Annotated in this window: 39 protein-coding genes, 7 tRNA genes, 1 rRNA gene and 4 pseudogenes; 7 read left to right on the top strand and 44 right to left on the bottom strand. The window is 33.6% G+C overall.

Going from position 1 to position 46598, the window contains the following annotated elements:
• Nucleotides 1-268: 268 nt before the first annotated feature.
• A pseudogene (locus tag ACIQXF_RS23070) lies at nt 269-444 on the top strand (IS66 family transposase); the annotation flags it as partial.
• A gap of 341 nt (nt 445-785) precedes the next feature.
• Here the strand turns inward: ACIQXF_RS23070 and ACIQXF_RS20135 are convergent.
• The 16 genes and pseudogenes from ACIQXF_RS20135 to ACIQXF_RS20060 all read right to left on the bottom strand — a co-directional run bounded on the left by ACIQXF_RS20135 (nt 786) and on the right by ACIQXF_RS20060 (nt 16723).
• Complete coding sequence (locus ACIQXF_RS20135; protein ID WP_402786653.1) at nt 786-2147, bottom strand: glycosyltransferase family 2 protein; 1362 nt, start codon at nt 2145-2147, stop codon at nt 786-788.
• Nucleotides 2144-2932 (bottom strand): alpha/beta hydrolase family protein, encoded by a 789-nt coding sequence (locus ACIQXF_RS20130; RefSeq protein WP_402786650.1) that lies wholly within the window; start codon nt 2930-2932, stop codon nt 2144-2146. The genes ACIQXF_RS20135 and ACIQXF_RS20130 overlap by 4 nt, the downstream gene beginning before the upstream one ends.
• A 100-nt stretch (nt 2933-3032) precedes the next feature.
• A complete protein-coding gene (locus ACIQXF_RS20125) occupies nt 3033-3788 on the bottom strand; it encodes an alpha/beta hydrolase (RefSeq protein WP_402786647.1) in 756 nt (251 codons plus the stop codon).
• Nucleotides 3782-4036, bottom strand: a complete 255-nt coding sequence (locus tag ACIQXF_RS20120; RefSeq protein WP_402786645.1) for an acyl carrier protein — start codon at nt 4034-4036, stop codon at nt 3782-3784. The genes ACIQXF_RS20125 and ACIQXF_RS20120 overlap by 7 nt, the downstream gene beginning before the upstream one ends.
• A gap of 19 nt (nt 4037-4055) precedes the next feature.
• The gene (locus tag ACIQXF_RS20115) at nt 4056-5717 is read right to left on the bottom strand and encodes an ABC transporter ATP-binding protein (protein WP_402786642.1); all 1662 of its coding nucleotides are present in this window, start codon (nt 5715-5717) and stop codon (nt 4056-4058) included.
• Entirely contained in the window at nt 5704-7443 is a 1740-nt protein-coding gene (locus ACIQXF_RS20110) for an ABC transporter ATP-binding protein (protein ID WP_402786639.1), read from the bottom strand. Before ACIQXF_RS20110 ends, ACIQXF_RS20115 begins: the two co-directional genes overlap by 14 nt.
• Before the next feature lie 12 nt (nt 7444-7455).
• The gene (locus ACIQXF_RS20105; protein ID WP_402786636.1) at nt 7456-8406 is read right to left on the bottom strand and encodes a thymidylate synthase; all 951 of its coding nucleotides are present in this window, start codon (nt 8404-8406) and stop codon (nt 7456-7458) included.
• A gap of 382 nt (nt 8407-8788) precedes the next feature.
• Nucleotides 8789-9297: pseudogene (locus ACIQXF_RS20100) on the bottom strand (transposase); the annotation flags it as partial.
• A 130-nt stretch (nt 9298-9427) separates the two neighbouring features.
• Nucleotides 9428-10060 carry a D-sedoheptulose-7-phosphate isomerase gene (locus ACIQXF_RS20095; RefSeq protein WP_402786633.1) on the bottom strand — a complete coding sequence of 211 codons (633 nt, stop codon included), beginning with the start codon at nt 10058-10060 and terminating at the stop codon, nt 9428-9430.
• On the bottom strand, nt 10044-10610 hold the full coding sequence (locus ACIQXF_RS20090) for a D-glycero-alpha-D-manno-heptose-1,7-bisphosphate 7-phosphatase (RefSeq protein WP_402786629.1): 567 nt from the start codon (nt 10608-10610) through the stop codon (nt 10044-10046). Before ACIQXF_RS20090 ends, ACIQXF_RS20095 begins: the two co-directional genes overlap by 17 nt.
• Nucleotides 10607-11590: a GHMP family kinase ATP-binding protein gene (locus tag ACIQXF_RS20085; RefSeq protein WP_402786626.1), complete on the bottom strand. Its 984-nt coding sequence runs from the start codon at nt 11588-11590 to the stop codon at nt 10607-10609. The genes ACIQXF_RS20090 and ACIQXF_RS20085 overlap by 4 nt, the downstream gene beginning before the upstream one ends.
• 190 nt (nt 11591-11780) lie before the next feature.
• Entirely contained in the window at nt 11781-12716 is a 936-nt protein-coding gene (locus tag ACIQXF_RS20080; protein ID WP_402786623.1) for an NAD-dependent epimerase/dehydratase family protein, read from the bottom strand.
• A gap of 12 nt (nt 12717-12728) precedes the next feature.
• On the bottom strand, nt 12729-13718 hold the full coding sequence (locus ACIQXF_RS20075; protein WP_402786620.1) for a phosphotransferase enzyme family protein: 990 nt from the start codon (nt 13716-13718) through the stop codon (nt 12729-12731).
• Between the two features lie 117 nt (nt 13719-13835).
• Nucleotides 13836-14558, bottom strand: a complete 723-nt coding sequence (locus tag ACIQXF_RS20070; protein ID WP_402786617.1) for an SDR family NAD(P)-dependent oxidoreductase — start codon at nt 14556-14558, stop codon at nt 13836-13838.
• Nucleotides 14559-14660: 102 nt separating this feature from the next.
• Nucleotides 14661-15260 (bottom strand): class I SAM-dependent methyltransferase, encoded by a 600-nt coding sequence (locus tag ACIQXF_RS20065; RefSeq protein WP_402786614.1) that lies wholly within the window; start codon nt 15258-15260, stop codon nt 14661-14663.
• 20 nt (nt 15261-15280) lie between these two features.
• Complete coding sequence (locus tag ACIQXF_RS20060) at nt 15281-16723, bottom strand: class I adenylate-forming enzyme family protein (RefSeq protein WP_402786611.1); 1443 nt, start codon at nt 16721-16723, stop codon at nt 15281-15283.
• A 396-nt stretch (nt 16724-17119) separates the two neighbouring features.
• Between ACIQXF_RS20060 and ACIQXF_RS20055 the strand changes: the two genes are divergently transcribed.
• Genes ACIQXF_RS20055 through ACIQXF_RS20045 form a run of 3 tightly spaced genes read left to right on the top strand, consistent with a single transcriptional unit; the run spans nt 17120 to nt 19619 of the window.
• Complete coding sequence (locus tag ACIQXF_RS20055; protein WP_402786608.1) at nt 17120-17677, top strand: hypothetical protein; 558 nt, start codon at nt 17120-17122, stop codon at nt 17675-17677.
• A gap of 3 nt (nt 17678-17680) precedes the next feature.
• On the top strand, nt 17681-18682 hold the full coding sequence (locus ACIQXF_RS20050; RefSeq protein WP_402786605.1) for a cysteine peptidase family C39 domain-containing protein: 1002 nt from the start codon (nt 17681-17683) through the stop codon (nt 18680-18682).
• Between the two features lie 22 nt (nt 18683-18704).
• Entirely contained in the window at nt 18705-19619 is a 915-nt protein-coding gene (locus ACIQXF_RS20045; RefSeq protein WP_402786602.1) for a glycosyltransferase family 2 protein, read from the top strand.
• Nucleotides 19620-19856: 237 nt separating this feature from the next.
• On the opposite strand, the pseudogene ACIQXF_RS20040 reads toward ACIQXF_RS20045, so the two are convergent.
• From ACIQXF_RS20040 to glmS, 6 genes and pseudogenes are all read right to left on the bottom strand, one after another.
• Nucleotides 19857-20018, bottom strand: a pseudogene (locus tag ACIQXF_RS20040) (IS21 family transposase); the annotation flags it as partial.
• Between the two features lie 514 nt (nt 20019-20532).
• On the bottom strand, nt 20533-21477 hold the full coding sequence (locus tag ACIQXF_RS20035) for a hypothetical protein (RefSeq protein WP_402786599.1): 945 nt from the start codon (nt 21475-21477) through the stop codon (nt 20533-20535).
• Nucleotides 21478-21627: 150 nt separating this feature from the next.
• Entirely contained in the window at nt 21628-22410 is a 783-nt protein-coding gene (locus ACIQXF_RS20030; protein WP_402786596.1) for a sugar phosphate nucleotidyltransferase, read from the bottom strand.
• 786 nt (nt 22411-23196) lie between these two features.
• A pseudogene (locus ACIQXF_RS20025) lies at nt 23197-23465 on the bottom strand (winged helix-turn-helix transcriptional regulator); the annotation flags it as partial.
• Between the two features lie 496 nt (nt 23466-23961).
• On the bottom strand, nt 23962-24396 hold the full coding sequence (locus ACIQXF_RS20020) for a TnsA endonuclease N-terminal domain-containing protein (protein WP_402786593.1): 435 nt from the start codon (nt 24394-24396) through the stop codon (nt 23962-23964).
• 411 nt (nt 24397-24807) lie between these two features.
• Nucleotides 24808-26610 carry a glutamine--fructose-6-phosphate transaminase (isomerizing) gene (gene glmS, locus ACIQXF_RS20015; protein ID WP_402786590.1) on the bottom strand — a complete coding sequence of 601 codons (1803 nt, stop codon included), beginning with the start codon at nt 26608-26610 and terminating at the stop codon, nt 24808-24810.
• Nucleotides 26611-27313: 703 nt separating this feature from the next.
• On the opposite strand from glmS, the gene ACIQXF_RS20010 reads away from it, so the two are divergent.
• A complete protein-coding gene (locus tag ACIQXF_RS20010; RefSeq protein ID WP_402786587.1) occupies nt 27314-27655 on the top strand; it encodes a PadR family transcriptional regulator in 342 nt (113 codons plus the stop codon).
• On the top strand, nt 27645-28223 hold the full coding sequence (locus ACIQXF_RS20005; protein ID WP_402786584.1) for a hypothetical protein: 579 nt from the start codon (nt 27645-27647) through the stop codon (nt 28221-28223). Before ACIQXF_RS20010 ends, ACIQXF_RS20005 begins: the two co-directional genes overlap by 11 nt.
• 349 nt (nt 28224-28572) lie before the next feature.
• Here ACIQXF_RS20005 and ACIQXF_RS20000 read toward each other — a convergent pair whose 3' ends face one another.
• From ACIQXF_RS20000 to ACIQXF_RS19900, 21 genes are all read right to left on the bottom strand, one after another.
• Nucleotides 28573-29274: a DUF3600 domain-containing protein gene (locus ACIQXF_RS20000; RefSeq protein ID WP_402786581.1), complete on the bottom strand. Its 702-nt coding sequence runs from the start codon at nt 29272-29274 to the stop codon at nt 28573-28575.
• Nucleotides 29267-29791 carry a sigma-70 family RNA polymerase sigma factor gene (locus tag ACIQXF_RS19995; RefSeq protein ID WP_402786578.1) on the bottom strand — a complete coding sequence of 175 codons (525 nt, stop codon included), beginning with the start codon at nt 29789-29791 and terminating at the stop codon, nt 29267-29269. Before ACIQXF_RS19995 ends, ACIQXF_RS20000 begins: the two co-directional genes overlap by 8 nt.
• A gap of 374 nt (nt 29792-30165) precedes the next feature.
• Entirely contained in the window at nt 30166-31518 is a 1353-nt protein-coding gene (gene glmM / locus ACIQXF_RS19990; protein WP_402786575.1) for a phosphoglucosamine mutase, read from the bottom strand.
• A gap of 316 nt (nt 31519-31834) precedes the next feature.
• Nucleotides 31835-32887, bottom strand: a complete 1053-nt coding sequence (locus ACIQXF_RS19985; RefSeq protein WP_402786573.1) for a CdaR family protein — start codon at nt 32885-32887, stop codon at nt 31835-31837.
• Complete coding sequence (cdaA, locus tag ACIQXF_RS19980; protein ID WP_402786570.1) at nt 32880-33716, bottom strand: diadenylate cyclase CdaA; 837 nt, start codon at nt 33714-33716, stop codon at nt 32880-32882. Before cdaA ends, ACIQXF_RS19985 begins: the two co-directional genes overlap by 8 nt.
• Nucleotides 33717-33865: 149 nt before the next feature.
• Nucleotides 33866-34492, bottom strand: a complete 627-nt coding sequence (locus ACIQXF_RS19975) for a zf-HC2 domain-containing protein (RefSeq protein ID WP_402786562.1) — start codon at nt 34490-34492, stop codon at nt 33866-33868.
• A 13-nt stretch (nt 34493-34505) separates the two neighbouring features.
• Nucleotides 34506-35069, bottom strand: a complete 564-nt coding sequence (sigW, locus tag ACIQXF_RS19970; protein ID WP_370048520.1) for an RNA polymerase sigma factor SigW — start codon at nt 35067-35069, stop codon at nt 34506-34508.
• 132 nt (nt 35070-35201) lie between these two features.
• Nucleotides 35202-36107, bottom strand: coding sequence for an arginase (rocF, locus tag ACIQXF_RS19965; RefSeq protein ID WP_402786558.1), 906 nt, complete (start codon nt 36105-36107; stop codon nt 35202-35204).
• A 174-nt stretch (nt 36108-36281) separates the two neighbouring features.
• A tRNA-Lys gene (locus ACIQXF_RS19960) sits at nt 36282-36354 on the bottom strand.
• A 13-nt stretch (nt 36355-36367) separates the two neighbouring features.
• Nucleotides 36368-36442, bottom strand: a tRNA-Gln gene (locus ACIQXF_RS19955).
• A 16-nt stretch (nt 36443-36458) separates the two neighbouring features.
• A tRNA-Tyr gene (locus tag ACIQXF_RS19950) sits at nt 36459-36542 on the bottom strand.
• Between the two features lie 14 nt (nt 36543-36556).
• Nucleotides 36557-36632: transfer RNA gene (locus ACIQXF_RS19945), tRNA-Val, on the bottom strand.
• Nucleotides 36633-36706: 74 nt separating this feature from the next.
• A tRNA-Glu gene (locus ACIQXF_RS19940) sits at nt 36707-36781 on the bottom strand.
• Nucleotides 36782-37165: 384 nt separating this feature from the next.
• Nucleotides 37166-37957: an ABC transporter ATP-binding protein gene (locus tag ACIQXF_RS19935; RefSeq protein ID WP_402786555.1), complete on the bottom strand. Its 792-nt coding sequence runs from the start codon at nt 37955-37957 to the stop codon at nt 37166-37168.
• Between the two features lie 28 nt (nt 37958-37985).
• Nucleotides 37986-39215: an ABC transporter substrate-binding protein gene (locus ACIQXF_RS19930; protein WP_402786659.1), complete on the bottom strand. Its 1230-nt coding sequence runs from the start codon at nt 39213-39215 to the stop codon at nt 37986-37988.
• A gap of 89 nt (nt 39216-39304) precedes the next feature.
• On the bottom strand, nt 39305-40366 hold the full coding sequence (locus ACIQXF_RS19925) for a branched-chain amino acid ABC transporter permease (protein WP_402786552.1): 1062 nt from the start codon (nt 40364-40366) through the stop codon (nt 39305-39307).
• 4 nt (nt 40367-40370) lie between these two features.
• Nucleotides 40371-41255, bottom strand: a complete 885-nt coding sequence (locus ACIQXF_RS19920; protein ID WP_402786656.1) for a branched-chain amino acid ABC transporter permease — start codon at nt 41253-41255, stop codon at nt 40371-40373.
• Nucleotides 41230-43152, bottom strand: a complete 1923-nt coding sequence (locus tag ACIQXF_RS19915) for an AMP-dependent synthetase/ligase (RefSeq protein WP_402786549.1) — start codon at nt 43150-43152, stop codon at nt 41230-41232. Before ACIQXF_RS19915 ends, ACIQXF_RS19920 begins: the two co-directional genes overlap by 26 nt.
• Nucleotides 43153-43166: 14 nt before the next feature.
• Nucleotides 43167-43940, bottom strand: a complete 774-nt coding sequence (locus ACIQXF_RS19910; RefSeq protein ID WP_402786546.1) for an ABC transporter ATP-binding protein — start codon at nt 43938-43940, stop codon at nt 43167-43169.
• Between the two features lie 372 nt (nt 43941-44312).
• A tRNA-Asn gene (locus tag ACIQXF_RS19905) sits at nt 44313-44386 on the bottom strand.
• 91 nt (nt 44387-44477) lie between these two features.
• A tRNA-Asn gene (locus ACIQXF_RS19900) sits at nt 44478-44554 on the bottom strand.
• 269 nt (nt 44555-44823) lie between these two features.
• On the opposite strand from ACIQXF_RS19900, the gene mbcS reads away from it, so the two are divergent.
• Nucleotides 44824-46401, top strand: coding sequence for an acyl-CoA synthetase MbcS (gene mbcS, locus ACIQXF_RS19895; RefSeq protein WP_402786543.1), 1578 nt, complete (start codon nt 44824-44826; stop codon nt 46399-46401).
• Between the two features lie 102 nt (nt 46402-46503).
• Here mbcS and rrf read toward each other — a convergent pair.
• A 5S ribosomal RNA gene (rrf, locus tag ACIQXF_RS19890) occupies nt 46504-46598 on the bottom strand; the annotation flags it as partial.

Below are 46598 nucleotides of genomic sequence, written 5' to 3'. Positions count from 1 at the left end.
ACCACGGACACCCTTGCTCTTGGCTAACCTCTACTTCTGTCTTCGGGGTTCGGGACTTGCACCCTATAGTTCATACGCATGCCGGGCGCACATAATAAAAATGTTCCTTTATAGGAACATCTTTTATAAATTTCTTTTTACTATTTATGTAATAATGAAGGGTGCGACCCCGCATTTTAGAGATATTAAATATAAATGGTGAGTAAAACGGTGAAACTGTATGATTATTCAGGAAATATTCTTGAAAGGTGGCAATCCCTCCAATTGAGCTGGCGCTAAAGCCAATGCCATCTGCTTAAGTTTAGCGGAAACGGCATCGATTTCTATCAGTACCTTGTGAAGCTATTAACTGAGTTACAGAATTTACCGATTCAGCAACAGCCAGAGATCTTACAAGATTACATGCCTTGGTCGAAAAATATCCAAGCTACATGTGCAAAATAGCCAGCTATCTGAAAAAAACTCAGATAGCTGGCCATTCGTCGTGCGTACCGAGAAGGTGCGCATTTTTTGTATTTCGGCTTACCTCCTACCTAGCTTTTTTATGAGGTATTTGTTGTAGCAATCTTCTGTAAACAAATTTATATTGTAAGGAATTTCACCTTAATCTCTCAATCCACTGTCAATAGCAATATCCTTATATTTTTTAGAAAAATAGTGGAATAAGTATTTATACAACTATTACCGTGTAATAACAGTTGATCCCTTCTGGTTAAATTTGAGAGTATAAGGAACTGACATACAGGATCAAGAATGTATGAAAGAATTCTCAACTTGATAAAAATCTAATTTTTTGAACGTGCAGTCTTTGGTAAATCATATTTACCAATTAATAAATATTTAAGTTGCTGAATTAGCCATAATATTGGGCCAAAACCTCTTATTATTCCTCTAAAAGGAGCGTATATACATATCAATAATTTAGAAATTTTATTTAAATATAATTCTTCATTTATTTTAATCTCAAACTTTTTCAGATATTGTAACATAATTAAAATGCCCAATATAGAATCTAAGGTTACAAAAGTAAAAGTTGCAATTACAAAAATAATTTTATTTGGTAATAAATACGAAATAAGAATTAATGAAATGTAATGTAAAAGGTAATGCATCCAACTAAAAGAATCAATTAATCCCTTAAATAGTAAAGTGATACTTCTAATACTGTTCATTTTAATACCTAATTTACGTGTTCTCAAAAATTCGCTCCAAATAAGACCATTACCAAACCATCTACCCGATTGTTTTGTTATTTCAGACATACTAGGAGCAATATCACAAATGTCAAATAAGGGTAACGGATGTATAGATTCTCCTAAAAAATCTAATCTTTGACCCATATGAATATCATCATAAGGGACCGAAAATCCGTTAGTTTTTTCTAAGAAGTCAGCTTTTATAAACATTCCATGCCCTACGACGTACGCATAAGGAACATTCCAACTATATTTGTATATAACTGATTTTAATTGAGTTCTAATCTCATGTCCTAAAACCCATCTTGTTGCAAATAAAGCCTCTAGTTTTGGGTATAGCGAAACCTTATTGAAATTCCTCATGAAAAGAGAAGGTTGTTGAATTGCAGTAGGTAAAGTACTCCTGCTTTTAAAGTACATATTAACAAACTGAGAAAATCTAACAAATGTATTTATCTCAGGCCTAGAATCAGCATCATACAAGGCAATATAAGAATTTTGTCTATCAATACTCTTTTTATGCCATAAATAATCTAGTCCAAAGTTCAATTGATCAGATTTTCCTCCTTTGATATTCGGGTAATGTAGTAATTTTACATCCAAGTACAAATTATTATTTACACACTGTTTGACAATGGCAGGAGTAGAACCTTCCCAATCCTTACTTTCATGTATTTCTCTTTCGGTAGTAATTATTAGTATTTCTTTTTTTCCCGCATAGGGCATTTTTAAAATATGATCTATTGTATCACAGATTACGTCTTGCTCCTGTAGAACAGGAATTAAAATATATATATTTGGGAGCATCTTTAATTCCTTTATCTTACTTAAAGTTGTGTTGCTTGCCTTACTCCATTTCCAGGATTTGATAATATTAATATTTAAAACTACTGAATCCCAAATAATTAAAATAAGAGTTATAATGTAAAGACTAAAAATAAAATAATTCATATGCTTTTCCCCGTATTCTTATCAATAACCCATTCAAAAATATTTTCGATAATCTTCTCTACTTCCAATGGATGAAAGGAGTTATAATTGCTTTTTCTTAATTCCACCAATTCACATCCATTAATCTCAGTTAAATTCCCTTCAGATTCTTTTGTTGAAAATTCTAATAAATCCTCAATATTCATATTCATTTGTTTTTTAATATTAAAATCAATTAGCTCTTCTATGAATGTCCTTTGCAAGTAGATTCCCTTATTTCTATTTAATCCCGATCCCATTCTTTGAAAAAAGTCATGAATTAAGTAATTTTCTTTACTCCAATCTGATAATGAGGCTGTATTAATCAAACTATCTCTGATAATTTTAAAGTCTTTTATATTATATTTTTTATAATTTGGTGCAAGTAAAATAAGCTCACTATTAGGAAAGTAATTGATTAGAATCGAAGCTAAATAATTTCCAATTCCAGAACAAACAAAAGTAACTTTTTCTATTTTTGTTTGTTCTATAAAATAATTAGTTGCAAAAATGCTATCTTTTATAAAAGAACCAAATGAACAGTTTTCTAAATCTCCTTCGCTGTCGCCCGTACCCATATAATCAAACTGAAAAGTTGGTAAATGATTTTCAAATTTCCTAGCAATCTGAGTAAATAAAAAATAAGGTCCTGCTTTTGTTTGTCCTAGACCTGGAAGAAAAACAATTCCTTTCTTTGCTCTAAGAGTACTGCCTTGAAGTACCCCACATAATTGCGCTTTAACTTGATTTTGAAACCACAGTTGCATTAACAATTCTCCTTATTCCGATTTGTGTTGCACTAACTGTTTTAAATTTAACATTTTTTTACATTAGAAATTTATTTAACAATACTAGAATCCTATTTTTTTATTTAAATAATTTGAAAAGCCAACTCTGAATAGTATCAAACAATTGTTTTTCCCAAACAGGATTAGTAAATAAATGATCAGCATTACTTACTTCTTTAAATTCTGAAAATTTATGTTTCCTAATAAAATTTGAACTTTCTTGTGTTAGATCATCATTTTTACTATATATTGATAATATAGGTATCTGAGGTATATCTCTTTTACTTGTAACAATGAACTCACTATTATCCTTCAGGATTTCAGTATTCACCCAAACGCCGAATCCCATATCAAAAACTAATTTGCTACCCCTTTTGTATAAGCGTTTTATATTTTGATTTTTTTGGTTTTTTTCAGAAGTTATTATGGCATTACACAAGCATAGGCCAACAATTTGCTTTTTACTTTTAGCTATTTTAATTGCTATCTTCCCTGATTCACTAAAAGCGACTATTAGTATAGGTCTGTATCCCCAAATTTCCTTAACAGAATTGTCTACAATAAACGAAATTTGATCATACCAATATGAATAAGTAATATCGTAAAAAGCTCCCTCACTAATACCCGTCCCGATTATGTCAAACCGAATACTTGGAAATCCCATGGATTGAAGTTCTCTCCCCAATCTAACCAATATTCTTCGACTATCCACACGATCTCCTGCTAATCCATGTAAAAACACAATACCAGGAAGTATATTATTTTCCACCCTATGGTGTACTCCGTATATTTTTTTATCGTCATATACTATTTCAAATAATTGTTCATTTAACATTTTTGTTTCGTTCTTTCTATTAATTCCAATACAGTACCTATTGTTTGGAAATTAGCACCTTCTAAATCATCATCTTCAATTTCTATATCAAAAGCTTGCTCAATCATTACTACCAACTCAAGAATTTTAAGTGAGTCAAATCCTATATTTTCCAAAGGTGTTTCATAAGAAAACTCTTTTAGAACACCCATTTCACTTAAAATTACTTTTAAATCTAATACATTATTATTAACAATATTTTTATTCATTTTTTCTCCTCTAATTTAATTAGTTTTTATTTTGGTCCAATGAAATAATATTATCAAAATTCGGTAATATTTTATCCCTATGATTAACGAGTATAATGGTGATTCCAGGGAATTCTGATAATAAATTATTTAAAATCTTATTTTCAGTTTTATAATCCAATGCACTAGTTGATTCATCCAAAATTAATAAAGATGGATTTTTAAGTATTGCTGCTGCAATACTTATTCTTTGCTTTTCCCCTCCGGAAATCCCAGAAGCAAGCTCTCCAATATGAGTATTAAGCCCGCAAGGTAATTTATTTATCCACTCTGTTAGTTCAGTAATTTCTAAACACCGTAAGATTTGTTCGTTATTTGCCATAGGATTTACATATAATAAATTATCAAGTATTGTCCCATTAAAAAGTGGTATTTCTTGAGTAACACAGAACATTTTTTTTCTTAACCAATCTTGGTTCACTTCATGAAAATCAATACCATTAATTTCTACTTTTCCACTTGAAGGCGGTATAATACCCAATACAATATCTATTAAAGAACTTTTTCCGGAACCACTTTTACCTGAAATTTGATATAATTTTCCTTCATCAATCTGAAAATTAATATCATTTATTATATTATTTTTATTAGAATCCAATAATGTCACATTTTCTAAAACAATAGGAAATAACGATCTTGGTGTCAAATCCCCCTTAATATTAGGGATTTCTTCAAAATAGATTTCTCTTATTCTATTAATTGATGGAGAAATACTCTTAGCCTCTAAAATTGCATTTTGATAACCTAAAAAAGCTGGCGTTATCCAGGAATATATTGTAGAGATAGCAACCAAAGACCCCACAGTTAAATTACCATCTATTACAAGTTTTCCACCATATAGGAAAATAGCAGCCACACTACAACTATTTAATAACGCTCTTGAAATACTTGCTTTATTTTTTATAATTAGTATTTTCTGATATTTCTTATAATGCATATCAATTTTAGGGATAAATTTTTTTACCTCAGTTAATTCTTTACCCACACTTTTAATATAATGAATGCCATTGAGCGTTTCCTTTACATGCTCTGCCATCATAGATTGAGCATCTAATAATTCTTCTGAATTTTTATTTAGTTGTCTTGAAACCCTATCTAATGCAAATACTTGGAGTAGTAAAAAAATGACCAGTAGAATTGTTAATTTTACACTCATAAAGCTCATTAGAAGAATACCCGTTAAAATAGTTACATTAAACCAAATAATACTTCCGATGCCCTGATAAAAAAATAATGTCACACTTTCTGTTTCATCAAGTAATCTTTGTAATAAGTCACTTGTATTTTTTTTAATAAACCACCTAATTTGTCTATTTTGCAACCCAGAATAAATTTTAGTTCTGATTATTGAAGCTATTTTTAGAACAAAAGAACTTACATGCAAATCCCATATTATCAAAGCACCAGTAATAACAGGGATAATAAAAATACAAAAAGAAAAAAATACCAATTCAGTATTTACATGGTTTGGCAAAATAGTATCAATTATATATTTTGTCAAAATAGGTGGGGATAACAGTAATATAGACCTTATCGTTACCAAAGAAAACGCTAATACTATACGTCCTATATATGGTCTTATTAAAAAAAGTATCTGTTTATTTAAAGAATTTGAGGTGTGTTTCTCTTCATCTAAATCCATCTGTTACTCCCTCTCCTTCTCTAGAATTCCACAAATTAGTATATTCCCCGTTTTTTTTCCTTAATTCCTGATGAGTACCTTGTTCTATTAATTCACCTTTTTTAAATACTAATATCTTATCAGCATCAATAACGGTTTCTAAACGATGTGCTACAAAAATAATAGTTTTATTCTTAAACTTATTATTAATAATATTCATTACGTTTTTCTCATTTTCAATATCTAAAGCTGAAGTTGCTTCATCTAAAAGAAGTATTTGAGGTTCTCCTAAAATTGCACGAGCAACCCCCAATCTTTGTCTTTGTCCACCGGATAATGCCAAGCCATTATTACCAATTAATTTATTTATTCCTTCTGAACCTTCTAACATTCTTTCTAATTTTAATTCAAATAATATTTCTTCAATTTTATTAATAGGCTGTTTCTTTATATAAGATAAATTATTCTTCAAAGATTCATTAAATAAAAAAGTATCTTGTGTTACTATGCCTATTGCTTTTTTCAATGATATGTTTGAAATTTTACATAAATCATTATTATCTATATAAATTTTCCCTTGAGATGGTTTATATAATTTAGTGATTAGACGAAGTATACTGCTTTTGCCCGAACCAGTTGAGCCGACAATTGCGATATGTTCACCTGGATTTATACAAAACGATACATTTTTTACTATGTAACCTCTATCACTTTTTAATGAAACACCTGAAAATTTAATTCCGCCAATTATTTGAAGTCTATCATCAGTAATTGAGCTACTTTCTTCTGAATCTAATTTAAGGCAATTAACAACTCTAACAAGTCTACTGTCTATATCTTTAATAGCTAAAAACGTAGTAGAGAAGGATCTTATAGGAGCATTAATGGCTGGTAAATATCCTGTTATTATCACCAATTCCCCTATTGTTAGTTGATTTGAAAATACTTTCCATCCTCCTATTAAAAAAACTAATGCTGGAGCTAAAGCATCTAAAACTCTAGGGAAATTTCGAAACATATGATCTGTAACATATCTAGATTTAACTAGGACACTCCATTTTTTTTGAATATTAAAAAAATTCGACTTTTCTTTTTCTTCATTCCCTAAAATTTTTATCAATTTTAGGGACTCTAATTTCTCTAGTGTTTGTTGGCGCATAATTGCTTTATGGTTTCTTAGCTCAGCTGAAACTTTCCGTTGTTTAATTCCAAAACGTTTCAAAGGTATTAAATAGAGTAAATACACCATTAAACCGATAATTGCTAACGGCCAAAATATACACGCAATAACTACTATTGCTATTGTTGCTAAAATTATTTCATATATAAACTTTGGTAATAATTCTAATCCGAATTTTTGAATTTCATTTAAGTCGTCTGTAAAATTTTGTATTATATCTCCTCTAGTGTTTTTTTGAAAATAATTAATTTTTGTTTTCGTTATTTTAGTAAGCATATCAATTCTTAATAATTTGCAAAGATTTAATGTAATAATTGAAGCTAAGTATTGTCTATAGATTATAAAAATCTCTTGTAATAAGAGTGATAGGAGTAATAAGATGCTAAATTTAATAAGAAGAGTTTGTCCTGAACCTTCTTTAATTGAATCGATTATTGATCCGATTGCTATTGAAGGAAGTGCTCCTATTACAGCACCAACAATAGTTATAATTGATAAAATAATTATTTTGACTTTATCAGGTCTTAATCTCTGATATATTTCATAAAACCAATATATTCCACTCATATTGGCACATCCTTACACAACAGTTTTCTTTAGATTAGGCAATACTAATTTGAAAAAGCTTGGAGCATTAGAATAATAGTTACTAGCAATATCCTGTTTATTTTCTCTAATTGCAGATTGAATCTTTAAAATACCAAGAAAATCATTCCAATATGAAGAATCAATTTTACATTTGTAATTTTTATCTTTCCTTACTAATTTTTCATTATCTATTAGCAATTTAATATACCTCCAAGGATTTTCGGGCATGCTAGGCATTTCAGAAGATGGGAAATTTCCTTGATTAATTATTGAATGCGCTAAATCTTTATGATTATCATATAAATGAACGCTTCCTGCAAAATGAGTATATGTTCCTAATTCTAATCCTAATTCATTTGCCATTATCTCTTGTAACATAGTAAAGTTAAAAACATCATACGGTGTTCCCCAAATAATATCATTAGATCTCATATTACCTATACAATCTAATTTATTATCACGAATCAAAAATTGTAAATAACATGTACATGGTATATCCTTACTTCTTGAAAATAAATCTTTTGGCATATGAATATTTAGTATAGCTTGTCGAGTATCTTTGTCCCTTTTCAGAAGTCCTTTCACTTCTTCCCATTGATTTGAACCATTTTCTAATGGAGTAAATATTCTATAACCATATGCCCCATTTAAAATTTCACCGTCATCTGAAAAATTTGGATATCTTTTATTATAATGAGTAATCATTTCACATTTATTAGAACCACTTAGATACCACAATAGTTCACCGATCGCAAACCTTACATTAAAGTTTCTTGCTGGATTATAAATAATTCTTGCTCTTGGATTAGTAAGTTTAAAGGTGAACCCTGTTAATTCTTTATTTGGCATACCTCTTGGACTAACTTCTCTCCCCTCCTCAATAATCTTCTTTAGAATTTTAATCTGCAGTTGGTCCATACTTTCATCTTCTAAATAATTCATTATTTTTCCTCCCTCTATAAATGTTGGTATATCAACGGTTTGACCCGTTTTTAAGAGTCATAAAAAATTTTTTACCACAATTTTTACATAATAATTTCTAGTTTTTAAATTATTATCCATCAAGTGTGTACACTTTGTTAAAGCTAATTGGTTAAAATATTAACTTAAAGTTCCGTTATTTGATGCACAATTTGATCTCTGCGATGCTTATGATGACGTACCCTCCCATGTCTCTTGGCGTCCTTGCGCATATATTCCTACGCTCGGTCTATTCATAAGGCAGAGGCAGGCGATGCTCCTTTAGGGACTCGCAGTCGGATGGAATAAATAATGCCGGCTTCTCCGTGTCATCCTTTTGTTGTAGGTCGAGCTTTAGTGTTGCTTAGGCTGCCTTTACGAGACAATACAAGTCTTTCATCATATGGCTCACATCAAAATTCACTTTCTTCTTGCATAAGGTATGTAAAATCTTCAGTAACTTTCCATAGAGCTCGACAATCGATTGCTTCTTTCGAAGTGGATTGATGGTGCGTGTGGTGTAATATTTATGCAATTGCTTAAAGGCTTCGCAGAGCCCGTAACTTCCCTCTTCCTCGCTTAAATATCCGTTTTTGTCCTTTGTTGTCCAGAAGAGTTTTCACGTAATGTGAGTCCCGCTAGTTTAATTAATTGGCATGGATGATCATATTGTGTGAGTGAACCGACTTCTGAAAGTAGCTCGACAATCGTTACGTTACTGATGCCTGGGACAGAATTTAAGTATTCATAGTCCGTCATTTCTTTTGCTAGTTCGGTTAACTGTTCTGTTAAATCTAATTGGCTTTGCATCAATTTATACTGTGTGAGAAGTGTGGCAATTTCTATTCGTGCCATCACAAGTCCTTCTGTCATCATGCATCATACAAGAGGGCTTTTTCTTTTTCAAGCCCCTAAAAATCCTTCTAACAGGAATGCTCCTTTTATAAATTATTAATAATCAAATACTAAAAATTAAAAAATTCAGTATATTGAAATTCCAATTTTAGGCTTTCAGTACTATATTATATGGCGGTAGAGAAGAGACGTAATCCACGAGGGGACTCATATTAGTGTATTTCTCAATCATACATTTAACTTCCAAAGAAAGAGAATGGGTTAAAATAGAGTGTAAATCTTCAATGATTTGCATATTCTTACTATAAACAACTATTGGGAAACCTGTTATTTTACTTATTTCTCCACCATCAAACCCACTAAGTGACGCTGTTTTAACATTAAGTTCATTAGCGCATTCTAATGCACTTAAAACATTAGTCGAATTTCCACTGGCTGATATTCCGATAACTAAATCATTTTTCTCAACAAGAGGCAGTAATTGTTCTCTAAAGATATTTGAATAGTTTGTATCATTTGCCCATGCTGTTAGTATTGGCACATTATCACTTAATGATAATGCTTTAATTTTTTTTGCACCTTCCACTATAGTCATCTTAGATAAATCACATACAAAGTGGCTAGATGTGGCTGCACTCCCTCCATTTCCAAACACAAAAATTTTACCGTCTCTTTTCCAAGTATTAAATATTTCTTCTGCTAACATTTTTACACTTTCCTTATCTATCGTTGAAAAAGAATTATTTAAGTTTTCGAAATATCGGTCAATATATGAAATCATTTTTTTTCTCCTTATCAATAATATATTTAACTGCACCAAACAAATCTGTACATATTTTTGAAGGTAAGGAGGTATCTTCTAATTCCATTCTACTATTCATACCTCGCCCACTACGTACTAATATACTGTGACTCTTAACTTTATTTGCCGCCAATATATCGTTATATGAATCCCCAATTACATAACACTTACTCAAATCTAGATTATATTCTTGAGCTGCGGCTAAAAGCATTCCTGGATTGGGTTTTCTACAGCAACAATATTCTTCAGATTTATGTATACATGTATAAATTTTTTCTATTTTGCCGCCGTAGAAACTTATCTCTTTTAGCATATTATTGTGTATGTCTAAAAGTGTAGATCGACAAATTATACCTTTCCCAACGCATGCTTGATTTGTGAAAATAAATGTTTTCCAACCATTAATATGTAATAAGGAAAGAGCTTCTAATGCTCTAGGGATCCAAATAAAACTATTCCAACTTGTTACATAATAATTATCAATATTTTTATTTATAACACCATCACGATCTAAAAATACAACTTTCATATTCTCAACTCTTCATTATAAAAAATTATTTCTGAACCATAATTTTCTAAATCGAATTCTAACTCTTTTAAAGGAATATTTTCCCTTACCTGTGATTGATATTTAATTGGTACATATAGTAATAAAAAACCGCCTCCTCCTGCTCCGGTAATTTTGCCTCCGATTGCACCGCTTTGAAGAGCATCGCAATATATTTGATCTATAAAATCATTTGAAACTCCTTGAGACAGAGTTTTCTTTAATTTCCATCCCTTATCTAATTCGTATCCAAGATCATCCAACATGTTTTTCTTTAGAAGATTATTTACAACAGTACATTGCTCTTTTAAACTTTTTAGCTGCTCATAATTTTGAGACATATTTTTATTTTGAATCTCTAAGATTCTACTAGCACTACGGGTTATACCAGTATAAAAAAGCATTAAATTTTGCCCCAACATTTTAGATACTTCATTGTCGACATGTATTAACTCCGTAAAAACTGCACCATCTTTTTTAAAAGTGAAATTTCTCAAACCACCGTATGCTGCAATATATTGATCCTGCTTGCCAATGGTTTTTTTTAATATATCCAATTCAATCTTGCATGCATTCTTTGCTAATTCCTCATTTTTAACTGAGTGTCCAAGATAAGAATATAAGGCATTTAACAAGCCAACTGTTAAGGTACTCGATGATCCTAATCCAGTTCCTTCAGAAGGAATATCTGCTAACGTAATAATTTCAATTCCTTTAGTAATACCAGTAAGCTTAAGTGCTTCACGCACTAAATCATGCTGAATTTCTTCTACTGAATCGACCAACTCTGTTTTTGTATATGAAATTCTAATCTTATCATCAAATCTTTTTTTTACAATTACATAAATATATTTATTAATAGCTGTGTTAATAACAGCCCCATTATGTTTTTGGTAATAATTTGGAAGATCTGTTCCTCCACCAGCCAAGCTTATTCTAAGAGGTGTTTTACTAATTATCACATTATTCACTCCAAGTAAGTTCGATAATATTTTCTGTACATTATTACATTTAGGAAAGATTAATAAAATTTGATTTTTCAGTTATTTTATCTAGCAACCAAAACATTAGATTCAACTTCCGAACTATTTAAAATAAACAGAATATAAAGCAACCTAATATTATCCTTGATAAAGTTAAAGGGTAGTCAAATCACTTAAATTGAATTAAATTACTTGTTATCCAATTTGTCGTCATGACTAATCCATCAAATAGACTAGTTTTTGCTGACCAATTTAGGAGTTCATTTGCCTTACTAGAGTTTAAATAAATACTTTTAATTTCTCCTACCCTTTGGGGTTCAAATATTGGAATTAATTTCGAATTTAAAATTTCACATAATATTCTATTTATTTCTAATACAGTTGTTCCTTTTCCGCTCCCAATATTTATTATTCCTGTTGAATTAGTAGATATTGCATTCAAATTAGCTTGTACAATATCTTCAATATAAACGTAATCCCTAGTTTGTTTACCATCTCCAAATATAATAGGTCTATTCCCATTTAAAATATTTAATGCAAAAATAGCAATAACCCCTGCTTCTCCAAGTGGATTTTGTCTAGGACCATAAACATTGGGATACCGTAGTATAACAGAATTTAAGCCAAAATTTTTCTGATATAAATATAAATAATGTTCAACGGTATGCTTGGATATACCATATTGTGATATTGGATTTAACATGTGGTTTTCATCCACTGGTAGATAAAGAGGTTCCCCATACACTGCACCGCCTGTAGATATATAAATTAGTTTTTTCACTTGATATTCAGTTGCTAATTTAATAATGTTTAATGAGCCAATAATATTTATATTTGCATCTTTAATTGGGTCTCTGATTGAAACTCTAACGTCCATTTGAGCCGCATGATGATTAATAATATCTGGTTTAAACTCAGAAAAAATTACATCTAAAGCATCATAATTACAAATATCAACGTTATAAAATTTAATTTTAGCATTTAGATTTTTAACATTCCCCGTTGAAAGATTATCGACAACAGCCACTTCATGTCCATCTAAAACCAATGCATCTACAACATGAGAAGCAATAAAACCTGCCCCTCCCGTAACCAATATTTTCACAAAAAAGCCTCCCTAATTAGCTCTAAAAACATGAAGATTTTGAGTTATAGCTAGCTCATCTGCTAATTTAAAAAAACTAATTAGCATAAGTAAAACTCTCTTTACTTCAGGCAATCTTTTAAGTATTTCATAGTTAGATGTAAAATTTGCTAAATGCTTAATACATTGTGTTTTAAGCATATACGGTAAGTTTTCTATTTCTTTATTAGAAAGCTTATTTACCTCTAAATAGGAACTTAAAAATTCATATTGTTTATCAATATTTAAACACCACTTATTATCTAACAGATCTGAACCAAAATACATTATAATTGATTCACTTAAATCTGTTATACGATAGGAGTAACTAAGATTAAATAAATCAATGACCGCGTTTACATTCCCTTTATAAGTTAATACATTATTCTTATTAAAATCTCCATGAATTAATTGTTTGTGCAAACCTTCAAACTTTTCCTCTTTGAAGTATATTAAAAAATCAATAATATCTTGCTTTACTTCTAAAATACTATTATCAATATTATCCAATGAACTTAATTTTGTGGTGTTTAACCAATATATGAGGTTATTCTTAATTTCTTTAATTGTTACATCACTTTTAACCTCAATTAAAGTCGTAAGATCAAATTTATCTAGGCTCTTATGTATTATTCCAAGAAGTTGGCCTGCCTCCTTGGAATAAAATTTAAAATTACTATTTTCGTCGTTCTGTACATATTCAAAGCAACATAAAACTCTGTTATTAAATATAAGACCACTTTTATTGTTAACAGTCCTAATAATTCTTGGTATAGGAATGGAATCTTTAATTAAGTGTTCATGTATTAACCATTGAATATCTAATTGGACTTCAGTAGTATCCGAAGGACATGTTTTTACAAAATATTTATTTCCAGTTCTATCTGTTACAACATAATTCAACATAAACATTCTCCCAGGAATTTCAATTATATCAACCGTGTTTATATTGTAACTTTTTTTTAAGCATTCTTTTATATCCATAAATGCACCTCCCTTTGAGCTCATATGAATATTTTAATAATTTGATTTTGAACATAGGTTCAATTTGACTCCGATTATGTAAGTATCAAATAAGTGAGCAGAGTTATAAAAATTATTCTATAGTCTATTATCAATATGAAAAACTTGTCCTGAGATATTTTTGATTTGTTTTGAACATAAAAATAATAAAGAATCTATTATTTCATTAATATCTAATGTTTTATTAATTACACTTTCCGATACAGCCCTATTTAATTTATCCGGTTTTTCTCTATTTAAGTTCGTTACTTGGAAACCAGGACAGACAGTGTTTACAGTTATACCGTATTCACCCAATTCTTTCGCCAGTGAATTTGACAAACCAATTAGTCCCGCCTTAGAAGCAGAGTAATTTGACTGCCCATAAGATCCATTCATTCCTTTAACCGATGATATAAATATTATTTTTCCGTGATTGTTAATAATAAAATGTTTAGAAATAATCTTTGCAGATAAGAATGCTCCGTTTAAATTTGTGTTAAGAACATTATTCCAATCTTTTGAGCTTATAAAAGGTAAAAGGTTATCTTTGCATATTCCAGCATTATAAATAAATACATCTACACTCCCTAACTTAAATATCAAATCCTTTAAACCTTTTTTTAAATCTATTTCATCACGAACATCTACTCTATTAATAAAATAGCAATCTGAATTTATGTCTTCTGTTACAATTGGTGAATTAAAATAAGTTCCACCAACTATTGCTCCTTCTTTAATAAATGAACGAAATAATAAGTTCCCTATTGTTCCTGATGCTCCTATGATTATAACTTTTAATCCTTTTAAATCGATTAACAAGTTCTTCCCCCTCATTCAATTTATTAAATACCTACTGTAACTATCTAATCATTCGTATACCCTTTTTAGATAAAAGATTGTACATTATTTCAAAACAGCCAACTAATAGTTTTTTCTAATAATTCTTAACATATCGTAGTCACCGACTAATGTGAAATCTGAATTCTCCATGAATTCGTTAACAACTTTTGTGACATCTGGATGATTAGGATTACTATAATCATGAAATGCTATTATTCCGTGAGGAATTACTTTATTTGCGTATAATTTAATATCTCGTGAAATTCCTTCATATGAATGATCACCATCTATAAATAACGCAGCAATTTTTTGGGGGACATCTTGAACTGCATCGTTACTATATTTTTTTATAGGAATAATATCTTTTTCTAGATTGAAAGATTGGATATTCCCCCAAAATGAATCAAAATAACTTTTCTCATACATACTTATAAAGCCATTATTATCATCCAAATGAGTAAAAGGGTCCACCGCGTATACTGGTCTTTTATTGATGGAAATCTTATTACTTCCCGTTGCCAAACAAATTGTACTTTTACCTTTGTAAGATCCTATTTCAACTATAGCTCCTTCTATATTGTCAACTAAAATGGGAATATGTAATAACCCAACTGTTTCCTCAAGAGTTTGCCAACCTTCTACATTAGTAATCTGATTTAAAAATTCTTTAATATTAAACATTATTCTATTCCTCTTCCTCTCTAGATTCTTTTTAATTTCCCATTGTTAGTTGTAGATAACCTGTCTACAAAGAAAATTTCTTTTGGGATTTTGTACGAAGATAGGTTATCTTCACAAGTTTGAAAAATAGAAACCTTAAGTTCCTCGTCATAAGCACCTTCTATATAAAGGATTGGAATTTCACCATACATCTTATCTTTCTTCCCTTTCAACATTAATGATTTAATTCGATGCTTATCAATAACTAATTTTTCAATCTCTTCTGGATAAATTTTATAACCACTATATTTAATAATGTTTTTTATTCTACCAGTTATATGTAACATCCCTTTTTCATCAATAAACCCTAGGTCACCTGTTTGCAGCCATCCATTAATAATAGTATTATCATCAAGATTTTTATTTTTTAGATAACCTTTCATCAAGCTAGGACTTCGAACTAGAATTTGTCCTGTTATATTTTCTTCCACTTTTGTAAAATTATCATCTACAATTTTTAATTTAATATTTTCTAATGGATACCCAACATTTTCTGGGACATATTCACTTCCTATTAAACAAGTTGTTATTCTTGGCCCAGCTTCAGTTTGACCATACGTTTGATAGATTGAGGCATTTGGAAAAACCTTTTCTAAAAACGAAATTCCATCTTTCGACAATGTTCCGCCACCAAAACAAATTGAAGAAACGGAAAATATATTTTCTTTAGTTAGCCCAACAAAATCTTTCTCTAGTATATTTATTAATGTCGGTACTGCAGTGAAAGTTGTAATATCATTTTTTAAAATTGTTCTTATAAAATAAGTGGGTAATATCGGTTCTCTAATAATTACAATGGTACATTGAATAAGAATAGAAGAAAGAAATTGAGAAGTATTGCAATAGCCAAAGGGAAAAGGTAATGTAATTAAACACCTGTCACTTTCTTTAAGACCAATTGAGTTAGAATGTGCTTTACTGTTTTGTATTAAACTGTTGTGAGAATGTGCTACGATTTTGGAATCGTTCGTCGTACCGGAAGTTTGAAGGAGAAGAGCAATTTCATCTGTATCTCTTTTAACAAACTTAGGTTCTCCTACTAACTTACAATCATCTTCAATAATAACCACTAAATTATTATAATAATCAGAAATTTTATCGAGTCCAGATTTATTTGTTATAGATAAAAAAACATCCGCATCATATATATACTTCTCTATTTCATTAGGCTTTGATTTCCAGTAGATTGGATAAACAATCCCCCCTAATAAACTAACTGCAAAGTATGTAGCAATATATTCAATTGAATTAGGAAGCAATATCAAGATAACTTTCCCCTTAATATCGCTTGGTAATTTTTGTTGTATATTAAATACCCTATTCGCTAATTCTTTAGTAGAATACTTTATATTTTTATCTATTATTGCTATTTTTTGTGGGTTTTCTTTATAATATTTAACAAAAATTTCACCTATATTATCCATAAATATCACCTTCTGTTATATAATTTAATTTATATCCAATTACCGTCACACTATCTAAATAAATAATTATAGTAAATCTTATTCTAAAAAATTAGATGATACCTATGTTTTCAGCTAGATACTCAGAATAAACAATATTTCAAATATTTACTATATATTAATATTACAACCAAATACAAAAAATTAAAAGTTAAATTTTAAAACTATTTGCCTTTTTTATAAAAATATGGGAAAATCAAATTACGTTAAAAGAGAGGAGTTGAATGAAAATGAATGAACAAAAAATTTGCTAAATTTTCAGAACATTTAAATTTGTTAATTATCAATCCTATATTGGATTGATAATTAACATCCCTTCTTCAAAATTTTTAATAACTATAGAAGGAGTAGAAATTAGTGGATAAATATGTGTGTTTAAGTTTAAATCAATATTTTAATAATATTGGTACGACCAATTCTAGCAATTTTTTAAGAGGTGAACTAAGTTTAGGAGAATCATCATTACCTCAAGAGAATATTCCTTTCGGTACTCCTTTTATATTCGAAGGTACCCCTTTTTTATTGTCTAAAAATACAGATTTATCTGATAATATACAGATGGAAAATCAACAAATTAGGTTAAAAGATATTCCAAGAATAAAAAAGTTACATTTTCTTGGCGTTTCAAATAATGGTGACCTCTATGAAGAAATACATTTTCTCAAAAATAATAAAAATGTATATAGCGATTTTCTAAAATTATCAGACTTCACTTCTTCTGACTCTTTTTTTGATGACAAAAGAGCACTTCAATTCGAGTACATGTATACCCGAAAAGGTATAAACACCTCTTACAAACCTAGTATGTGGTATAATTACATAAAATTCCCTCACCCAATTCCAATTGACGAAATAGTTTTTGAAGATAATCCATTTATACATATTTTCGCTATAACCTTAGAAAGAGGGGAATAGAAAATGAATAAGGACAATCTTATTGATTTTAAAATTTATAGAAACAACTTTCAAAGTTGCTTCCAGTTAGTACTCACAGCTATTTCAAAAAGACTCGGAATAAATACAGATATCATTTGGAAACAAGCAGGGCTTTTAGTATTTAAAACCGACAAAATGGAATTATACGAAATTTCACCATACTATAGAAGGTTAAGGAATGATTTGAATGATAGTAATGGGGTAAAATTCATTGAAAATACAATAAATAATCCGCTCGAAATTGAAGAAGGCATAAATAGAATGATAGATGTCACTCAAAAACAATCACTAGGAGTATCCTTAGATATTTATGAATTACCATATTGTATGTATCATCACGTTAACCATACCTTACATATGATAGAAATAATTCACTTTAATTTGGAGCAGGGGACAGTACTAATATCTGACCACTATTATAATTATCATGGAGAAATAGAAATAGAGGTTTTAAAGAATAGTATTAATTCAGTATTAGAAAATGTTCTAAGTGAAGCTTGTGTATTCTACTATTTAATTCCTCCAAAGAATATACCTGAAATTGATCCTAGAAGAATTTTAGAAGAGAACTATAAAATTATGCTCGATTCAACTATAAATATTGGAAGCCTAGATAAAGAGTTTGATGTAAGGGGATTAAAAACATTTCAATTTATCGAAGAGAAACTAAAAGAGATAATTTTCAGTAATGATTTACCTAAACAAAAAGAAAATAGACTTGAATATATGTATGATAATTTAAAAGAAGTAGCAAACTCTAGATATTCATTTTCCCTATTTTTAGATGCATATGGTTATAAAAACCTTGCCTCAAAATATAGGGATCTCAATCAAAGATGGACTGTTTTAACTAATCTTATTTTACTTTGTATTGTTAAAAATAACGTTGAAAATATGTATGAAAGAATAATGCTAAAACTTTATAAAGTAAAAAGTGCAGAAGAAGATATTTTAAATTTAATTAAGCATGAAGTTATTATTTAAATAGTACAAGGAGAGATTCAAGATGGAAATTTTCCCAAGCGTTATAATTCCCACTTACAATCAAAGCCTACGCTTAAACTTTACTTTGGAGAGTTTATTAGAACAAACAGAGTCAAATTTTGAAGTGATTATAGTTGATGATGGGTCTACAGATAATACAAAAGAAACCGTTGAACTTTATAAAGATAAACTCATGATAAAATATAGATATCAAAACAACCGGGGAAGAGCTGAAGCACGGAATGAGGGTATAAATATTAGTCGTGGAAATGTTCTTCTATTTTTAGATGCTGATAGACCTGTATCAAAAAACTGGGTAAAAACACATATTTTTCAGCACCAAACAAGAAATAATTTAGTTTGCATTGGAGAGATTAGAGAATTTTATTTTAGTGACTTAATAAAGCAAAAGGAATCCTTATTAGAGGATATACATAATAACTATATAAAATATCAAAAATTTTCAAGAAAATATTCTTATTGGAATTTTGTTAGTAAAGGTTTTGATAATGAAGGTAATTGTTTTTTAAATGCACCTTGGATTACTACCTTAATTGGAAATTTGTCAATGCGAAAAGAACTATTAGAAGAAGTGGGGAAATTTGATATAAATTTTAAAAGTTGGGGATTTGAACATTTTGAATTAGGATACCGTTTATTTAATGTTGGTGGAGCGAGATTTAAATATATAAAAGATGCAACTAATTATCATTTAGCACATTCGAGACCTGAGGATTTTTATAAAAAAAACATAGATGAAAGTCGTAACTATTTTTTTAAAAAATATAACGATGAAGCTATTAATTCCCTTTCTCAATTATTAAATGGAGAAATCTCATTGAATAGATTTAACTTAATAACCGGAGATGGAACACATGTATCTAATTTTGAAGAAGGAGAGATTTTTTACAAATCCCCGTCTCTGTCTAGACTTTAATTAAATGTTCTAGTTCATATTTATTTTTTGGTCGTGAGCAGCATGAATATCTGTTTCATGACCTTTTATTGTCCCTTAATAATGGTTTTAGGTTTTACTGATTTTATTTATTCTTTTGCTTGTGCGATTATCAACAACATCACTACATTTTATTCAATTGAGGAAGGGGAACTAGCCAATTAGTATCTTATCTTATATTTCTTTGAGATGAACATTTTTATTCAATCAGTTTAGGTGAATTGCATCTAGTAATTTCATCGTTGTTTCCAATTTTCCTTTCGTTTGAGGACGACCTGCTACACAGGGCTTCACCTTAAATCCAAAATTCTTTGCGAATTGCGCAAACTTCGCATTCACTTTTTCCACAAAATGTTCTGTTCGTGCTTCATCCATCACGGACGTGTCATAGTAGCACGCTCCCTTTAGTTAATAGTCTAAGTTTACAACCCCTTATTTTATCTGTCCAACTTAGTGTAGCCTATCCAAAAGAGTATTTTTGTACATCGTTATTCAAGCAGGAATGTACATATTTAAATTAGTATTTATAATCAGTTCATATTTTTATTTTTCCTTCTTTAGTATTCCCCCCAACGGAAATGAAGTTGCACCCCTCCTTAAATTATCCAATTTAGTTTAAAACAGAATCATAACTTCCCTCTCAAAGGATGCTTTTCTCTACTGCAATAATTAGTTGTTAATAACATCTATCACTTTAGCCGTGTTTGGCGCCTTGAATTGCTATTTGTATTACTTACTACCATTTAAAAGGGGCTAATATTTTTTGCCCCTTTATTTATTCAATACAATAAATACAATATTTCTTGGCCCTAAATATTTTTATGACTGCTTCAATCAGACTCACCATACTCACATCATATCCTTCTTCTCAAAAGAGACTATTATCAAATTTATATTAAAATTTGATATTGAGTGGCTCACCAATACTTTTAACTTCACAGTTCTGATTCTCTAAAATATTTTCAGCAATTTCTATTGCAGAGTTTATTATCCAATTATAGGTATAACTAGAACGGGTGTAGTTTCCTTTTCCAAATCCCATTATTCTTTTATCTTTATAAAGTTTTTTTACTTGTTCTTCTATATATTCATTTCCCTCTGGGTAAACTCCAAAGGTCTTTCCGCCATATTTATTAACTAAAGAAAAAGCAGGAATATCACTTTCTCCATCTGCTATGTATATCATTTGTTCGAATGGTATTCTCCTGCTTGAGAGGGGTATTTTCTGATTGAGTCTTATATCTTTGTATTTATTTATTCCCTTATTAATTTCAAATAAAGTGCGAGTTTTAGATGTGTGATCAAATGCATATCCAACCTGTGAAATAATAGGACTAGAATTACCAAGTGGTCTATCTCCAATGTGGAGATAATTAGGAACCGCTGGAACTTCAATGTATTCAGATCCCCACACTTTTTCTACGTATTGATAAATATCACTGCCCATAATAATTCTTTTTAAACCATTACTTACTATATAATGTTCAATTTTAACTTTATTATTATATTTTTCATGGAGAACATCTTTAATTTCTGAAAAGAAGTCTGGTAAGCCTGGTAACAATTTGAGTTCAGATCCAAAATCAAATAGCATTTTATTAGATAGATTTTTAAATATATTATGATTTACATAAGTAAGGATATGATTAAGGTAGATATTATCTTGATTTATAGCTATACCATTCTGTAAATAAAATTTAGATAGATTGTCTACTTCTTCCCAAAAAACTTTTGATGATACTTTAAACTTATTAAAAAGAGGTTCTTGCATATCTCCTGCAATTAAAGTTTTATCAAAGTCCCAAATCAATGCTATAACATGCTCCTTTTGCATTTCCAAAATATTCCCCCTCTATAAAACTATCTATTATCTAAAATATATAATTAACTACACTTTCTAAACATTTACTAGTAGTAAAAATTCTAAGTTTATATTAAGCATATTCGTAAAAACTATTGATATTAGCTTAAATGTTGATAATATTAGATTTTACCTATACCATTCTTTTCTTTTTGATTCTTCATAAAAATGGATTTGTGCTTTAACTAAGGAATCTGGAGTACCACAATCAAACCAAGGTTTTTCTAGGGCTATATGGTGAAATTCCCCTATAGAAATGTATTCATTTATAATATCTGTTATTTCGTACTCTTTCCTATCTGATAATTTTAGCTTTTGTATGAATCCCCAAACTTTACAATCATAAATTTGAATACCACAAAATGCAGTATGAGAAGGGGGAACTTTAGGCTTTTCAATGAGATTTATTGGTACTCCCTTTTCATTAAAATGAAACACAGAAAATTTGCTAAGATCGCCTTTATCAAGTATTTTCTTACAAGTTATTAAGGCTCCTCCTCTATATTCTTCTAATATGTGTTTTAGATTATCACTAACTATATTATCAGCACAGAGTACTACAACATTACTTTTCCCAACAAATTCTTTCGCTTTATATAATGCATTTGGCATACCTAATGCTTCAGATTGATATAAATAAGTTATATTCACTCCGTATTTTGTTCCATCTTTTAAGAAATTGATAGTCTCACCTACACTTTTCTTACCTAAAACAATAGCGATATCTACAACTCCTGCATTTTTTAAAGAATAAATTGAATATTCTATTAATATTTTATCATATACAGGCAGTAAAAACTTATTAATAATTTCTGTAAACGGGGCCATTCTACTACCTTCTCCGCCAGCTAAGATTACCCCTTTCATTTTTCCACTCAAATTTCCAGCTCCCTCAATATCTTTATATTTCACCTTAGATAAAACTAAGTATTTTTTTCATTATGCAATCAACAATTATTAATTATATGATTCCTTCCATGTATATTAAGTACTATGAAATATTAATCGGATTACCACTAACCTATTAGTATTTAACATTTGTAAATTTCCAAATTTAAAAAACCTTGCTTTAGCTCATGTTCGGAAGATATCAATATGTGATTGGAAATCTGTTAAATAATCCATATCTTTCATCTTCGCATAAAAAGAGCGTTGTCATGGTTTTTAGGTCCTCTTCTATAAGGAGAATCTACCATTCTCTTTGCATTTTCCATTACCAATAAGGCTCCTTAGCCTGTATGCAATTATAGAGGCTAATTTAAGCCCACTTTTTATAGCATAGGAAACCATCTATCTATGGCTTCAATTGAATCGCTTTTACTCGACGTTTATTGACAGAAGTACGAATATTTTTCAAGACTCAATTTTCTACTAACAGGTTTATCACGTAATAATTATTATGATTTTTAATTTTCATTTAAATTATAAACTATAACTAAAACAATAAACAACCACAACATCTATAATAAGGTATTAATTTAAATATTTTACAGATTATTAACGCCTTAGATTTAAATGTATGAATATTCAAATTATTTTTCTTATCAATCTTTCTTTAAAAACAATTATTCTAAAATAATGACTAATAATGTTGTTATTACTCATTTATATCAAATAAAATTGGTCTGATTGTTAGAAAGTAAATCGTAGCACTAAGTAATACAATTAACGGAGATGTAGTTAAATAATTAATAATTTCTACAAGTAATTGTACATAGTCATTTTTTTCTTCCTAGCCCCTAATACATCCCATGCATTTCCCCAGTCTTTCATTCCTCGAAAATAGAACGAAGGGTCTGCATTTTTCTGTTTGAGAGTATTCCACATGTGGTGAATTTCTAAGTAAATCACTCGAATTATAATTCTTTTAATCGTAACGAAAGAGTTCTAGGGCTACCTCCATTTAAAGACCTTTGCAATTCACCAAATCGCTTCGGACCAGAGAAAAGATTCCTAAGAATCCTAAACATAGCTAGATCACTACAATTTAAGTCGTAGTTAAAGACCAGCAAAAGGTAAAACTAGAAGCTGATGAACATATGTCAGATGGTAAACCAAACCCTTCTTTATTAATTAATCTACCATGCAATTCATTAAGTACCTCCACGTGTTTCTTTTACAAAGGGTTCCTACTGACATACCTATACCTAATAAATTCTGAAAACCACTGTTCCAAATTCAAAGTTTGATTAATAAACGGGATACACGTAGCGATAAATGAGATGATGATGATTTGATAAATACCTTTCACTTTCATGATATAAAGGTAAAAAGCTAAGTTGTTTAAATGCTTCCACTTTAGAGAGAATTGGGGCGTAATTTTTCTATAAGTAGATTCCCAACATACTCCATATTTTCTTATTCAAGCTACTTAGCTCTTTGCACCTCTAAACCGTTTTCTAATTCAATGATTATTCTACTGTTCATTCCTTTTTCATTCCTCGTCGTTTATTAAATAACTCCTTAATTAAAGAAGTTTCTGATGTATTTTGCATCAAGCTCACTTGGTTTAAAATCTATAATATTTTCATGATTGTTCTTTTGTGGAATACCTAATTGCAAGGACTCCCGCTCTCTTTGTATAGCTTTTTCAACTTGTCTATTCTCCCGTTCAATTTTAAACTTCTCAATTATCCTTGGTTCTTCTAAATCTTTACTTGGCTTTACTGTACGAGTTAAATAAACCCTAATATTATTTTTTATTAGGGTAATTAAAAAGTCTGTTGTCATTGGAATATTTGTATTACTGAAGTTATCGATGGTATGAGGAATGCCTTTTTCTTCTGCAATTTTAAAAATCAGCTCCAAATCTATTAGAAATCTGCCTTCCTTTAAATAACGAGCCGTTTTTTCTTTCGTCCAACTATCCTTTATTTTTTCATATCCAACCCTATTCATTTTTTAGCAAGAATGTATTGAACGTAATACTTACATTAAATCCCATTATATACTAATATCATCAATGGTATCCAACTTTATTTTTATAGCTTTAATAATCAGTTTAAAACTGAAATATCTACTTTAGAAATTTATTATTCGAAAACACCTTCATTTCTTTAGTTAGGTTACAATTAGTATTGGTGAAGTGACAATATTAATTATACTTTTTTCTGTAGTATTCAACGGTATGGGTATGTATTTTATAATTAAAAATACACCTTGAGAAAAAACAAAAACCTTGATACAGTTACATCCACACTGTACCAAGGTTTACTTTTGATGTCACAACATCTTATATATCTATGACAAATATAATTATAAATTGTGACAGTATTAGTTATAACTCACAAGTGAACTCTTACTCAACAATTACTCAACAGTCACCGATTTAGCCAAGTTACGTGGTTTATCCACATCACAGCGGCGGTGTAGTGCTGCGTAATAGCTAATTAATTGTAATGGCACTACAGAAACAAGTGGTGTTAGTAATTCATGAACTTGAGGGATTACTAAACGGTCGCCGTCTTCATCTACCCCAGCCATCGCGATGATGCATGGATATGCTCCGCGTGCAGCAACCTCTTTAACATTACCACGAATGTTTAATGATACTGCTTCTTGAGTGACAAGGGCAAACACTGGTGTACCTTCTTCGATTAAGGCAATTGTTCCGTGTTTTAGTTCCCCACCAGCAAAGCCTTCTGCTTGGATATAAGAGATTTCTTTTAGCTTTAAGGCACCTTCAAGACTTACATAGAAGTCTATGTTACGGCCGATGAAGAATGCGTTACGTGCAATTTTTAAGTAGTCTTCTGCGATATCTTCAAGCACATCTTTTGAATCGATAATTGTTTGAATACCGTTTGCTGCAATCGCTAGCTCTTGTTTTAAATCGAATTCTAAACTTTTCCCGTTTGCCTGCGCTGTTACATAGGCTGCTAGGGCAAGTACAGCTACCTGCGCTACATATGCTTTTGTAGAAGCTACCGCAATTTCTGGGCCTGCATGTAATAACAGTGTATGGTCTGCTTCACGTGAGAGTGTAGAGCCAGGTACATTTGTAATGGTTAATGTTGGGTAGCCAAGCTCTTTAATTTTCACAAGTACTTGGCGGCTATCTGCTGTTTCACCTGATTGTGTAATAAAGATGAACAATGGTCTTTCTGATAGTAATGGCATATTGTAGCCGAATTCACTTGAGATATGAACTTCGACTGGTATACCAGCCATTTTCTCGAAATATTGCTTTCCGATTAGGCCTGCATGATAGCTTGTGCCTGCAGCAATAATGTATAGGCGATCTGCTGCTCGTAATGCTCCTAAAATATCTGCGTCGATTGTCAATACGCCATCTTCGCCTTCGTATGCTTGAATAATTTTGCGAATAACTGTTGGCTGCTCATCCATTTCTTTTAGCATATAGTGAGGGTACGTCCCTTTTTCAATATCGCTCATATCTAGCTCTGCGGTATATGGTGCACGCTCTACTACGGAGCCATCTAGTCTTGTAATTTCTACGCTAGTTTTGTGTACAATAACGACCTCTTTATCGTGAAGCTCCACGTATTGATCTGTTACTTGAAGCATCGCCATAGCATCTGAAGCGACAACATTAAAGCCGTCACCAACACCTACTAAAAGTGGCGATTTGTTTTTCGCTACGAAAATTGTATCTGCCGCTTCGGCATCTAATAGAGCCAGTGCATATGAGCCATGTAATAAAGATAAAGTTTTGCGGAACGCCTCAGCTGTGCTTAGACCTTCTTTTACAAATAACTCTACTAATTGCACGATGACCTCTGTGTCTGTATCAGATTTCATCGGGATACCTTTTAAATAAGTTTTTTGTAATAAATGATAGTTTTCAATTACCCCGTTGTGCACTAGCGTAAAGCGTCCTGATGCACTTTGGTGAGGGTGGGCATTCAAACGGTTTGGTACACCGTGAGTTGCCCAACGAGTATGTCCAATCCCAATTTTTGCAGCAACGTCCTCGTCCACCGCTTCACGTAAATCTGCAATACGTCCCTTTTCTTTGAAGACTGTCACACCATCTTCATTACGTACTGCAATACCAGCAGAGTCATAGCCGCGGTATTCTAGTTTCTCTAAACCTTTTAATAAGATTTCCTTTGCATCTGATTCACCAATATATCCTACAATTCCACACATAAATTTCTTATCCTCCGATATTGTCAATTTGACGCAATGACAAATTAGACCTCAGCTTATCGAATTTCTTTGTGAATGCAAAAGCTATGCTAATTTTATATAAAATAAGCATACAAATACATACACAGGTAACATTACTAATTCAGCCGTCTGAATAGTTATCATTCGATACGTGAAGTTTCCCTATTTATCTATTGCATTAACTATACCTTCTTCATTTTCTGTACATTCAATCACTCGAATGCTTTCAAAATGAAAAGTGACAATCGGGTATGTCGATTGGGAGGCATCCGCCGAATTTTCGATAAACCTCCACCTCGTCTGCTGAAGATGTTTCCGTCCAATTTCTTCAGCTCAGGCGCTATAATTGTTTTCCGATTTTTCGCGCAATCTTTTCCCTCCTTATGCGCTCGTTAAAGGATAAGGTCGGACCTCATCTTCAACTTCTCCATCATACTCAATCATATGCTATCCGTCAAACTTTCGTTATAAAAAACACCTACTTCTCCTCTTTTAGTGACAAAATTATAGATAAATAATTTTCATAGAATTTTTTTGATTTAGCTCTCTATTCTTAATAGGAAAATAATTACATCGGTTCATTTCAAACGCTTGACAAACTCACTACTTAGCAATACTATATACAGTACTTAGTAACGCTTAGTACATATGGAACTAAGCAGTAGCTTGGAGGTAAGATATAGTGGAAAATCTAAGCGAGATGCTCAAAGGCGTTTTAGAAGGTATAGTTTTAGAAATCATTAGCCGTGGCGAAATATATGGTTATGAAATTGTTAAATATCTCACACAGATGGGGTTTGAAGGAATAGCTGAAGGGACTGTCTATGCATTACTGATGCGATTAGAAAGAAACCGTCTTGTCAATATTGTCAAAAAGCCATCTGAAATGGGCCCACCGAGAAAATTTTACACACTTAATGAACAAGGACGAGAAAAATTGATATCCTTTTGGGCTAAATGGGATTTTTTAAGTAGTCGTATTGAAATTTTAAGAAATAATGGAGGGATCAAACATGAGCTTTAGCCGTGAAATTCAGGAGAAAATTAATCGTTTTGCGAAAGAACAATCCCGAAATTACTTGCAAGATGCTGAAATGACTTATATGGAAAAGCTGCGCAAGAAAGGTGGGCAGACCAAACAGAAAATCGATAAGCAACTGTCAAAATTTAAGGGACGTTCCGATCAGGGACAAGAAGCGCAAGACGACATGATGCTATATATAAGCGATTATATGAATGATTTAATGTTATCACAAGGTTTAACAGAGCAAGAAGCTTTTGATAAAGCCAGTGAGGAAATGAAGTTTGCCAGTAACTCTGAGCATTCTGAGGATTTAAATGAACGCTTCCAACAGTATTATGAAAATCGTGATCCTGCCGATTTTGAGGCGATAGGGTTGTTTTATGGTGGGTTCCTATTTTTAGGATTGGGCATTGGTGGATTAGTCGGCTTTCTAGCTGGTGGTGGATATGATGCATTTCTTAATAGAGGCTGGATTGACACTGCAATCGGTGCTGGTGTTGGCATAATCATTGGTATTGGACTTGGACAGATTACTAATGCCATAATTGCGTTAAAGAAAAATAAATAAATTTTGTTACGGATTAGAAAATACGTTTATACGTGTATTTCCTAATCGGTTTCCTAAATAATTAAGCACAAGCAATCTTCTGCTTGTGCCTAATTATGTTTGGCCTTATTTTTCTTCCAGGAATTTCATCTCGTAATTGAAAAATCCCTACTTTCACTATAAAAATAGGGATTGGTATAAAATAGTGACTTATTGAATAAAAAACGCCCTAAAATGGATTAAACAATATAAAAAATCAATCAGTTCTTCTTGAGCTAATGAACCCGTTGAGGTGTTTACTTATAATTAGCTGACTGTTATGTTTAAAGCAAAATGAAATTAACTTGGTATGTTTATTACCCGCTGTCTTCTATCTATTTTTCAATTTCCAATTTGTTTGTTTTTCATTTACATAATTTAAGTATTCTTGAGCTTTAATGAATTCCTCTTGTGACTCTGCAGGAATTGAAGTGACATCCGGAACACTTGTTACTCCTAATTGTGCCATAATCGTTTCATAGTTTAATAAGGCTTGAATGTATTGTTCATACTCTTCGGCTGTTAAAATCTCTTTGCTTGATGGTAGTCCGTTTAACTTATCAAAGATTGGTTGAACTTCGTACAATGCTGCTTTAATTTCTTCTAACTGTTCTGCAGGGACATGAGAATAATCTATGTTTCCATTTTTATCACCATATTCAACTTTTGCGCTTGTAAATACTTTTAATAAATTTTTAAATTGTTTAAACTCTTCTTTTCCTAGATCGCCTTTTGCTTGATCTAGCTTTGCATTAAATAATAAGTAACTTTCCATCGTAACATTTGCCACATGTTTTTTTAAATTATCAAATGAACCATATAAATCATCGGCAAGTAATGCTTGATAAGCAAATGCACCTGTTGGAATCATTAAACAAGCAGAAATAACAGCTATAGCCAATCGTTTTTTTACAAAACGATTCAGTTTGCCACCCATTTCAGACTTTGCTTTATTAATGCCCAATTTACTTCTTTCATGAATCTCTACAGGAATTTCGATTTTTGATAACTCTTGTTTAAGATTGTTATGCATATTTATCTACCTCCTTTAAATTTTGGCGAAGCTTATCTAAAGCACGGTATAGGACAGATTTTACGGTTCCAAGTGGGATGTCTAATATCTCTGAAATTTCCCTTAATGTACGATCATCGTAATATTTTAGTAAAATGATACTCTTCTCATCCTCTTTTAAAGTATCAATCAGTTTTTCTAAAGATAAAGTAAGTGCAATATCTTCATCTTCTGACCCAATTAGCACTTCAAAGTTTGAATTTAGCGGAATTACCTTCTTGTTTTTATTGATTAAGTTCAATGCACAATTAATCGTAATTTTCATGAGCCAAGTCTTAAAATACTCTGTTTTTTTCAATGTATTGATTTTCTTAAATGACTGATAAGCCACTTCTTGAACAAGATCTAATGCATCGTCTTTATTTTTTACATAGACATAAGCCATTCTATAAATATCTGTTTCGTACTGTTGGAAAAGCATTAAGTAGGCTTTATCATCACCTTTTTGTGCTTTCTTTACTAAACGTTCAAGTTTCATCTTCATTCCTCCTTTCGTTTTGGTTTTCATCTATTAGACAAACGGTAAGGTGATTTGGCTTAAATTTTTTTAATTAATTTTATGTAATGTGCTTTAGGAAGGTCTAATGTATGTACACTTTGTCAAAATAACACATAACTAAAATCAATAGTTCAAAGTAATGAGGTAGGGAATCGTGAAAAATAGACAAGTACTTGTTGCCATTGTTTAGGACGAGACCCCAACAAGGTGATACAGTTTATGTCGTCGAAATTCTAAAACTAGAACACTAATTATTAAGGGGGAATCGCTTTGAAGATAGGGGAAATTGTAAAGGAATTAGAACCAAATAAAAACTCGATCTCCCATCACGAGAAATCGAGTTTCAATATCTTTTATTCGACTAAGCCCATTTCAGTACGTACGACATCTGCAATGCGCTCAACATATCGTTCACAGTCGGCCTCTGTAGCAGCTTCCACCATTACTCGTACAAGTGGCTCTGTACCTGAAGGGCGCACTAAAACGCGTCCATTACCATTCATATCAGCTTCTACTTCAGCAATCACTGTAGCAACCTTTGCATTTTCTGTAACAGCATGCTTGTCAGTTACACGCACGTTTACTAGACGCTGCGGGAAAACTTTCATTTCAGATGCCAGCTCAGAAAGTTTCTTGCCAGTAGCTTTCATAATATTAACAAGCTGAATACCTGTCAGTAAGCCATCACCTGTTGTATTAAAGTCAAGGAAGACGATATGACCTGATTGCTCGCCACCTAAGTTATAATCATTAGCTCGCATCTCTTCTACGACATAACGGTCACCTACAGCTGTTTGTACACTTTTCATACCATTATCTTCAACAGCTTTATAGAAGCCCATATTACTCATCACTGTTGATACGACGGTTTGCTTTTTCAAGCGGCCAACAGCATTCAAATGCTTTCCAATGATGAACATAATTTGATCGCCATCGACGATCTTGCCGTTTTCATCAACTGCAATTAAGCGGTCTCCATCACCATCAAAGGCTAATCCAACATCTGCGCCTTTTTCTGTAACAAATTTAGCTAGTCCCTCTGGATGTGTAGAACCTACACCATCATTAATATTTAGACCTGTTGGTGAAGCACCCATTGTTGAAATATCCGCTTCCAAATCCGCAAATAGATGTGTAGCTAGTGAAGACGTAGCACCATGTGCACAATCTAGAGCTACGAGGATACCATCAAATTCTTCATCAACTGTTTGCTTTAAGTATTGAATATATTTTTGTCCGCCCTCAAAGTAGTCGCTTACAGAGCCTAAATCTGCCCCGATTGGACGTGGCAATGTATCTTCTTGAGCATCAAGTAATGCTTCAATTTCGTCTTCTTGAGCATCTGTCAGCTTAAAACCATCGGGGCCAAAAAATTTAATGCCATTATCGGCAACTGGGTTGTGTGAAGCTGAAATCATGACGCCTGCATCTGCGCTTAGAATTCGGGTAAGGTAAGCCACTCCTGGAGTTGAAATAACTCCAAGACGCATTACCTCTACACCGATTGATAAAAGACCCGCTACAAGTGCACCTTCAAGCATTTCACCTGAAATACGTGTATCACGACCGATTAAAACCTTTGGACGGTCAGTTGCATCCTTCGTTAAAACATAGCCTCCTACTCGGCCAAGTTTAAATGCAAATTCCGGTGTTAATTCACTATTCGCGACGCCACGGACGCCATCTGTTCCAAAATATTTACCCATTTTGATTATTCTCTCCTTCAATGCAAGACGGTGATTAGCTTGTCTACGCTGACAATCTGATCACTCATCTGCTTACTTTTGGAAAAGTTTATTTTCGTTTATCTACTGGTAACTACTAATTTATCCCTATGCAGTTTTAACTGGACCTGTATTGACTCAGCTAATGTTTTATGGCTACTTCCATTGGCATAGGGCATTTTGATTTTCAGTGTGAGTACATTTAGTTTTCGTTAGTGCCCTAATACGAGAAAAATACTCTTATCGCTAGAGAATAAAATCTCTACTGAATCAAAATAAAATTATAGTCAGTTATTGTTTAAGAATCAATATCTTCTGTATTCTCAACTGGAGTGTTTTCCTCAGAAGGAGTTTTTGATTCCTCTAAAGGAGGCGAAGGAGTAGAAACTGTTGGTGTTGTATTTTCCTGCTCTACCTTCGTAATATCTGCTTTTACTTTAATTTTTGGTTCAGATATTTTTGTCACACCTTCTGGTAATTTTACATCAAACTCATAAGTTTTGGATTCTGTAATTTTTGACAAATCAACTTCTACAGGAATTTCAGTTAAACCATCTATGATTGATTTTCTTCCATACACTTTTACCATCGTAGGATTAATGGTTAATTGGTTAATGGTAATACCATTTAGTGCATTTCCTAGCTCCTTAAGAGCAATAGGTAAATCTTTACTGTATTCTGCTATATCTACTTGCACCTTTACATTTTCTGGTTCAATCGTCACATCTAATTTATTTAAATCACGGTCTAATACTTTCACTGCAGCTACCTGAGAGAATGGTCCTTTTAAGCCAGGCTCACCGGTTACAGTAGCTTTGACATAACTAATGCTTTCAATTGCACTTTTGGCACCTGTAACATAGACTGTAGCGGGATTAGCAGACATCCCTTTTAATATATAACCCTCTTCAATTAAACGATTATTCATCTCTGGGTCAACTCGGAACTCCTGCGTGACCTTTTCCTCTATATTCACATTAACCATCGCTGGGTCTAATGTAACTTGTAACTTTTCTGAAATATTCTCGTACTGTAGTTTTACATTATGCTTCCCTATTAGTAAATTACTCAAATCTACAAATACGGAAAAATCTTTTGATGCTTTCGCTTGTAAAACCAGTGTCATTGGACCTTTTATCGTAACATCGACAGTTTTCGGTAGACCCGTTACAATAAGATTCTCATTGTCATAATATACATCAACAGGTACATCACGAATTACCTCTGTTTGCTCACTCGTGATTGTTTTATTTGGTGAAGATAATTCGGTACGAACGGAGAAAAATAGCAAACAGGCTAGAAATAGTGCGATGATGCGTAACACCCAAGGGCTATCCATCATTTTATCCATTCTTTTTCCCCCTCCAAGTCAACTTAGAGGCTGCATTTGATTCTTGTGCTGATCCGAACCACATTTTGCGTAACTGTGTTTCGAATTCCTCTAGAGAAAGATTTCGATGTAAATTACCATTCAGTGTAATACTAATGGCACCAGTTTCTTCAGATACTACAATAGTAATGGCATCTGTCACTTCACTTAAGCCAAGTGCGGCACGGTGGCGTGTCCCAAGCTCTTTAGAGATAAATGGACTTTCAGAAAGAGGTAAATAACAAGCTGCCGCCGTTACTTTATCCTTCTGCATAATAACCGCACCGTCATGAAGTGGTGTATTAGGTATGAAAATGTTAATGAGTAACTCAGACGAGATTTCAGCATTTAGACCTATACCAGTTTCAATATATTCATTTAGACCAGTTTCTTTTTCAATAGAAATTAACGCCCCTATACGACGTTTGGCCATATAACTAACTGATTTCTTCATGGCCTCTATAAGCCTTGTTTGCTCTTCCTCTTCTTGACTAGTTGAACGTTGGAACAACTTCCCCCGACCAATTTGTTCAAGACCACGTCTTATTTCAGGTTGGAAAATAATAATAATCGCCAAGAATCCGAACTCAATTACTTGCTTTAGCATCCAGCCTAAAGTTTCTAACCCTAAAAAGTCCGTAACGATGCGCGCAATAATAATGACGAAAATTCCTTTTAATAATTGGACAGCCTTCGTACCTTTAATGAGGGTTAAAATTTTATAAATAACGTACCAAACGAGCAGTACATCTAAGAAGTTAATAACAATATTCACAGGTGTTAAATCAGCGAAATGTTCGATAATTTGCACGTGGCATCCCCCACTTTTCATTGCGAATCCATACACATTTAAGTATAGCACATTCTTATCAAATGTAACTTTTTTCAAATAAAAAATCTACTCAAAAGAGTAGACCTTTCAGCCTCTCACGTGCACTACCTTCTAGGACGTATAGAGTGTTATTTAGTTTCTTCTTTTTCCTCGAATGTCACGGCAGCCTTTACTGAATTTTTAATTGTATACCATAGCCATTCGAACACTTCATCAATTTCTTCTATTTTACCTGAAACAACTGCTGAAGATGCCATGTACTGCCCGTTAATAACTGTGACATTGCCATCTACTTCACCCTCAACAATTAGATCACCATTTTTAACAACAATATCACCTTTAACCACTTCACCCTGAGGCACAATAACGGTTTGACCTTCAACAACTAGATTTGGTTGTTTGGTCACTGAGAAATGTTGGTCATCCATGAAGCTACCAAGTAAAGTTGCACTCATGAATAAGCAAAATACTGCTGCTGCCACAAAAAATGGATGTCGGCGAATCCATTTTTGCAAGCCTACACGGCTTTTTGGTTTCGGTAAACGAGCCATCACGGCTTCTTCAAAATGCGGAGGTGCTGTAATATGGGAAGCACTCTTCACAAAGGCGATTGTTTCACTTAATTCCTGCATCAATTGTTTACAATCACTGCATGAATGCAAATGTTGTTTCAACTCTTGCTCATGCTCACGACTAATGTCACCATCTAAATAATCATGCATATGGTCTATTATATGCTCTGGACAAGTATTCATGACGCTCCCCCTCCTACAGATTGTTTAATTGCTTACGTAATGCTTCACGTCCGCGGTGAATTCTCGTTTTCACCGTTCCAAGAGGCATATCTAAAATCTCACTAATTTCCTGTAACGATAACTCCTCAATATATTTCAATACTATAACTGAACGGTATTTATCCGGCAAACGTCCAATCTCATATTGAATGCGATCCTGCAGCTCCATTTGCTCTATCTGTTCCTCTGGTAGCTGGTCATCTGCTGCGATTTGCGAATACATATCAAGCCCTTCTGTACCCGCTACTTCCGCATCTAAATAGTAATCCGGCTTTTTCTTCCGGATACGGTCTATGCAGAGGTTTGTGGCTATGCGATAAAGCCAAGTTGAAAATTTTCTTTTCTGATCAAAAGTATGCAAATTCATATAGGCACGAACAAACGCTTCTTGTGCAATATCCTCAGATTCTTGTTTGTTCCCTAACATCCTATAGCATACTTGGTACAGTTTGTGCTGATAGAGACTCACAATATCGGCAAATGCGTTTTGATCGCCTTTAAGCACTTGTTTTATTTTCTTATTTACTAACGCATCCATTGTGTTGACTTCTCCACCTTTACAACTGTCTTATACTCTACGTGCCATTAATAAGAAAAGTTTCATTTTAGTTCAATTATAGCAAAAGATTTTTAGACATTGTGGTGAAAGGAAATTTTTCGTCAATTTTCTTTAAACTAACGTTTCTCCAAGTAAAGAACCCATTAATGCAACAGCAACATTTGCTGTTGCATTCTTTTCATCTAAAATCGGGTTAACCTCTACAAATTCAGCAGAAGTTAGCATACCTGATTCCTGTAGCATTTCCATTGCTAAATGGCTTTCTCTATACGTAATACCACCAGGTACAGGTGTTCCAACCCCTGGAGTATAAAGCGGATCTAATCCATCTAAATCAAGTGATAGGTGTAGACCATCCACGTTACGCTCTCTTAAATGGGCAAGAGCATCTTCCATTACACGCGACATACCAAGTCGATCTACCTCGTGCATTGTATATACCTTGATCCCTTGCTGACGAATTAACTCACGTTCGCCTGGATCTACAGAACGTGCACCAATAATGATAACGTTCTCAGGCTTAATTTTTGGGGCATAATTTCGAATTTGTACTAATCGTTCATGACCTAATCCAATGCTAACAGCTAATGGCATACCATGGATATTTCCAGATGGTGTCGTTTCCGGTGTATTTAAATCAGCATGTGCATCGAACCAAATAACACCTAAGTTTTTATAATGCTCACCAAGGCCCGCAAGTGTACCAATAGCAATACTATGATCACCACCAAATACAAGTGGAAACTTCTTCTGCTCTATAGCTTCATGTACACTGTTTGCTAATGATGTGCTTACATCGACTACTTCCTCTAAATTTAGTAATTTTTCATCAACAATAGCGCCTTCCTGTTTTTGCCTAACACGAATATCCCCTTGATCGTTTACCACATGGCCAATTGCCTCTAATCGTTCCACTACACCTGCGTAGCGGATAGCACTTGGTCCCATATCAACGCCTCTACGCGTTTGTCCATAATCTGTTGGCACACCAATAATAGAAATATTTAGTTTATTCATCTTTTTATACCCCCTTTGAATTGTAAGACTATTGTAAATCCTATATGCAACTTGGCTCAACTCGACAATTTTCCGTATATTCATACAACAAAAAAATCTCCTGCTGTTTTCAGCAAGAGATTAGTATCTGTAGTTAATGTAACACTTTTGAATATGTTTTATTCTATAAAAAAGTGAGCCATGAAGGACTCGAACCTTCGACCCTCTGATTAAAAGTCAGATGCTCTACCAACTGAGCTAATGGCTCATAAAAGAAAAAATGGCTGGGGTACTAGGATTCGAACCTAGGCATGACGGAATCAAAATCCGTTGCCTTACCGCTTGGCTATACCCCAATCATTTATAAAAAACTGGTGGAGGGGGACGGATTCGAACCGCCGAACCCTAAGGAGCGGATTTACAGTCCGCCGCGTTTAGCCACTTCGCTACCCCTCCGAAATAACACATTATGGTGGAGGATGACGGGCTCGAACCGCCGACCCTCTGCTTGTAAGGCAGATGCTCTCCCAGCTGAGCTAATCCTCCATAGAAACAGGTGTTAAATTCTTCACAGTTTATTTTCTTTTCAAGCCTTCTGCATTACTACAAAGCTTATAAAGTGGTGACCCCTACGGGATTCGAACCCGTGTTACCGCCGTGAAAGGGCGGTGTCTTAACCACTTGACCAAGGGGCCAACATGTTAAATACTTCTCAATAAGACAATATTTATAATAACATCATTTTTTATACTTAGCAAGTACTTTTTAATATTTTTTAAAACTAAATATTTGCTTATAAAAACGCTTAAAAATCTATCTTTATCCTACCATCTTCTCAATTATTTATCTACAATCAATTTAAATGTAGTTTCTACTTATTATAATTGTAGTTGTAGATTGATTGAGAGTGAGTAGATTTAAAACAACCTCACTTTTATCGGAATAAATTAGGTTAAACAAGTAAATAACACTAAAAACCGCTCAAATGTATGTAAACTAAACTATCCAATCGAGTACTTATTTAAAAATCAATAATTACCTAAAAAAGCTGCTACGAATTACTGTAGCAGCTACTATTTTTACCAAACGATACGTTGGCGTCGTTTATATGATTTTGCTTCTTTATAATCTTTACTACCTTCTTTACCTATTCCTAAATAATGCTCACTAATTTCATTATCGGATAATAGGCTAGCTGCATCCCCTTGCATCACTACGCGGCCATTTTCCATAATATAGCCGTAATGTGCAATCGATAATGCAACATTGGCATTTTGCTCAACTACTAGAATAGACATACCCTCTTCTTCATTAATCTTTTTAATGTTTTGGAAGATTTCTTGTACTAACAGCGGCGCAATCCCTAAAGACGGCTCATCGAGTAATAATAGTTTAGGTTTAGCCATCAAGCCACGACCAATCGCCAACATTTGCTGTTCACCGCCCGATAAATAACCCGCTTTACGTGATTGGAGCATTTTTAGCTTCGGGAAATAGCCGTATATCTTTTCAATATCAGCCTTAATATTACCACGATCTTTTCGCGTATAGGCCCCTGCAATCAAATTTTCTTCTACGGTTAAGTCTTTGAAAACACGACGCCCTTCCATACTTAAGAAAATTCCCTTTTTGACAAGGACATCTGGCATAATACCATTGATGACCTCACCTTGAAACTCAATCGTACCATCTGTAATTTTTCCTCCATCACCCGAGAGGAGACCTGAAATAGCTTTTAAAGTTGTGGACTTACCCGCTCCATTACTACCAAGAAGCGCAACAATTTTTCCTTCGGGTACATGAAGGGACATTCCTTTTAATGCTAGGATAATTTTCTGATAAACAGCCTCTAAATTATTTACCTGAAGCATGTAAGTCCCTCCTTTCTATTACAGAAAATTAATCTTCGAAACTAATGTAATCTGTAATTGCTTCCCATTTGCCGTCTTTTACAACACCAATACGAATTTCTTTTGTACCTGCATGGTTGTCAGCTGAGTATGATACATTTGCTGCTACACCGCCTAAGTCTAGATCTGTTAAAGACTCCATACCTTCACGGATTTGAGCACCTTTAATGTCACCATCTGGGTTTAATTCAGCTGCTTTCTTAATACCTTCAACCATAATTTTCGCTGTTACCCAACCTTGTACGAATTTTTGGTTGATGTCTTCGTCTTTTTTGCCTTTGCCTTTTAAGTATTCTTCTATTTCAGCCATCCCTGGCACATCATCACCTGGCATAGAGTTAATCAGTACGCCCATATATCCTTCAGCAGTTGCCGCATCTACATTATCGAATAGGCCTTCACCTGTAGTCCAGTTAAGACCCATGAATTGTGTATCGATTCCCAATGTTTTTGCGTCACGTAAAATTGTAGAAGTTGCTGCCCAAGTTTGCTGAATGATTGCATAGTCTGGGTTTTTCTTTTTCATATTTAATAGTTGTGATTGTGCTTCTGTTGCTTTTACGTCGATTACTTGCTCGTCCACAACCTTAACACCGATTTCTTTTGCGTACGCTTTCATATCTTCAACTGGAGAACGGCCAAACGCTGTATCATTGTAAAGTAATGCTACTGTTGGCTCGCCGCCTTTATGATTTTCTTTGATCCATTTTAATAATGCACGACCTTGGTCAGAGTACGAAGCTGCCACTAAGAAGTTATATGGCGATTCCTTTGTATCTTTTAAGTTCTCCGACAATGAACCTGAGACGAATGGGAATTCATCGGCAGCTACTTGCTGACGTAACGCCTCTGTATCACCTGTACCGAAACCAATAATTGCTTGTGCACCAGCTTTGTCACGGTGCTCTTGATATAATTTTTGTGCTTCTGGAATAACATAACCATAGTCTTTACCGATTAACTTAATATTTAAGCCTTCAATCCCTTTTGAATTAGCATATTCTACATATGCTTCTGCCCCTTCAGCAAAAGGTGCACCAACATCAGATGTACCACCTGTTAAATCCCATAGTCCCCCAATTACTACTTCACGGGCATTACTATCTGTGTTACTTCCTGTATTTGTACTACTATCGCCTTGTTTATCGCTACCTGTTGCTGAGCCACCATCGCCATTACAAGCTGCTAGCACAAGTACAAATAAAGTACTCAATAGCATCCATAATAGTTTCTTGCTTTTCTTCACATTAATTCCCCCTAATGTTTGTATGTTTTTTTATTTATATATTTAATTTCCCCCCGCAGGCACTAGTACGAGAATGGCCAAAGCTTAAAGTACTTCTTAATATTTAACCAAATATGCGCTAGCCCTCCTGGTTCAAAAATTAAAAACAGGATAATGACTAAACCAAATGCAAGTTCTTTAAATGCAGATAATAAGTAATTTAAATCTGGGAAGTATACTGTAACTAAATCTATCGCAGTTCCTAAACCAATCGGTAATAGTGTGATAAATACCGCCCCAAGAATAGACCCAAAAACACTGCCTAAACCACCGATTAAAATCATCGCTAAGTACTCAATGGATACCGTTGTACTATAAAGTTCTGGACTTACAATCATCGTATAGTGAGCTAGTAAAGCACCAGCTATCCCTACGAAAAATGAACTTACAGCAAATGCCAATACTTTATATTTGAATAAGTTAATCCCCATAATTTGTGCTGCTATATCGCGATCACGAACAGCTAAGAAAGCTCGCCCTACTCGCGTGCGTAATAGATTCGTTGCATACAGCACCGTTAACAATAAAATCGCAATTGATAAGTAATAATACGATGTATTAGACATGAATGAGAATGACCCAATCGATGGACGGCTTAGCACCATCCCTGATGTACCACCGGTTACGCTTGTCCATCGACTAATTATAAATAAAATAATTACTTGCGCCGCTAATGTAGCGATTGCCAAATATAAACCTTTCAAACGTAATGCTGGTAATCCGAAAATACCACCTACAATGGCTGTAATTAATCCGGCTAATGGCAAAGAGATCCAGAAGTTAAGCCCGTATGTAGATGTGATAATCGCCGACGTATAGCCCCCTACACCTAGGAACGCTCCTACTCCAATCGAAATTTGCCCTGTAAATCCTGTTAAAATATTTAACCCTATTGCACCAATAGCTGAAATGGCACAGAGCGTTAATAACCCTACCCAGTAGTTTGAAGTAAATAGCGGTACTAGCAATAAAACTCCAATAATCACTACGATTTTAACTTTTTCACTAACCGTACCAAATAACTTCATATCACCTACATAAGATGTTTTATAATTGCCACTTTCACGAACAAATATATTCCTCACACCGTCACACCCTCTCTATGCCTTTGCTGCCGAATAATCCGTGTGGTTTTACCATTAAAATCAACAGTACGATGATAAACGGCACAACTTCTTTTAAGCCGCCTCCTACAAGCGGATCTAAGTAGCCTCCCGCAATATTTTGAACAATGCCGATTAAAAATCCACCAATGATAGCACCAGCTACACTGTCTAGTCCCCCTAAAATAACAACTGGTAATACCGTTAAACCAATTGTCGACATGACTGGACTTACACCACTAATGTTTCCTAGTAAAACTCCACCAATCGCTGCTACCATTGCTGCGATCGACCATGTTACAGCATAAACAAATTTCACACTCATCCCTACCGATTGTGCCGCTCCTTGATCGTCTGCAACCGCACGCATCGCTAAGCCAATTTTGGAATACTTGAAGAAGATTGTGAAAACAATTAACAATACGATAACAATGACAAATGACCATAAATAAACTGGCGTTACAATTACCCCACCAAATTGAATCGGTGTTTGCGGAAATACTGGTGGGAAGATTTTCGTGCCGTGCCCCCAAATCATATGGATAGCCCCACCCAATAAATTCGCCAATCCAAGCGTCGCCATGATAACGGAAATAGCCGGTGCATGCTGTAATGGACGAACAACAAGTCGCTCTACAATTAATCCTAATATCGCGCTTACAATTAACGTAATAATGATGGCGATATAGAACGGAACCTTATATGACGTTAACAGCACTAAACAAATATAAGGACCAAATAAAACGAATTCACCATTTGCTAGGTTTAGCGCACCACTTGCTCGATAAATTAATACGAATCCAAGCGCCACTAATCCGTATATACTTCCTACTACAATTCCGTTACTAAGCATTTGTAAGAAGAATGTCATCATGCCACCCCTGTTCAATTTTTATTTGAATAACACGTAAACTCACTTCTTCCTCTACGGATTCGGCTTGTGAAGGTGTTAATGACACTTCTTGTGTATCCGAATACATGCCATCAATTAATTCTTTATATTTTTGTTCCACAAAGTTTCGGCGGATTTTTAACGTGCGCGTTAATTCCCCTTGATCTGCCGTAAATTGCTTGTGTAAAATAGAAAACTTTTTCACACGGTATTGCGGAGGCAATTTACTCATTAATTGCTCAACTTGTTGCTCAATGAGCCCTACAACTTTCGGGTTTCTAGAGAGGTCTGAATATTCAGTAAATAAAACGCGGTTTTTATCCGCCCATCTCCCGACGCTACTCATATCAATATTTAAAATAGCGGTCATATATGGCTTTTCTTTACCGAAGCAAACAGCTTCTTGAATATATGGACTTGACTTTAACTCATTTTCTACTAATCTCGGATAAATATTTTCACCGGCTGAATTCGTGATGAGATCCTCTTGCCGATCTAATATATGAAGATGGCCTTGCTCGTCAAGATAACCATGATCACCTAGTGACAGCCAACCATCAACCACTTCTTTTTGGTCTTCCTCATGCAAATACGCCGAGAAAATGGCGTTGTTTTTCATATAAACGATACCGTCTTCTCCTATTTTCACTTCCGTATTAGGAATTGGAACGCCTGAGCTTCCTGACTTGATTTGACGATCTGGCTGAACAAATGCAATACCTGCAACTTCTGTCCCACCGTATGTTTGCTTTAAATTCACGCCGATACTATGATAAAAATGGAAGGCATCCGGTTGCAATGCCGCCCCCGCAACGTACGCTCCTCTCAGCCTAGCTATCCCTAAGTGATCGCGAATAGCACTAAAAATAATGACGTTGCCTAAAAAGTACATCAGTTTATCCATACCTGATAGCACTTCATTATTGGCATCCGCTACCGCTTTTTTATCCCCGTACTTTTTAAAGAAGTCATACACTTTTCTTTTAAACCAGCTAGCCCCTTCCATTCGAATTGTAAAGTTAGACATCAACGATTGATACACACGAGGTGGTGCGAGCAATGTTTGCGGACCAATCTCTCGCAAATCAACCATTACAGTATGCGGCTTTTCTGGAAAGTTAATAGCGAATCCGACAATTAACGGCACAACAGTACTAACTACTTTTTCATTTACCCATGACAATGGTAAAAATGAAAAGTAATCATCATTTTTCTTCATTTCCTCCTGCTCCGTTAAATTTTTTGCTGCATTGATTAAGTTAAAATGTGTCAGTATTGCTCCCTTTGGCCTGCCTGATGTTGCGGCGCTATAGGCAATCACAGCCGGGCTATGTGTGTCTAGCGTGCTCGCTTGCTCCTCGTAAAAATTAGGCTGCTGCTTTAATAAATCTTCTCCCTTTTTCAAGAAGTCATCTAAAAAACTGAGTTTGGTGTGTTTATAATGGCGTAATCCTTGCTTATTGTAGTAAATAATGTGTTCCACAAGGGGAATACGATCCTCTATTTCTAGCAGTTTATCTACTTGTTCTTGATCTTCCACGATGACAATTCTTGCTTTGCAATCGTTTAAATAAAATTCCACCTGATCTGGTAATGATTCTTGATAAATCCCTACCGAAATGCCCCCTAGCAATTGGGTTGCCATTTGTGCATATAGCCACTGCGGTCGATTTTCACCAATAATCGCCAGCTTTTCTCCACTTTGAAAGTGAAAGTGATGCGAAAGTGAAACCGCTAAGAATTCCACATTTTTCAAATAATTATGCCATGTTATTTCATTCCATATACCTAAGTATTTTTGTCTTAGCGCAACCGCATTCGGTTCATTTTTTGCTCGCTCAGCTAAAAGAGTAGGCAATGTTTTATGAATGACCATTCAGTCTCTCCCCCTTAAATAACGGTTTCTTCACCAATATATGCTTTAATTACATCTGGATTTTGTTGAATCTCCTTCGGTGTCCCAAATCCAATTAACTTCCCAAAATCCAATACAGCGATATGATCAGACAAACTCATAACTACCCCTAAGTCATGCTCAATTAAAACGACTGTCGTTCCCATCACCTCATGTATATCTAGTATGAACCTAGCCATCATATCCTTCTCAGCATTGTTCATCCCCGCCATAGGCTCATCCAATAAAATCAACTCTGGATTAAGCGCTAAAGCACGACCAACTTCCACGCGTTTTTGTAACCCGTATGATAGCGTCCCAACTGGGGTATGGCGTATATCCTGCAATTCTAAAAATTCGATAACCTCTTCTACCTTTCGCCGATGATCAATCTCCTCTTTAGAAGCTTTTCCAGCATAAAGCCCTCCACTAAAAATGCCTGACTTCATCAATGAATGTCTTCCTAGTTTTAAATTATCGAGTACCGACATATGCGCAAACAATGCGATATTTTGAAAGGCACGTGCCATCCCTAAAGTCGTGCGGTTGTATGGTTTCATATTGATGATTTCTTGCCCTTTGTACCGAATGGAGCCACTTGTCGGTTGATATAAACCGCTGATACAGTTGAGCATACTTGTTTTTCCAGCCCCATTAGGACCGATTAGCGAAAAGATTTCACCTTGATTTATATGATAAGTGACGCTATCTAATGCTTTGATTCCACCAAACTGTAAAGAGACATTTTCAATCTCTAAAATAGGCTCCATTAAATACTCCCCCTTTTTTCTTTACCAAAGCCCCTAAGCTTACCTCATTTTCCCGAATATTACTTTAAAACCAATAACTTTGTCAATGTATATTTTGAAAAACGTACACATTTTTTATTCATAAATTTAGTTTTTTTCTCGTATTTTCCCGTTTTATCTAATTTATATTCAATCAATTAACTGTAATATTCAAAGAACAGAGATATTTAAATTATTCTAATATAATTAAAAGTAGGTTGTGATTTTGATTGTAATTTATCTAAACAATAATATTTGTAAACAGGGAGACATAGTAGGATATAAAGTGGATTTTTAGATGTTAGAAGAAGATCTATTTACAAGAGGACACACTAAAAAAAGGCAAAAAAAAAGCTCCGAAGGCAGGACTCGGGCATGCGACAACCTGATTAACAGTCAGGTGCTACTACCAACTGAGCTACTTCGGAACAACAATATTCAATTTGGCTTTAAAATGGATTTTAGATGTTAGAAGAGATCTATTTACAAAGAGACACATTAAAAAAAGGCAAAAAAAAATGGCTCCGAAGGCAGGACTCGAACCTGCGACAACCTGATTAACAGTCAGGTGCTACTACCAACTGAGCTACTTCGGAACAACAATATTCAATTTGGTTTTCAAAACCTCTTAAGTACATTTATTATTATAGCAAGCATTATAAATTATGCAATACTTTTTGTGAAAATTTTTATAATTTTTTGTCGAAGGGTTGATATATAAGCAATTAGAACTTAATAGTTCTCTATTAAAACAAATATTTCTATTTAACGTGTCGAATATTCTTGCTGTATATTATTGTAATTGTTAAAATGGAAATAGTTTTAAGAATTTTCTATCAAATTTATTTAGGGGAGGAATGTTCACATGGTAACAAACGATTTAATCGCACCAGAATTTTACAACATCACTGAGGAATTGGAAAAATTCTCTCAAGATAGAGACCGTCAAGCAATACGATGGCTAAATACTCAACAGGAACGCAGAACAATCTCCTATGTTGAGCTTGTGCAAAAAATGAATCAATACGCGCATGCCTTTACGAAAAGGGGGATTCAAAAAGGAGATCGCGTATTAGTTATTACTCCACGTCTACCTGAGGCTTACTTTGTCTTCCTTGGGTGCCTAAAGGCTGGAATTGTTCCTATTTCATGCTCAGAAATGTTACGTGCAAGTGATTTAGAGTATCGTATGGAGCACTCATCTGCTAGTGCAGTAATTGCCTATGAAGCATTTACTAGTGAGGTAGATCGTATTACTTCTTCAGTAGAAGCTTTAAATAATAAGTTGATCATAGGTAATGCTATAGGTGATTGGACATCTTTAGATGAACTAGCCAATACACAGCCTGATACGTTTACTGCAGTTGCCACAAAACGAGATGATATGGCATTTCTTTCTTATACTTCTGGTACTACTGGTAAACCAAAAGGGGTTGTTCATTCCCACGGTTGGGGATATGCACATATTCGAACAGCAGCTTCAAAGTGGCTTTGTGTACGTGAAGGTGATTTAGTTTGGGCTACAGCAGCACCAGGCTGGCAAAAATGGATTTGGAGCCCATTCCTATCAACAATAATGCTGGGCGCAACTGCCTTCGTATATCACGGAGGATTTGATGCAAAAACATACCTTCAACTAATTCAAGATGAAAAGATCAATGTATTATGCTGTACCCCGACAGAATATCGAATTATGGCGAAGATTGATAGTTTAAAAGACTATGATCTATCTTCTCTACGTAGTGCTGTCTCTGCAGGAGAGCCATTAAACCGACCAGTAATCGAAACATTTATGAACAATTTTGGTCTTAAAGTGCGTGATGGGTATGGACAAACTGAAAATACACTATTAATCGGTACGCTTGAAGATACTGAGTTACGTCCTGGTTCAATGGGTGTTCCTACTCCGGGCAATATTGTGCGTATTATAGATCATGAAGGTAATGAAGCACCTATTGGAGAAGTTGGGGATATTGCAATACACAAGTCATCTCCTGCTCTATTTAAAGAGTATTATCGTGAGCCTGAACGTACACAAGCTGCCTTCCGTGGCGATTGGTATATTACTGGTGACCAAGCGAAATGCGATGAAGACGGTTACTTCTGGTTTGAAGGTCGGGGAGATGACATTATTATTTCATCAGGCTATACAATTGGACCATTCGAAGTAGAGGACGCTTTAAATAAACATGAAGCAGTACAAGAATGTGCTGTTGTCGCAGCACCAGATGAAATTAGAGGACATATTGTTAAGGCCTTTGTTATCTTACGAGACGGCTTTAAAGACCGTGATGAAGAGGAATTAACAAAAGAGCTTCAGGAGCACGTTAAAGCATTAACAGCTCCTTATAAATATCCTCGTAGTATTGTCTTTATCGATGAATTGCCAAAAACAACCTCTGGAAAAATTCGCCGTATAGAGCTACGAGTAGCAACTGTATAAATAATAAAAGAGACATTTCACTATTACTGATCGAAATGTCTCTTTTTTAGTTCTTTTGGACAAAAAAAGCCACTACTGAGTTTATCAGCAGCGACTTTTTGCGCCTAGCGACGTCCTACTCTCACAGGGGGAAGCCCCCAACTACCATCGGCGCTAAAGAGCTTAACTTCCGTGTTCGGTATGGGAACGGGTGTGAC

The organism is Lysinibacillus sp. NPDC097231, assembly GCF_044761885.1.
Taxonomy (GTDB): domain Bacteria; phylum Bacillota; class Bacilli; order Bacillales_A; family Planococcaceae; genus Lysinibacillus.
Note: the sequence above shows the minus strand (reverse complement) of the source record. Positions and strands in the feature narration are given on the sequence as shown.

Coding starts and splice junctions, on each gene's coding strand:
- ACIQXF_RS20135 (WP_402786653.1), bottom strand. CDS start 2,147: ATGAATTATTTTATTTTTAGTCTTTACATTATAACTCTTATTTTAATT.
- ACIQXF_RS20130 (WP_402786650.1), bottom strand. CDS start 2,932: ATGCAACTGTGGTTTCAAAATCAAGTTAAAGCGCAATTATGTGGGGTA.
- ACIQXF_RS20125 (WP_402786647.1), bottom strand. CDS start 3,788: ATGTTAAATGAACAATTATTTGAAATAGTATATGACGATAAAAAAATA.
- ACIQXF_RS20120 (WP_402786645.1), bottom strand. CDS start 4,036: ATGAATAAAAATATTGTTAATAATAATGTATTAGATTTAAAAGTAATT.
- ACIQXF_RS20115 (WP_402786642.1), bottom strand. CDS start 5,717: ATGGATTTAGATGAAGAGAAACACACCTCAAATTCTTTAAATAAACAG.
- ACIQXF_RS20110 (WP_402786639.1), bottom strand. CDS start 7,443: ATGAGTGGAATATATTGGTTTTATGAAATATATCAGAGATTAAGACCT.
- ACIQXF_RS20105 (WP_402786636.1), bottom strand. CDS start 8,406: ATGAATTATTTAGAAGATGAAAGTATGGACCAACTGCAGATTAAAATT.
- ACIQXF_RS20095 (WP_402786633.1), bottom strand. CDS start 10,060: ATGATTTCATATATTGACCGATATTTCGAAAACTTAAATAATTCTTTT.
- ACIQXF_RS20090 (WP_402786629.1), bottom strand. CDS start 10,610: ATGAAAGTTGTATTTTTAGATCGTGATGGTGTTATAAATAAAAATATT.
- ACIQXF_RS20075 (WP_402786620.1), bottom strand. CDS start 13,718: ATGGATATAAAAGAATGCTTAAAAAAAAGTTACAATATAAACACGGTT.
- ACIQXF_RS20065 (WP_402786614.1), bottom strand. CDS start 15,260: ATGTTTAATATTAAAGAATTTTTAAATCAGATTACTAATGTAGAAGGT.
- ACIQXF_RS20060 (WP_402786611.1), bottom strand. CDS start 16,723: ATGGATAATATAGGTGAAATTTTTGTTAAATATTATAAAGAAAACCCA.
- ACIQXF_RS20050 (WP_402786605.1), top strand. CDS start 17,681: ATGAATAAGGACAATCTTATTGATTTTAAAATTTATAGAAACAACTTT.
- ACIQXF_RS20045 (WP_402786602.1), top strand. CDS start 18,705: ATGGAAATTTTCCCAAGCGTTATAATTCCCACTTACAATCAAAGCCTA.
- ACIQXF_RS20020 (WP_402786593.1), bottom strand. CDS start 24,396: ATGAATAGGGTTGGATATGAAAAAATAAAGGATAGTTGGACGAAAGAA.
- glmS (WP_402786590.1), bottom strand. CDS start 26,610: ATGTGTGGAATTGTAGGATATATTGGTGAATCAGATGCAAAGGAAATC.
- ACIQXF_RS20005 (WP_402786584.1), top strand. CDS start 27,645: ATGAGCTTTAGCCGTGAAATTCAGGAGAAAATTAATCGTTTTGCGAAA.
- ACIQXF_RS20000 (WP_402786581.1), bottom strand. CDS start 29,274: ATGCATAACAATCTTAAACAAGAGTTATCAAAAATCGAAATTCCTGTA.
- ACIQXF_RS19995 (WP_402786578.1), bottom strand. CDS start 29,791: ATGAAACTTGAACGTTTAGTAAAGAAAGCACAAAAAGGTGATGATAAA.
- glmM (WP_402786575.1), bottom strand. CDS start 31,518: ATGGGTAAATATTTTGGAACAGATGGCGTCCGTGGCGTCGCGAATAGT.
- ACIQXF_RS19985 (WP_402786573.1), bottom strand. CDS start 32,887: ATGGATAAAATGATGGATAGCCCTTGGGTGTTACGCATCATCGCACTA.
- ACIQXF_RS19975 (WP_402786562.1), bottom strand. CDS start 34,492: ATGAATACTTGTCCAGAGCATATAATAGACCATATGCATGATTATTTA.
- sigW (WP_370048520.1), bottom strand. CDS start 35,069: ATGGATGCGTTAGTAAATAAGAAAATAAAACAAGTGCTTAAAGGCGAT.
- rocF (WP_402786558.1), bottom strand. CDS start 36,107: ATGAATAAACTAAATATTTCTATTATTGGTGTGCCAACAGATTATGGA.
- ACIQXF_RS19935 (WP_402786555.1), bottom strand. CDS start 37,957: ATGCTTCAGGTAAATAATTTAGAGGCTGTTTATCAGAAAATTATCCTA.
- ACIQXF_RS19930 (WP_402786659.1), bottom strand. CDS start 39,215: ATGCTATTGAGTACTTTATTTGTACTTGTGCTAGCAGCTTGTAATGGC.
- ACIQXF_RS19920 (WP_402786656.1), bottom strand. CDS start 41,255: ATGACATTCTTCTTACAAATGCTTAGTAACGGAATTGTAGTAGGAAGT.
- ACIQXF_RS19915 (WP_402786549.1), bottom strand. CDS start 43,152: ATGGTCATTCATAAAACATTGCCTACTCTTTTAGCTGAGCGAGCAAAA.
- ACIQXF_RS19910 (WP_402786546.1), bottom strand. CDS start 43,940: ATGGAGCCTATTTTAGAGATTGAAAATGTCTCTTTACAGTTTGGTGGA.
- mbcS (WP_402786543.1), top strand. CDS start 44,824: ATGGTAACAAACGATTTAATCGCACCAGAATTTTACAACATCACTGAG.